This is a genomic window from Streptomyces californicus, from assembly GCF_000717645.1.
GTDB classification, from domain to species: Bacteria; Actinomycetota; Actinomycetes; order Streptomycetales; family Streptomycetaceae; genus Streptomyces; species Streptomyces californicus.
Window position 1 is genome coordinate 1 of record NZ_JNZZ01000023.1, and the last position, 56474, is coordinate 56474.

Consider the following 56474-nt stretch of genomic DNA (forward strand, 5'->3'; position numbering starts at 1 on the left):
CCGCCCCACCGACCCCCGGATGACCTGGCCCCCTGTACAGGTCGCTACGCGCGTAGATATGCTCCTCTGGTGACCATGCCCACCACTGCTCCCGCATTCTCCGACGCGACCGCGTCCGACAGTGCGCTGCGCCGCTTCCTGTTCGGGCTGCCCGGCGTCGACGCCGTCGGACTCGAAGCGCGCGCCGCCGCCCTCGGAACCCGTTCGATCAAGACGACGGCCAAGGCGTACGCCATCGATCTCGCCATCTCGATGATCGACCTGACGACGCTGGAAGGCGCGGACACCCCGGGCAAGGTCCGGGCCCTCGCCGCCAAGGCCGTCAACCCCGACCCCACCGACCGGACGACCCCGCGCACCGCGGCCGTCTGCGTCTACCCTGACATGGCGGCCACCGCCGCCGCCGCGCTGGCCGGCTCCGGCGTGAAGGTGGCGTCCGTGGCGACCGCCTTCCCGGCGGGGCGGGCCGCGCTGGACGTCAAGCTGGCCGACGTCCGCGAGGCCGTGGCGGCCGGGGCGGACGAGATCGACATGGTGATCGACCGGGGGGCGTTCCTCTCCGGCCGGTTCCTGAAGGTCTACGAGGAGATCGTCGCCGTGAAGGCGGAGTGCGGCTCCGCCCGCCTCAAGGTGATCTTCGAGACCGGCGAGCTGTCCACGTACGACAACATCCGCCGTGCCTCCTGGATCGGGATGCTGGCGGGCGCGGACTTCATCAAGACCTCGACCGGCAAGGTGGGCACCAACGCCACCCCCGCCAACACCCTCCTCATGCTGGAGGCCGTGCGCGACTTCCGGGCGGCCACCGGCGTACAGATCGGTGTGAAGCCGGCCGGCGGCATCCGCACCACCAAGGACGCGGTGAAGTTCCTGGTCCTGGTGAACGAGACCGCGGGCGAGGACTGGCTGGACCCGCACTGGTTCCGGTTCGGTGCGTCCAGCCTGCTCAACGACCTGCTGATGCAGCGCCAGAAGCTCAGCACCGGCCGTTACTCCGGCCCCGATTACGTGACGGTGGACTGATAGCCATGGCATCCGCATTCGAGTACGCACCGGCGCCGGAGTCCCGTTCCGTCGTCGACATCGCCCCCTCCTACGGGCTGTTCATCGACGGCGAGTTCACCGAGGCCGCCGACGGCAAGGTCTTCAAGACCGTCTCGCCGAGCACCGAGGAGGTCCTCTCCGAGGTCGCGCAGGCCGGACAGGCGGACGTGGACCGCGCCGTGAAGGCGGCCCGGAAGGCGTTCGGGAAGTGGTCGGCGCTGCCCGGCTCCGAGCGCGCCAAGTACCTGTTCCGGATCGCGCGGATCATCCAGGAGCGCAGCCGCGAGCTGGCCGTCCTGGAGACGCTCGACAACGGCAAGCCGATCAAGGAGACCCGCGACGCGGACCTCCCGCTGGTCGCCGCGCACTTCTTCTACTACGCGGGCTGGGCCGACAAGCTCGACCACGCGGGCTACGGAGCGAATCCGCGCCCGCTGGGCGTGGCCGGCCAGGTCATCCCGTGGAACTTCCCGCTGCTGATGCTCGCGTGGAAGATCGCCCCGGCGCTCGCCACGGGCAACACGGTGGTCCTGAAGCCCGCCGAGACGACCCCGCTGAGCGCGCTGTTCTTCGCGGACATCTGCCGCCAGGCCGGGCTGCCGAAGGGCGTCGTCAACATCCTGACCGGGTACGGGGACGCGGGCGAGGCCCTGGTCACGCACCCGGACGTGAACAAGGTGGCGTTCACCGGTTCGACGGCGGTCGGCAAGGCGATCGCGCGTTCCGTCGCGGGCACGGACAAGAAGGTCACCCTGGAGCTGGGCGGCAAGGGCGCGAACATCGTGTTCGACGACGCCCCGGTCGACCAGGCCGTCGAGGGCATCGTCACCGGGATCTTCTTCAACCAGGGCCAGGTCTGCTGCGCGGGCTCCCGCCTGCTGGTCCAGGAGTCGGTCCGGGACGAGGTGCTGGACGCGCTCAAGCGCCGGCTGTCCACGCTCCGGCTCGGCGACCCGCTGGACAAGAACACCGACATCGGCGCGATCAACTCCGCCGAGCAGCTCGCCCGGATCACCGCCCTGGCGGAGACCGGCGAGGCGGAGGGCGCGGAGCGCTGGACCGCCCCGTGCGAACTGCCCTCGTCCGGCTACTGGTTCGCCCCGACGCTCTTCACGAACGTCACCCAGGCGCACACGGTGGCCCGGGACGAGATCTTCGGCCCGGTGCTCTCGGTCCTCACGTTCCGCACCCCGGACGAGGCGGTCGCCAAGGCCAACAACACCCAGTACGGCCTCTCGGCGGGCATCTGGACGGAGAAGGGCTCCCGCATCCTCGCGGTCGCCGGCAAGCTCCGGGCGGGCGTCGTCTGGGCCAACACGTTCAACAAGTTCGACCCGACGTCGCCGTTCGGCGGCTACAAGGAGTCGGGCTACGGCCGCGAGGGCGGCCGCCACGGCCTGGAGGCGTACCTCGATGTCTGACCGCGAACCGAACCACGGCGACGCCGAGCGGCGCCTCGGCGTCTTCAAGACCTACAAGCTGTACGTCGGGGGCAAGTTCCCCCGCTCCGAGAGCGGCCGGGTGTACGAGGTGACCGACTCGAAGGGCGCGTGGCTCGCCAACGCGCCGAAGTCCTCCCGCAAGGACGCGCGCGACGCGGTCGTGGCGGCGCGCAAGGCGTTCGGCGGCTGGTCGGGCGCGACCGCGTACAACCGGGGCCAGGTCCTCTACCGCGTCGCGGAGATGCTGGAGGGCCGCCGGGAGCAGTTCGTCCGCGAGGTGGCCGCCGCCGAGGGGCTGTCGAAGTCCAAGGCGGGGGCCGTGGTGGACGCGGCCATCGACCGCTGGGTCTGGTACGCGGGCTGGACCGACAAGATCGGCCAGATCGCGGGCGGGGCCAACCCGGTCGCGGGCCCGTTCCTCAACCTCTCCACCCCCGAGCCGACGGGCGTCGTCGCGGTCCTCGCACCGCAGGGCTCCTCGCTGCTCGGCCTGGTGTCGGTGGTCGCCCCGGTGATCGCGACCGGCAACACGGCGGTCGTCGTCGCCTCGGCCGACGCCCCGCTGCCCGCGCTGTCGCTGGGCGAGGTGCTGGCCACCTCGGACGTCCCGGGCGGCGTGGTCAACATCCTGACCGGCGCCACGGCGGAGATCGCCGCCCCGCTCGCCGCCCACCAGGACGTCAACGCGATCGACCTGACCGGTGCGGACGCCGCGCTGGCGAAGGAGCTGGAGATCGCGGCGGCGGACAACCTGAAGCGGGTCCTGCGCCCCCGGGACGTGGACGCGGACGGCGGGGACTGGCTCGCCTCTCCCGGCACGCACCGCCTGACGGCCTTCCTGGAGACCAAGACGGTGTGGCACCCGACGGGCGCGCTGGGGGCCGCGGGCTCCTCGTACTGAGCCCGGCCCGCCCGGCGCGTACGCGAACGGGGCCGCCCTCCCACCCCGGGGCGGCCCCGTTCGCCGTGTCCGCGTCCGCGTGCGTCAGCCGGTGACGAGCCCGGTCACCGCGCCCACCACGGGCAGCTCGCTCAGCGAGGCGCCGCTGGTGATCGGGTCGGTGACGATCGCGGTGGTGACCGGCTTGAAGTCGGCGATCTGGGTGCCCACCGCGTTGTCCAGCGGGTCCACGCCGGTGTTCGCCAGCGGGTCGAGCTGGAGGTCGGTCACCGGGGCGACGCTGTGGGCCAGCGAGGTGCCGAGCGCGCTGGTCACCGCCGGCGCGGCCGTCTCGCCGACCGCCTGGAGGGCGGAGACGCCCTGGTCCGGGGCGTCCGCGACGGAGGGCAGCTGAACGGCTCCGGCGGAGCCCGCGCCGGCCCCCAGGGCCGCGCCCAGGGCGGTGAGCGTCAGACCGGCGCGCAGCAGGGTGCGGCGTTCGGGCTTGCGTGCGTGAAGTCCCATGTTTTCCACCTGATCGAACCTGGTCGGGTAATCGTCCGTACGCGCAGAGTAGTTGAGGTGTGATGCTGGATACCAACGGATGGCCCTGGGGGTCCCCTGCCCGGGTCAATGCCTCACACTTCTGTTCTGTGAGTTCCCAACCGATCCCCACCCGCGTCGTCCTGCTCGCGGGCCCTTCCGGCTCCGGCAAGTCCGTCCTGGCCGCCCGCACCGGTCTCCCGGTGCTGCGCCTGGACGACTTCTACAAGGAGGCGGGCGACCCGACGCTGCCGCGGGTCCCCGGCTCCACGGACATCGACTGGGACTCCGCCGCGTCCTGGGACGCGGACGCGGCGGTGGCCGCCGTCGCCGAGCTGTGCCGGTGCGGCAGCACGGACGTCCCGGTGTACGACATCGCCACCAGCTCCCGTACGGGCCACGAGACCTTCCACATCGAGCGGTCGCCGCTGTTCGTGGCGGAGGGCATCTTCGCGGCCGACATCGTGCGCCGCTGCCAGGAGCTGGGTCTGCTGGCCGACGCGCTCTGCCTGCGCGGCCGCCCGACGACGACGTTCCGCCGCCGACTGGTGCGGGACCTGCGCGAGGGCCGCAAGTCGGTGCCGTTCCTGCTGCGCCGGGGCTGGCGCCTGATGCGCGCGGAACGCCGCATCGTGGCCCGTCAGACGGCCCTGGGGGCGCACCCCTGCGGCAAGGAGGAGGCCCTCGGCCGCTTCGCCGCCGCGGCGGCGGGCCGTTGCCGCCGCGCCCACGTGACGGCACCGGTCCCGGAGTAGCCGGACCGCTCGGCCGCACCCGGCCGTCCCGGGCCCCGGCGCACGGACAGCGGGGTCGTACAGGCCCCCCGGCCCGTACGACCCCGCTGTCTTTCCCCCGTGGCCCGCGCCTCCCCCGAAGCGCCGGGCCCTCCCCCTTTGTTGCTCCCCCGTGTCCCCTCGGTCCCCGTTTTTCCCTCTCCCCCGTGTTTCCCCCTCGGCCCTCGCCTCCCCCAGGCGCAGGGCCCTGCCTCAGGCCACCAACTCGCCGAAGGACTCCTGCTCGTCACGTCCGAAGCTGAGGACCTCGTCCTCGCGCAGCCGGCGCAGGGAGCGCCAGATGCTCGACTTCACCGTGCCGACACTGATGTCGAGGATGGACGCGATCTCCGGGTCGGTGCGGCCCTCGTAGTACCGCAGAACCAGCATCGTGCGCTGGAGTTCGGGCAGCCGGGCCAGTGCCTGCCAGAGCACCGCCCGCAGCTCCGTGCCGCGCATCGCGTCCGTGTCGCCCACCGTCTCCGGCAGCTCCTCGGTCGGGTATTCGTTGAGCTTGCGCCTGCGCCAGGCGCTGATGTGCAGGTTGGTCATGGTGCGGCGCAGATAGCCGCCGACCGCCGCCTTGTCGCTGATCCGGTCCCACGCCCGGTACGTCGAGAAGAGGGCGCTCTGCAGCAGGTCCTCGGCCTCGAACCGGTCGCCGGTCAGGTGGTAGGCGGTCGCGTACAGGGAGGACCGTCGCTCCTGGACGTAGGCCGTGAACGCCGCTTCGGCGTCCGCGCTCTCCGCCCTCGTGGTGCGATCCCCCGCGGCCTTCCCGTACGCGTTTCCCCCGTTGCCCCCCACTTCCCCCGTGGGTGCGTCCACCACCGTCATGTACGTCGTCCGCGGGTGCTCCGCGGTCGGCTGCGACGGCAGATACGGACGCCCGGCGCTTCGAACACACCCCCGCATGTTCGTCGCACCGGACTTCTCCGTGCTCCGGCCGATGTCGTGGAGACGCGTGACAACTGCGCTTGAGCTGGTGCTGTGCAGTGCGTTCATCTCGCGCCCCCTGTTCGGTGGAGTCCGTTCGTTCCTTGCTGACCTAGAGCTTGCCGGGGCAGTTTCTCGGCGCTGTCCCCCGACTGTCACAGGGCTGTCACAGGGGATGTCGTGGCCGTGCCCCCGCGATCGGAGCGGGCCGCGGGTCGAACTGAAGCGCCCCCATGGGCCAGAATGGCGCTCGTGCCTTTCCTGTTGCTGATCGAGGACGACGACGCCATCCGCACGGCCCTCGAACTCTCGCTGTCACGCCAGGGCCACCGTGTGGCCACCGCGGCGACGGGAGAGGACGGCCTGGAGCTGCTGCGCGAGCAGCGGCCCGACCTGGTCGTGCTGGATGTGATGCTGCCCGGGATCGACGGTTTCGAGGTGTGCCGGCGGATCCGCCGCACCGACCAGCTGCCGATCATTCTGCTGACCGCGCGCAGCGACGACATCGACGTCGTGGTGGGACTGGAGTCCGGCGCGGACGACTATGTGGTGAAACCCGTCCAGGGCCGGGTGCTGGACGCCCGGATCCGGGCGGTGCTGCGGCGCGGGGAGCGGGAGTCGACCGACTCCGCGACCTTCGGTTCCGTGGTGATCGACCGCTCCGCCATGACCGTCACCAAGGACGGGGAGGACCTGCAGCTCACGCCGACCGAGCTGCGGCTCCTGCTGGAGCTGAGCCGCCGGCCCGGACAGGCCCTCTCCCGGCAGCAGTTGCTGCGGCTGGTGTGGGAGCACGACTACCTGGGCGACTCCCGTCTGGTGGACGCGTGCGTCCAGCGGCTGCGCGCGAAGGTGGAGGACGTGCCGTCCTCGCCGACCCTGATCCGTACCGTGCGGGGCGTGGGCTATCGGCTGGACTCGCCTCAGTGACCACCACCCTCAAGCGGTCCCTGCGTGCCGGGCTGCGCTGGACCAGTCTGCGGATGCGGCTGGTCGTGGTGTTCGCGCTGGTCGCCCTGGTGGCCGCGGTGTCGGCTTCGGGGATCGCGTACTGGCTCAACCGCGAGGCCGTGCTCACCCGTACCCAGGACGCCGCGCTCGACGACTTCCGGCGGCAGATGCAGGACACCGCGGCGGCGCTGCCGACCCGCCCCACCAAGGACGACCTCCAGCGGGCCGCCGGGGACATGGCGGCGGGCAGCCCCGGGTACGACGTGCTGCTGGAGGCCGAACGCGAGCGCGGCAAGCCGATCATGGGCTACTCGGACCTGGACACCTTCACCCGGGACGACGTCCCGGAGTCACTGCAGCGGCAGGTGGCCCGCAAGCAGCCGCTGACGTCGAGCAACGACCACGAGTACCACCTGTTCTGGCAGCGTACGAGCATCGCGGGCACCCCGTACCTGGTCGCCGGTACGCGGATCATCGGCGGCGGCCCGACCGGGTACATGCTCAAGTCCCTCGACCAGGAACGGCAGGACCTCAACTCGCTGGCCTGGTCGCTGGGGATCGCCACCGCGCTCGCGCTGATCGGTTCGGCGCTGCTCGCGCAGGCCGCCGCGACGACCGTGCTGCGCCCGGTGCAGCGGCTCGGGGACGCGGCGCGCAAGCTGGGCGAGGGCAAGCTCGACACCCGGCTCGTGGTCTCCGGCACGGACGAACTCGCCGACCTCTCCCGTACGTTCAACAGGACGGCGGGCTCGCTGGAGAAGAAGGTCGCGGACATGAGCGCGCGGGAGGAGGCGAGCCGCCGGTTCGTCGCCGACATGTCGCACGAGCTGCGCACCCCGCTGACCGCGATCACGGCGGTGGCCGAGGTGCTGGAGGACGAGGCGGACACGCTCGACCCGATGATCGCCCCCGCCGTGCACCTGGTGGTCAGCGAGACCCGGCGGCTGAACGACCTGGTGGAGAACCTGATGGAGGTGACCCGCTTCGACGCGGGCACGGCCCGGCTGGTCCTGGACGACGTGGACGTGGCCGACCAGGTGACCGCGTGCATCGACGCGCGGGCCTGGCTGGACGCGGTGGACCTGGACGCGGAGCGCGGCATGATGGTCCGCCTCGATCCGCGCCGGCTGGACGTGATCCTGGCCAACCTCATCGGCAACGCCCTCAAGCACGGCGGTTCCCCGGTGGGCGTACGGGTGCGGATCGAGGGCGAGGAGCTGCTCATCGAGGTACGGGACCACGGTCCGGGCATCCCCGAGGACGTGCTGCCGCACGTCTTCGACCGGTTCTACAAGGCGAGCGCCTCCCGGCCCCGTTCGGAGGGCAGCGGGCTCGGCCTCTCCATCGCCATGGAGAACGCGCACATCCACGGCGGTGACATCTCGGCGGCCAACTCCCCGGACGGCGGCGCGGTGTTCACCCTGCGGCTGCCGCGCGACGCCGAGGGCATCGCACGGAACGACGGGCCGGGCGTCCAGGCCCCGGACGAGAACGGGGCGACGTGAAGCACGGCGACATCACGGACCCGGAGCGGGGCCCGCTCCGGTCGCGTACGGCGGCGGGGCGGTTCACGGCGGCGCTCCGGAGACGCGCCGCCGGCACGTCGGTGACGGTGTTCCGGCGGCGCACGGGAGCTTCCTTCGCGGCCGCGGCGGTGGTCGCGGCGCTGGTCTCCGGGTGCGGTATCCGTACGACCTCGGTGCCGGTGGACGCGGGCGCCGCGCCCTCCCGGGTGCCCTGCCGGCTGTCCCCGTCGGACGTCGCCTCCGCGTCGCCGGAGGGCACGCGCGCCAAGGTGTACCTGGTGTGCGCCTCGCAGCTCGTCACCGTGGAGCGTCCGGTGGACCGGAGTGCGGCGGGCGACGATCCGGCGGCGGTCGCCCGGGAGCTGCTCGCCGAGGCGCAGCGGGCCCCCTCGGCGGGCGAGCGGCGGGCCGGGTTCACCACCGCCGTGCCGGTGGGCCTCCGGGTGGCGCCGACCCGCGACGACGACCCGGCGGGCACGGTACGGCTGAGCAGTCAGCCGGAGGACCTGTCGGCGGAGGCGCTGTCGCAGATCGTGTGCACGTACGCGGAGAGCGAGACGCTGGCCCGGGGCGGTTCGGTGGTCCTGGGCGGGCCGGGGACGTACCCGCCGCGCGGCTATCTGTGCACCACGCAGACGAAGGCCCGGCCGGGCGACCTGGTCACGACACCGGACGCGGCCGGGCTGGACTGAGGCGACGCGGACTCCGGGGGCGCCTCGGTGGCGTGCCTCGGTGAGGTGTGCGCTTCGGGGGGCGTGCTTCTGCGGGGCGGTGGCTTCGGGGGCGCTTCGGGTGCGGTGGCTTCGGGAGGCGCGCACCGGTAGGACGGTGGCTTCGGGGGCGCTTCGGCCTCGCGGGCCCGGACGAGGCCGGTGGGGGTGCGCCGGTCCCGTCCGTACGGGTGTGCCCGTGCGGGGCGTCCGTACGACCGCCGGCGGCACGCGGAACCGATCCCGCCGGTCAGCGCGTCTTGGTGGGCGTGCGGCACAGTTCGGACGGTCGGACCGTCATCCACTTCCGCGCGGCGGGGGTCTCCCTCCTGGCCGCGCATCTCCTGCTCGTCGGGTGGCTGACCCTGCGCCCGCTGGACGTCCCCTGGATCGCGGCGGCGAACTTCGAACCGCTCGCCGGCATCCGCGCCGACCTGGCGCTGGGACCGGTCGAGGCGGCCCGCCGGATCGGCGGAGCGCTGCTGCTGCTCGCCCCGCTCGGGGTGCTGCTCCCGATGGCCGGGGGCCGGATCTTCGTCTCCCCGTGGCTCTCCCTGCTGCGTACGGCCGCCGCCGGGGCGCTGATCTCGCTCGCCATCGAACTGGGGCAGACCGGAGTGCCCGGTCAGGTCGTCGACATCGACTCGCTGCTGCTGAACACCGCCGGGGTCGTGCTGGCCCACCTGCTGGTCGTCCCGTTCTGCCGGGCGCGGCTGCGCCGCCGGGGGCTGCCCGGGGTGCGGGATCTGCCGCACCACCGGCAGGAGACCCGACTCCGGGACGAGGCCCCTGGGGGGACGACCCCGACGATTACCGGGGTCGGTCTCGCCCCGTAGAGCGATGTTTTGTCCCCCCCTCGCGGCGGCACCATGGATACATCGGGGAGCGCGGAAAGCCGCTCCCTCCCGCCACGTACGCGAAGGAGCCCACCATGGCCGCACTTGTCCGCCCCCGCGAAGGCCGCATGATCGGCGGAGTGTGCGCGGGCCTCGCCCGGCGTTTCGGCACCTCCGCGGGCACGATGCGCGTCATCTTCGTCGTCTCCTGCCTGCTGCCCGGTCCGCAGTTCCTGATCTACCTGGCGCTGTGGGCGCTGCTGCCCTCGGAGAAGTCCGCCTCCTCCGCGACGGCCTGGTGACGCCCGGCTTCACGAGGAGCGGTGAACGCGCGGTGGGGCGCACATCCTGGGATCAGGGTGTGCGCCCCACCGGTGTGCGGGGGTGGCGCCGGTGTTCCGGCGGCCGGGGCGGGGTCAGCCGCCGAGCGGGATCCCGTTGGCGGAGAGGCCCTGGGTGGGCAGGCCGCCGAGCAGACCGGTGACCGGGGCGGCCGCGTCGGTGGCGTCGCCGCCGAGGACCTTGCCGACGGTCTCCTGGACCGGCGCGTTCTGGGCCGACTTGGCGAGGGTGTCGACCGCCATCGTCGAGACGGGGAGCACCCCGGCCGCGGCGTCGAGCGGCAGCGCGGTGGCGGCGGAGGCGCTGCCGCCGGCGGCAGCGGCGAAAGCGGCGCCGAGGACGGCGACACCGAGAGTCTTGGCAGACTTCTTCATGGAGAATTCATCCTTGGGGAAGGGGATGTGAGCGGCTCTGCAAGCTAGCCATTCCACCGCCCTCACCGCAAACATCCCGACACACCGGAAAAGGGCCGGGACGCGCCGTCCCGGCCCTTTCCGCTGATGCGGCGATCAGCTCGCGGAAGCAGCAGACGCGCTGGTCACAGCGGTCTGACGGAACAGCCACTCCGACTTAAGCTCCGCGTACCCGGGCTTGACGACGTCATTGATCATCGCGAGACGTTCATCGAAAGGAATGAATGCTGATTTCATCGCATTGACCGTGAACCACTGCATGTCATCGAGCGTGTATCCGAAAGTCTCGGTCAGCCGCTCGAATTCCTGGCTCATGGACGTACCGCTCATCAGCCGGTTGTCCGTGTTCACGGTGATACGGAAGTGCAGCTTGCGCAGCAGTCCGATCGGGTGCTCGGCGTACGAGGCGGCCGCGCCGGTCTGGAGGTTGGAGGTCGGGCACATCTCCAGCGGGATGCGCTTGTCCCGTACGTAGGAGGCGAGGCGGCCGAGGGTGACCGAGCCGTCGTCGGCGACCTCGATGTCGTCGATGATCCGGACGCCGTGGCCGAGCCGGTCGGCGCCGCACCACTGGAGGGCCTGCCAGATCGAGGGCAGCCCGAACGCCTCACCGGCGTGGATCGTGAAGTGGTTGTTCTCGCGCTTGAGGTACTCGAACGCGTCGAGGTGGCGGGTGGGCGGGAAGCCGGCCTCGGCGCCCGCGATGTCGAAGCCGACGACGCCCTGGTCGCGGTAGCTGTTGGCCAGTTCGGCGATCTCCAGCGCACGGGCGGCGTGCCGCATGGCGGTGAGGAGGGCGCCGACCCGGATGCGGTGGCCGTTGGCACGGGCGACGCGCTCGCCCTCGCGGAAGCCCTCGTTGACGGCCTCGACGACCTCTTCGAGGGTCAGGCCGCCCTCCAGGTGCTGCTCGGGGGCGTAGCGGATCTCGGCGTAGACGACACCGTCCTCGGCGAGGTCCTCGGCGCACTCGGCGGCCACCCGGAACAGCGCTTCGCGGGTCTGCATGACGGCGCAGGTGTGCGCGAACGTCTCCAGGTACCGGGGCAGCGAACCGGAGTCGGCGGCCTCGCGGAACCAGACGCCGAGCTTGTCGGGCTCGGTCTCGGGGAGGGAGTCGTAACCCTGCGCGCGGGCCAGCTCCACGATGGTGCCCGGCCGCAGGCCGCCGTCGAGGTGGTCGTGGAGCAGCACCTTGGGGGCGCGCCGGATCTGGTCGGAATCAGGAACGTTCGGGGTCTGGCTCGTCATCTTGGCACTCTAGCGCCTACGCGCGTAGAGCGCCGCGTGTCGATGCGTAACAGTGACCGCGAAGTCGGGTGGAGTACACCTCTCCTTCTGACACTGTTCTGTCATGGCGCAGCGAGCACTTTCCCGTTCCGGCCAGGCGACGCCCCCTCGACTGGGGCGGGCCGTCCGGGCGGCCGGGGCGACGGACGAGGTCGGCGGGGTGGCTGTGCTGCTCCCGGACGGCGAACCCGTGTCCCGCCGCCGTCCCTCCGCCCTGGCGTACGCGGCGCAGTTGCCGATGGCCCGTGCGCTGGCGCGGGCCGGGGCGGGCGAGGGGCTCGCGGTCCATGTGCTGCGCTACCGGTGGCGCGGCTGGAACACGGCCGACGCGCATCCCGCCGAGGACGCCGGGTGGGCGGCCGACGAGGTGCAGCGCCGGTACGGGGACGTGCCGGTCTGCCTGGTCGGCCACGGGATGGGCGGACGGGCGGCGCTGCGGGCGGCGGGGCACGGGTCGGTGACCTCGGTGCTGGCGCTGGCGCCGTGGCTTCCGGAACCGGCCGCGGGCGAGCCGGAGCCGGTCCAGCAGCTCGTGGGGCGACGGGTGTTGATCGTGCACGGCACCAACGACGAGCGTACCGATCCGGAGCTGTCCTACCGGCTGGCCGAGCGGTCGAAGAAGACCAACCGGGACACCTGCCGCTTCGAAGTCCACTCGGACGGACACGCGTTGCGCCAGCACCGCTCCGAAGTGGTGGCGCTGGCCGCCGACTTCGTCTGCGGGTCGCTCTTCGACCGGTCCTACGCCCGGCCGGTCGCGGACGCCCTGGCCGCGCCGCCGCCCCTGGGGCTGCGGATGCCGCTGGCCGCCGGGTTCGGGCGGTCGCTGCGGCGCTGAGGGCGCGTTCGTGCGGGGGTGGCCCCCGCGTACAGGTACGGCCCGCGCGTACAGGGGCGCCCGCGCGTACAGGGGCGTCCGTGCGCCCGCGCGTACGGGGTGGCGGCGGGCGGCGCGGTCAGGCGTCCGGCGCCGAGGCGGGGCGCGTGGCCGCCGGGTCGGGCGTGGGCGGCGGGAGCGGCAGCGCGCCCAGGATCCAGCGCATCGCGGGCCGCTCGGCGAGGATCAGCACCGCGGCCTCCCCGTCGCGGCACTCCAGCACCACCTCGGAGGAGCGCCTGCCGTAGTGCGGGTCGGTGAGGTGAACGCTGCGCAGCCGCACCGGTACCAGGGTCTCCGGCAGCGGGCGCAGCACGACCTTGCCGTACGCGTCCGGGGTGGTGGCGAGACGGCCGCGTCCACCGGGCACGGGGCCGGGGGCCAGTGCCAGGTGGTCGTTGCCCTCGATGCTGTACGGGACCTCGCCCTCCACGGTGGCGCGCACGACCCGTTCGGCGGTGAGGACCCTCGGCTCCAGGGTGACCACGTCGGTCGCGCGCCGGCCCAGCGCCCGGGTGAGCAGGGCCGACGCCGTCCCGGCGACCGCGCACCCGGCGGCCGTGATCAGCAGCACGGGGAGCACGCCGTCGACCGTCAGCGCGGCGGTGACGGCAAGGCCGACCGCAGCCGCCGTCGCCGTGAACGGCACCCAGGTCTGCCAGGCGTGGACCGCCGGATCGCGGGTGTGGCGGAGGCTCCACCGGAACGCCGCGCGGACGAGGACCGCGCCGGTGATCAGCAGGGCGAGCGCCACCGCGAACCGGGCGGCGGCGCCGGGGCCCGGCTTGCCCACGACGTCCTGGCGGAGCTCCCCGAGGCTCAGCGCCCATACGGTGCCCCGCCACGAGTGCACCGTCACCCGGTCGCCGGGCTCCAGTGCGCCGAAGACCGGTCCGGCGCCCCGCAACTCCAGCTCGACGGGCGGGCCGTCGCCGGGGGCGACGGTGACCAGGCGGGTGTCGGACCTCTTCTCACGGCGGCTCTCCTTGGCGACGGCCACGGCGGGCCAGGTGGCCAGGCAGTCGCCGTTCTCGGGCACCGCGACCTCCGCGCACGGTCGTGCCGATCGGAAGTCGTGGACCTCCGACAGCTTCCCGGGCAGCGTCGCGAAGAGCACCGCCGCCGCCAGCACCAGGAGCACCCCGATCGCGCCGGGGGCGAGGGCGCTTCTCAGGTCGCGGCGGGCGGGCGGGGGCGCGGAAGGGGAGCCGGGGTCAGGGGCGGCACCGGAGGAGGGAGAGGTGGAGCGGATCACCGGGACATTGTGCGGGATTCAAATAGATTCCCGGCAATCGTGACCTCACACCCGTCGGCCACTGCTTCACGCGCCTGTCACACGGACGCCGACTGCCACCTGACGCGCCCGTCGCACAGCCGTCCGCCGCCGCCTCACGCGCCTGTCCGCCGCCGCCTCACGCCGGGCGGCGGAGCAGCCGCGCCGAGGCCGCCCACGCCACCGCGCAGCCCGCCGCGGCGACGGCCAGGGCGAGGAGCACGTTCGCGATCAGGAGCGCGGCGGCGACGGCGATGCCGACCGCGACCGCCGTCGCCGCCGCCGGCACGGCGACCTGCCGGGCGCGCACGGCGGGGGCCCGGACCGCGCGGCGCCGGTGCGCCCACCCGGAGGCCCGCAGGAGGACGCTGCCGACGATCAGCAGCGCGAGCCCCACGGCCAGCCGGACGACCGCGCCGAGGCCGGGGCGCTCGGCCGAGTCCTGGCGCTCGTTCCCGGCCTCCACCCACACGGCGGCGGCGCGCCAGGTGGCGACGGTGACCTGGTCGCCCGGCGCGAGCTTCTCCCAGACCGGGCCCTCGCCCCGCAGGCGTACGCGGAACGGCGGGAGGTCCTCGTCGTCCTGGCCGAGGGTGACCCAGTGGGCGGCGTCCCTGCCCCGGGGGCGGGCCTCCGTCGCGAGCACGGTGGCGGGCCGGGTGGCGAGGCAGTCGCCGTTCTCCACCGCCGAGCCGCCGACCTCCGCGCACGGCCGCGCGGCCTGGAAATCCCGGGCCTCGGAGAGCTTGCCCGGCAGCAGCGCGAACAGCACCATCGCGGCCGGCACCATCACCGATCCGACCACGGCCGGGATCACGATGCCCCTCAGGCCGGCGGAGGCGGGCGGGGGCGAGGGGGCGGCAGAAGCGGAGGGGGAAGCGGAGGCGCGGTCGGGAGTCACCGGGGCATTCTCGCCGCTCCCGAACAGATGAACGTCATCCGATCCACCCGGTGCCGCGTTCCGCGCCTCGTACGCCGCGTACCCGACTCGTACACCGCGCGCCCGACTGCGTACGCCGTGCACCCAGCCGCGTGCCCCGCCGCGTGCCCCGTCCGCGTACGCCCGCCCTCCGGTCCGGGGGGCGCGCGCCCCGCCCCGTACACCTCCGTCCCGGTCCGGTCAGTCCGGCAGCAGGTTCCCCCGGCGCGAGAGCAGGAAGCGTTTGAAGGCGGCGACCGGTGGAGTGTCCGGGTGTCCGTCCAGCCAGGCGACGCCGATCTCGCGGACCGCGCGCGGCGCGGTGACCGTCAGCTCGACGACCCCGGGCCGGGCGACCGCGGGCGGCGGCAGCAGGGCCACCCCGAGTCCGGCGGCGACCAGTCCGCGCAGGGTCTCCGCCTCCTCGCCCTCGAAGGCGACGCGCGGGGTGAAGCCCGCCTCCGCGCAGAGGTCGTCGGTGATCCGGCGCAGCCCGTAACCGGGTTCCAGGGTCACGAACGTCTCCTCGGCGGCCTCCGCGAGGCGGATGCGGCGCCGGGAGGCGAGGCGGTGGTCGTCGGGCACGACGAGGCGCAGCCGCTGCTCGTCGAGGCGGCGGGCGACGAGGTCGGGGGCGTCCGGCACCGGCGAGGTGAGGCAGAGGTCGAGGCCGCCGGCGCGGAGCCGTTCGATCATCGCCTCGCCGTAGTTCTGCACGAGCTGGAAGCGGACCCTCGGGTGGTCGACCCGGAAGGCGCGGATCAGGGCGGGGACGGTCTCCGAGCCCATGGTGTGCAGGAAGCCGAAGGAGACCCGGCCCGCCGTCGGGTCGGCGTCCGCCCGGACCGAGTCGGCGGCCTTCTCCACCTCGGCCAGGGCCCGTTCGGCCGAGGCGAGGAAGGTGCGGCCGGCCGGGGTGAGCGAGACCGTACGGCCCTTGCGGGCGAACAGGGCGACGCCCAGGTCGGCTTCGAGCCGGACCATGGCCCGCGAGAGCGTGGACTGCGGGACGCCCAGTTCGTGTGCGGCGCGGGTCACATGCTCGTGCCGGGCGACTGCTTCGAAAAAGGCGAGACGGGGCGCGAGCACGGCCCGGATGTCTTCTTCGTAACTGCTTGGTGACAGCCGAGGCCCTGAGCTGCGTTCATGCGCCATGGGATCGATTATGGCAGTTTCATGCATTGGACGCATGAAACGTCTCCCTCTACGTTCGACGTATGCCTCCCGCCGATACCGGGGCATCCACCGTCGTGGTGGATGCCTCTGCTCCGCAGTCCCCCGTCACCACCACCGCCGCGCCCGACGCCGCCGCTCCCGAGCGTCTGGAGCCCGGCCGCCCCGGCTACCGCCGGATGAGCTTCGCCCTCTTCGCCGCCGGTGTCGCGGCCTTCGCCCTCCTCTACTCCACCCAGGCGCTGCTGCCCGCCGTCTCCGCCTCGTTCGACGCGACCGCCGGGCAGGCGAGCTGGACCGTGTCGGCGGCGACCGGGGCGCTCGCCCTGTTCGTCCTGCCGCTGAGCGCGCTCTCGGAGCGGTTCGGGCGACGGCAGATGATGACGGCGTCGCTGGCGGTCGCCGTGCTGGTCGGGCTGCTGGTGCCGTTCGCCCCGTCGATGGGCGCGCTGATCGCGCTGCGCGCCGTCCAGGGCGCGGCGCTGGCCGGGCTCCCGGCCTCCGCGATGGCGTATCTGGCGGAGGAGGTGCGGCCCAAGGCGCTGATCGCCGCGATCGGGCTGTTCGTCGCGGGCAACAGCATCGGCGGGATGAGCGGGCGCATCCTGACCGGCTGGGTCGCGCAGGCATGGGGCTGGCGCGCCGCGCTCGCGGCGGTCGGGCTGCTCGCGCTGGCGTGCGCCGTCGCGTTCCACTTCCTGATCCCCAAGGCCCGCAACTTCCGGCCGGGTTCGCTGAACCCGAAGGCGCTCGCGCGGACCGTCGCCGGTCACCTCGCGGACCCGCTGCTGGTCCGGCTGTACGCGATCGGCGCCCTGTTCATGACGGTGTTCGGCGCGGTCTACACGGTGATCGGCTACCGCCTGGTCGAGGAGCCGTTCAGCCTGCCGCAGGGCGTCATCGGCTCGATCTTCCTCGTCTACCTGGTCGGCACGGTCTCCTCGGCCGCCGCCGGACGCCTGGTGGCCCGGCTCGGCCGCCGGGGCGCGCTGTACCTCGCGGTCTCCACCACGGCCGCCGGGCTGCTGCTGTCGCTGGGCGACACCCTCGCCGCCGTACTGCTGGGCCTGGTGCTGATCACGGCCGGCTTCTTCGCCGGGCACGCGGTCGCCTCGTCCTCGGTGAGCCGGACCGCGACGACGGGCCGGGCGCAGGCGTCGGCGCTGTACCAGTCGGCGTACTACCTGGGCTCCAGCGCGGGCGGCACGCTGGGCGCGATCGCCTTCCACGCCGGGGGCTGGGCCGGGACCGTCGCGCTGGGACTGTTCGCGGTCCTGGGCGTCGTCTCGATCACCCTGTACGGGACGCGGGTGGCGCGGGCGGAGCGGCGGGCGCTCGTCCCGGCCACGCGCTGAGGAGCGGCGCGCGCCGGACCACGTCGGCCGGCCGCCGTTCTCGGCCGGCCCTCGTGGTCCGGCGCGCCGCCGCTTTCGGAACGTAATCGAGACATACGGCGCGCAACCGCCGCTCCCCTTCGCACGTCTACCAGGCGTAACCAACAAAGCACCGTGGGCGAAGGGGAGTTGGCGCGCATGGGAGTCACGGCGAAGATATCCGGAACGCGGCTGCGGCGCGGGGTCGCCCTGTCCGTCGCCGGGCTGGTGGCCGCTCCGGCCCTGGTCCTGGGCAGCGGCACCGCGGCGCAGGCGGCGTCCTGCACGAAGTCGGTGGGCCCGCACCAGAAGCAGGTCGAGAAGTTCCTCAAGCGGCCGGTGGACGGCAAGCAGTCCACGGCCGACTGCAAGGCGATCCAGAAGTTCCAGAAGGCACACGGGATCACCCCGACCATCGGCTACGCCGGTCCCCTGACCTGGCGCACGATGAACACGATGCTCGCCCAGAAGGCGGCCGGGAAGAACCCCAACAAGGCCGGGAAGTGCCCCACCAACAAGGGCCGCATCGCCTGTGTCGACCTGACGCGCCAGCTGAGCTGGATCCAGGACGGCAAGAAGCTGAAGTACGGGCCGGTGCCGGTGCGGACCGGACGCGACGGCGCGGAGACCCGGACCGGGTCCAAGAAGATCTACTGGCGCAACATCAACCACTGGTCGACCATCTACAAGGTCCGGATGCCGTACTCCCAGTTCTTCGACGGGGGCCAGGCGTTCCACTCGGTCACCAAGTCCATGTACAACCCGCCGGGCTCCGGCGGCTGCGTCAACATGCGCCCCGCCGACGCGAAGGCATACTGGAAGCTGCTGAAGAACGGCGACGACGTGTACGTGTACGGGCGCAAGCCCGGGACCTGAGCGAAGCGCTGAGGGCGTCCGCCGGAGCGCGGGCGCCGGACGCCGAGGGCATCCGCGAGGGGTGCCGGACACCGTGGCCGGAGCCGTGGGGTCCGGCACCCCTCCGTCCGTCTTTGCCCCCCGGATGTCAGTGCCCTGCGGTAGCTTCCGGCGTAGCGGGTGACGGAAGCCACAGCGCGGCTGCGCGCGACAGGGGTGGAGCGATGAGCGATCTGACCACGACGACGACGGCCGGGGCCGCCTCCGGCCCGGCGGCGGGCGGTGCGGCCACGGCGGCGCCGGGCGCCGGGAGCGCGGACGGCGCCGGGATCGACGCCCGCCTGGAGGGACACCGGACCGAGCTGACCGGGTACTGCTACCGGATGCTCGGCTCCGCCTTCGAGGCCGAGGACGCCGTGCAGGACACCCTGGTGCGCGCCTGGCGCAACATCGACAAGTTCGAGGGCCGGTCCTCGCTGCGCTCCTGGCTCTACCGGATCGCCACCAACGTCTGCCTGGACATGCTGAACGCGGGCAACAAGCGGGCCCGCCCGGTCGATCTGACCGGCCCGACCCCGCTCGCCCAGGCCGCGCTCAGCCCCCGCCCGGAGAACGTCTGGCTGGAACCGATGCCGGACGGGCGGGTCCTGCCGTCCGTGCAGGACCCGGCGGAGGCGGCCGTGGCCCGCGAGTCGGTGCGCCTGGCGTTCGTCGCCGCCCTCCAGCATCTGCCGCCCAAGCAGCGGGCCGTGCTGATCCTGCGCGAGGTGCTCGCCTGGAAGGCCGCCGAGGTCGCCGAGCTGCTGGAGACCTCCGTGGCCTCGGTCAACAGCGCCCTCCAGCGGGCCCGCGCCACGCTGACCGAGACGGAGGGCCGGGCGGGCGACGTGGCGGACCCGCTCGACGAGGAGCAGCAGAAGCTCCTGGAGCGCTATGTGAAGGCGTTCGAGGGGTACGACATGGCCGCGCTGACGGCACTGCTCCACGAGGACGCGGTGATGACGATGCCGCCGTTCGACCTGTGGCTGCGGGGCACCGGGGACATCACGGGCTTCATGACCACCATGGGCGCGGCCTGCGCGGGCTCCCGGCTGGTGCCCGTCGCGGCCAACGGCTCCCCCGCCTTCGCCCACTACAAGCCCGCCGAGGACGGTTCCGGGTTCGTGCCGTGGGCGGTCCAGGTCATCGACGTGCGGGACGGGGCGATCACCGGGATGCACTGCTTCCTGGACGTCCCGCGCTGGTTCCCGCTGTTCGGGCTGCCGGACCGGCTTCCGGCCGACGCGTAGGCGCGTAGGAGAGCAGGCGCGCAGGCGCCACGCCGGCCCCCGGGAGCCGGAGTCGGGTCCTGGGGCCGGGGTTTGAGCGGCGGGCCGGGGCTTGGGCCTGCGGGGTCCGGGAGCCTGCCCCCTCCCCCGGGGTCGGAGCGCGCCTCACCCGGGGTCAGGGCGGGCCCGGCACCGGTGCCGTGATCTCCCCGGGCTCCTCTGACCCCTCGGGCTCGCCCGACTCCCCGGGCTCCTCCGCCAGGCCCACCACGTCCGCCAGCCCCACCAGGTCCAGCAGCGCGCGGAGTTCGGGCGGTACGCGGCGCAGGCGCAGGGTGCGCCCGGACCGGCGGGCCACGACCGCCAGCCGGGCCACCGCGTCGACGAGCGCCAGATCGGGCCGGACCACCCCGCCCACGTCGCAGTCCGCCACCGCGCCCGGGGCGGGGGCGGCTCCGCCGGGTGCGGTCAGGGCGCGCTCCAGCCGCGCGCAGAGGTCGGGTACGACGGCACGGCTGACCCGGCCGGTCACGGTCAGGACGATCGGATTCTCGGCATCCACACCAGGCAGACCGCCCCGGCGGGCGAAAGTCATCGGACCGGCGCGACGCCGCCCCGCACCTGATGGCCGCCTCCCGACGCCTCGCACCCGATGGCCCGCCCCACGCCTCCTCACGTGATCCCGCCGCGGAGAGGCGTTTTTGCGTCAACTCCGGACTTCCTCACTCCCTTCCGTCAACCAATCCCCAAAACTCCCCCTCTAGTCGGATGAACCGACGGCCGCAGCCGTCACTTCTGCGTCTCTGCGGACCGGCGGAGTGAAGAACCATCGAGTTCTCCAGGGGGAGAGTTGCGCAGACACGTGAGAAACGCGTGCATACCGGCGGTCGCCGCGGCCGTGGCCGTCGCACTGGCGGCGGGAATGGCCCCGGCGGCCGTCGCCGCGCCGGGCCCGAAGGGGGCGGCGTCCGACGTCCGGGCCCAGGACCGGGACGTACGGCAGCTGACGCTCGTCACCGGCGACCGGGTCACGGTCGACGGCAAGGGCAAGCCGGTCGCCTTCCGGCCGGCGAAGGGCCGGGAGGGCATCCCGGTCCAGCGCGTCGGCGACAAGGACCACACGCTCGTCATCCCCGCCGACGCCCACAAGCTGATCGTCTCGGGCAAGCTCGACCGGCGGCTGTTCGACATCACCGAGCTGAGCCGTCCGGAGAACCTCCGGGCCCAGAAGGACGGCCTGAAGCTGATCGTCGGCTACCGGGGCAAGCAGGCCGCCGCCGCGAAGGCGCAGGTCCGCGGCGCCGGCGGCACCGAGGTCGGCCGGTCGCTGAAGTCGCTGAACGCGGAGTCGGTGACCACGCCGACCTCCGACGCGCCGGCCATCTGGAAGGCCCTCACCGACCGGAGCGCGGCCGGTGAGCGGGTCACCACCGCCGCCGGCATCGACCGGGTCTGGCTGGACGGGGTGCGCCGGGCGAGCCTCGACAAGAGCGTCGCGCAGATCGGCGCCCCGGCGGCCTGGAAGGCCGGGTTCACCGGCAAGGGCGTCAAGATCGCGGTTCTGGACACCGGGACGGACACGACCCACCCCGACCTCAAGGGCCAGGTCATCGCGGAGAAGAACTTCAGCGCCGCCAAGGACACCAAGGACCGGGTCGGCCACGGGACGCACGTCGCCTCGATCGCGGCGGGCACCGGCGCCAAGTCGGGCGGAAAGTTCAAGGGCGTCGCCCCGGACGCCAAGCTGCTGGCGGGCAAGGTGCTCGACGACGACGGGTACGGCGACGACTCCGGCATCCTCGCCGGCATGGAGTGGGCGGTCGCCCAGGGCGCCGACATCGTCAACCTGAGCCTCGGCGGTCCGGACACCCCGGAGGTGGACCCGCTGGAGGCGGCGGTCGACAAGCTGTCGGCCGAGAAGGGCGTCCTGTTCGCGATCGCCGCGGGCAACGAGGGCGACGGCGCGGGCACGGTCGGCTCGCCCGGCAGCGCGGACGCCGCGCTCACCGTGGGCGCGGTCGACGACAAGGACGTGCTGGCCGAGTTCTCCAGCCGCGGTCCGCGGATCGGGGACGGGGCGGTCAAGCCCGACGTGACGGCCCCCGGCGTGGACACCACGGCCGCCATCCCGTCCGGTTCGCTGATCGCGCGCGAGGTGGGCGAGAAGCCCGCCGGCTACGCGACGATCTCGGGGACGTCGATGGCCACCCCGCACGTCGCGGGCGCGGCGGCGCTGCTCAAGCAGCAGCACCCCGACTGGAAGTACTCCGAGCTGAAGGGCGCGCTGACCGCGTCCACCAAGCCCGGTGCGTACAACCCGTTCCAGCAGGGCTCCGGCCGGATCCAGGTGGACCGGGCGATCGCCCAGACGATCGTGGCCGAGCCGGTCTCGGTGAGCTTCGGGGTGCAGCAGTGGCCGCACACCGACGACACCCCGGTCGCCAAGCAGGTCACGTACCGCAACCTCGGTACCAGCGACGTCACGCTCGACCTGAAGGCCACCGGCACCGGCCCGCAGGGCAAGCCCGCCCCGGCCGGCTTCTTCACCCTCGGCGCGGACCGGATCACCGTTCCGGCGGGCTCCACCGCACAGGTCGCGCTGACCGCCGACACCCGTCTCGGCGGCACGCTGGACGGCACGTACTCGGCGTACGTGGTGGCGACCGGCGGCGGGCAGACCGTGCGCACGGCCGCGGCGGTCGAGCGTGAGGTCGAGAGCTACGACGTCACCGTCAAGCACATCGGGCGCGACGGGCGGCCCGCCGTCCACGCGGAGAGCACCCTCTTCCGCTTCGGCGCCGAGTCCGGCAGCCCGTTCCTGAACCCGCAGGTCACCGACGGCGTGGCGAAGATCCGCGTGCCCAAGGGCACCTACGTGGCCAACTCCACGGTCTACCAGGACCCGGACGACGTCACCAAGGGCGCCGACTGGATGGCGCAGCCCAAGGTCTCGGTCACCCGGGCCACGACGCTGACCTTCGACGCCCGCAAGGCGAAGCCGGTGAAGGTCACGCTGCCGGACGCCAAGGCGAAGGGGCAGCTGTTCGCCCCGGACTACGTGGTGGAGACGGCGGACGACGCGGTCACCTTCGGCTGGCTGATGGACTCGCCGGCCGGCCTGCGCACGCTGCACGTCGGCCCGCAGGTCACCGGCGTCTCGCTCGCCCAGCACTGGACGGGCACCTGGACCACGGGCGCCTCGGCCGAGTACGACATCGCGGTCGGCGGCAAGGTCAAGCAGCTCGCCACCGGCTACGCCCGGAAGTTCACCGCGGCGCAGCTCGCCAAGGTGAAGGTCGGCATGGGCTCGGCGGCGCCGAAGAAGAAGGGCTCGATCACCGCCTTCCCCGTCCTCGCCACACAGGGCGGCGGCTGGGCCACCTCGGTCGAGCAGAAGCTGCCCGGCACCCGCACGCTGTACCTCTCCACCGCGGACAAGGTGGCGTGGGGCCTGGACTTCGACCAGCTCGGCCCGCTCGACGCGGAGGGCTGGCCGACGTACGAGGCCAACTACGGGCTGGGCGACGAGGCGACGTACAAGGCGGGCAAGACGTACACGAAGACCGTGAACACCGGGGTGTTCGGCCCGCTGGTCGACAAGAACTACGGCGTCGTCCGTGAGGGCGACGAGATCACGGGCGCCCTCCCGCTGCTGGCCGACGGCCAGGGCAACGCGGGCGGGATGCTGTTCACCTCGGCCAAGACGGTCCTCTACCGCAACGGCAAGAAGCTCGGCCAGAACGGCGACCCGGTCACCGGCTACGAGCCCTTCAAGGTCCCGGCGGGCTCGGCGGACTACAAGCTGACGACCACGGTCAAGCACAGCGCCAAGGTCAACCCGCTCTCCACCCGGGTGGACGCCTCCTGGACGTTCCGTTCGAAGAAGACCGGCTTCGCGATGCTGCCCGTCTCCACCGTCCGGTTCACCCCGGCGGTGGGCGCCGACGGCCGCGTCAAGGCGGGCAAGACCGTCTCGGTGCCGGTGAAGGTGCACGGAGCGGCTGCCGGTAAGAACACGAAGTCGCTGAAGACGTACGTCAGTTACAACGGCGGCAAGACCTGGAAGAAGATCACGGTCAAGAAGGGGAAGATCACCGTCAAGAACCCGGCGAAGGGCAAGGCGATCTCCTTCTCCGCCACGGTCACCGACAAGAAGGGCAACACCTCGTCGGTGAAGATCTACAACGCGTACTTCGGCAAGTGACCGGAGCAGGCGTGTAGTTCACCCTCGCACGACGGCGGCCCGCCGCACGGAACCCTCCGTGCGGCGGGCCGTCCGCATGTCAGCCGGCGGGGAGGACGCCCGTGTCCAGGACCAGCCCGAACGGCTCGGGGAGGGTCAACTCCCGCCCGTACTCGACCGTTTCCAGCACCCGGTACGTGCCTCCGTCCGGCTCGCCGTAGAGCGTCGCGGTCGGGCGACCGGAGTGCCAGGGGTCGAGGAGGAGGAACAGCTCGACCCCGGCCTTGGCGTAGCCGTTGACCTTGCTGACGCGGTCGTGGTTGGCGTTGGCGCGGGAGGTGGTCTCCACGACGAGGCGGGCCTCGGAGGCGGGGACGGTGTTGCCCGGCCCGGAGGCCGTGGCGCGGTCCACGACCACGAGATCGGGAATGTAGATCCCGCCCCGGCCGGGCAGCGAGAGGCCGAGGGTCTGGTAGATCTCCCAGTCCTCCGGGATGACGGTGTAGAGCCTGCGCTGGAGCAGAGCAGCGGTGGTGTTGTGGTCCTTGGACGGCGGCGGCGACACGGTGACGATCTCCTCGATGATCTCCACCTTGCAGCCCTCGGGTGCGTCCGTCTCCTCCCAGATCCGGACCAGGTCGTCCCAGTCCTGGCCGTGGCCCGGCGCGGGCTCGACGGCTCGGGTCTCCGCCATGACGCCTCCTCCCCGGGGCGTGCCGGCGCGTCGCCCCGGGCCGATCCCAGCATGCCGAACGGGACCGGCGGCAGTCCACCGGTCCCGTTCACCCGTACGAGGAAACCGCAGGTCAGGCGATACGTTCCCGCACCACCGGGAGCGGCGCGAACGACGTGCCGGCCGGGGCGATGTCGTACGCCCCGGGCAGGGCCGTGAGCGCGTAGTCGAACTTCTCCGGGGTGTCCGTGTGCAGCGTCATCAGGGGCTGGCCCTCGGTGACCGTGTCGCCGGGCTTGGCGTGCAGTTCGACGCCCGCGCCGGCCTGCACCGGGTCCTCCTTGCGGGCGCGGCCCGCGCCGAGGCGCCAGGCGGCGACGCCGACGTCGTACGCGTCCAGGCGGGTGAGGACGCCGGAGGAGGGGGCGGTGACGACGTGCTGCTCGCGGGCGGTGGGGAGGGTGGCGTCCGGGTCGCCGCCCTGGGCGGAGATCATGCGGCGCCAGACGTCCATCGCGGAGCCGTCGGCCAGGGCCTTCTCCGGGTCGGCGTCCTTGAGGCCGGCCGCGTCGAGCATCTCGCGGGCGAGGGCGAGGGTCAGGTCGACGACGTCCTGCGGACCGCCGCCGGCGAGCACCTCGACGGACTCGCGGACCTCCAGCGCGTTGCCCGCGGTGAGGCCGAGCGGGGTGGACATGTCGGTGAGCAGGGCGACCGTGCGGACCCCGCTGTCGGTGCCGAGCGCGACCATGGTGGAGGCCAGTTCGCGGGCGTCCTCGATGGTCTTCATGAAGGCGCCGGAGCCGACCTTGACGTCCAGGACGAGCGCGCCCGTGCCCTCGGCGATCTTCTTGGACATGATCGAGCTGGCGATCAGCGGGATCGCCTCGACGGTGCCGGTGACGTCGCGCAGCGCGTACAGCTTCTTGTCGGCGGGGGCGAGGCCGTCGCCGGCCGCGCAGATGACCGCGCCGGTGGTGTCGAGGACGTGTCGCATCTCCTCGCCGGTGAGGTGGGCGCGCCAGCCGGGGATGGACTCCAGCTTGTCCAGGGTGCCGCCGGTGTGGCCGAGGCCCCGGCCGCTGAGCTGCGGCACGGCCGCGCCGCACGCGGCGACCAGCGGGGCGAGCGGCAGGGTGATCTTGTCGCCGACGCCGCCGGTGGAGTGCTTGTCGGTGGTGGGGCGGGAGAGCGCCTCGAAGCTCATCCGCTCGCCGGAGGCGATCATCGCGGCGGTCCAGCGGGCGATCTCGGTGCGGTTCATGCCGTTGAGCAGGATCGCCATGGCGAGGGCGGACATCTGCTCGTCGGCGACATCGCCCCGGGTGTAGGCGTCGATGACCCAGTCGATCTGCTCGGGGGTCAGTTCGCCTCGGTCCCGCTTGGTGCGGATGACGGAGATGACGTCCATGGGAATCCTTCCGGCCGGGTGCGTGCGCGCGGGTCCTCGTCGACTCTACGCGCATAGAGAGGGGAAAGGGCGGTGGCCCTTCCGCGAGGGAAGGGCCACCGCCGGGAATCGGGGATGCGGGCCGGGCCGCGGTGCGGTCCGGCGCCTCAGCCCAGGTGCTGCGGGCCGAACGCCTGCGGCAGCATCGCGTCCAGCGTGCGCAGCCCGTCGGGCGTCTCCAGGAGGAGGTCCGGCCCGCCGAACTCGTACAGCAGCTGGCGGCACCTGCCGCACGGCACCAGGACCGACCCGTCGCCGTCCACGCAGGTGAAGTGGGTCAGCCGGCCGCCGCCGGTGGCCTGGAGCGTGGAGACCAGGCCGCACTCGGCGCAGAGCGAGAGGCCGTAGCTGGCGTTCTCCACGTTGCAGCCGGTGACGGTGCGGCCGTCGTCCACCCGGGCGGCCACGCCGACCGGGAAGCCCGAGTAGGGGGCGTACGCCCGGGACATGGCGTCCCGGGCGGCCTCCCGCAGGGCCTTCCAGTCGGACTCGCCGAAGCGGGCGGCGGATGCGGGGCCGGGCGCGTGCCCCGCGTCCTCGGGCGGCGGCGTCACTTGCCCTCGCCCTTGCGGTACGGCACGCCGTCCGCCTTGGGCATCCGCAGCCGTTGCGCGGAGAGCGAGAGGACCAGCAGCGTCGTGACATACGGGGCCGCGTCGACGAACTGGCTGGGCACCTGGTCGGTCAGGAAGTACCAGGTGAACAGGAGCGCCGAGACGGCCGCCGAGATCACCGCGGCGACGTACTTCTTCCGGTACAGCTGCCAGAACACCGCGATGACCAGCAGGATCGCCAGCAGGAGCAGCATGGCGTGGACGTTCTCCGCGCCACCGCGCAGCTTGAGGCTGTCGGTGAAGCCGAAGAGGCCGGCACCGAGCGCCATCCCGCCCGGCATCCAGTTGCCGAAGATCATCGCGGCGAGACCGATGTAGCCGCGGCCGCCGGTCTGGCCCTCCTGGTAGATGCCGGTGGCGACGATCGCAAGGAACGCGCCGCCGAGGCCCGCCAGACCGCCGGAGACGGTGACGGCGATGTACTTGTACTTGTACACGTTGACGCCGAGGGTCTCGGCGGCCACCGGGGACTCGCCGCAGGAGCGCAGGCGCAGGCCGAACGGGGTGCGCCACAGGATCCACCAGGTGGCGGGGATCAGCAGCAGGGCGACGACGGTGAGCAGGGAGAGGCCGGTGACCAGGCCGCCGAGGATGCCCGCGATGTCGGAGATCAGGAACCAGTGCTGCTGTTGCAGGTCCTGGAGCCAGTCCGAGAGCCCGGGAATCGTGATCTTGTCGATCGGGTCGACGCGCGGGGACTGCTTGGAGGAGCCGCCCTGGACGCCGTCGAAGGCGAAGTTGGAGAGGTAGCGGGTGATGCCGACGGCGAGGATGTTGATGGCCACACCGGAGACGATGTGGTTCACGCCGAAGGTGACGGTGATGACCGCGTGCAGCAGCCCGCCGAGGCAGCCGCCGAGGATGCCGAAGAGGACGCCCATCCACGGGCCCCACTGGAACCCGGCCCAGGCGCCGAACCAGGTGCCGAGCACCATCATGCCTTCGAGGCCGATGTTGACGACGCCCGCGCGCTCGGCCCACAGGCCGCCGAGTCCGGCGAGGCCGATCGGGACGGCGAGTTCCAGGGCGCCGGCGACCTGGCCGACCGAGGTGATGTCGTTGGCGCCGCTGATCAGGCGGACCAGCGAGACCAGGGCGAGCGCGCCCGCGATGATCAGGAGGACGACGGGCAGGGAGAGCGTGCGGCGGCCGCCCTTGAGGGGGACGGGCCGTGCGGCGGTGGATTTGCTGGTGCTCACAGGGCCGCCTCCTTCTCGGTCTTGATGGCATGGCCGGCGGCGAGTTCCTCGCCGACCTTCTGCTGCTGGCGGCGGACGCCGTAGCGGCGTACCAGCTCGTAGGAGACGACGACCGAGATCACGATCAGGCCCTGCATGATCGTGGCGATCTCCTTCTCGTACCCGTACTGGTCGAGCGAGGCGGACGACTTGTCCAGGAAGGCGATCAGCAGGGCGCTGAAGGCGATGCCGAGGGGGTTGTTGCGCCCCAGCAGCGCGATGGTGATACCGGTGAAGCCGATGCCCGTGGGGAAGTCGAGGCTGTAGGTGTGGGTGTCGCCGAGCAGCGTCGGCATACCCGCCAGGCCCGCGACGGCGCCGGAGATGAGCATCGAGGTGAGGATCATCTTCTTGGCGTCCACACCGGATGCCTGGGCGGCGCTCTCGCTGGCGCCGGTGGCCCGCAGGTCGAAGCCGAACCGGGTGCGGTTGAGCACGAACCAGTACAGGAGGCCGCAGCCGGCGGCGACGAAGGTGAAGCCGTAGATCTCGCCGGCCTGGTCGCCCATCGGCAGCCCCGGGAACCAGCCGGACTCCGGGATCTCGCCGGTGGTCAGGTTGTTGGATCCCGCGGGCTGCTCGCCGAAGTTCTTCGGGAGGATCATCCAGGCGACCAGCGCGGTGGCGATCGAGTTGAGCATGATCGTCGAGACGACCTCGCTCACCCCGCGGGTGGTCTTGAGGAAGCCCGCGATGCCCGACCAGAACGCGCCGACCAGCATGGCGACGATCACGATCAGCGCGATGTGCAGCGGGCCCGGCAGGTCGACGCTCGCGCCGACCAGCGCGGCCAGCATCGCGGCGAGGCGGTACTGCCCGTCGACGCCGATGTTGAAGAGGTTCATCCGGAAGCCGACCGCGACCGCGAGGGCGGCGAGGTAGTACGTACCGGCCTGGTTGACGATGAGGACCTGTACGTCGACGTAGCTCGCCGACTCGAACATGATCCGGTACGGCTCGAAGGGGTTGCGGCCGGAGGCGAGCAGCACCACGGTCGTCAGCACGAGGGCGACGACCAGGGCGAGCACCGGGCCGGCGAAGCCCAGGATCAGCCGGTCCTTGTCGAATTTCTTCATCGCGCCTCGTCCTCCGGGCTTTCGAGGTGACCGGTGGCGGCGCCGGTCATGGCCGAGCCCAGTTCCTCCGGGGTGATGGTGGCCGGGTCGGCGTCGGCGACCAGGCGGCCGCGGTACATGACGCGCAGGGTGTCGGACAGGCCGATCAGCTCGTCCAGGTCGGCCGAGATCAGGAGCACGGCGAGACCTTCGCGGCGGGCCTCGCGGATCTGGTCCCAGATCTGGGCCTGCGCGCCGACGTCCACACCGCGGGTGGGGTGGGCGGCGATCAGCAGCTTGGGGGCGTGGCTCATCTCGCGGCCGACGATCAGCTTCTGCTGGTTGCCGCCGGAGAGGGAGGCCGCGGTGACCTCGATGCCGGGGGTGCGCACGTCGTACTCGCGCACGATGCGCTCGGTGTCGGTGCGGGCCGCCTTGTTGTCCAGCAGCCAGCCGCGGCTGTTGGGCTTCTCGGTGACGTGGCCGAGGATGCGGTTCTCCCACAGGGGGGCGTCGAGCAGGACGCCGTGGCGGTGGCGGTCCTCGGGGATGTACCCGATGCCGGACTCGCGCCGCCTGCGGGTGGGGGCGTGCGAGATGTCGGCCCGGTCGAGGGTGATCGTCCCGCCGTCCGGGTCGCGCATGCCCATCAGGGCCTCGATCAGCTCGGTCTGGCCGTTCCCCTCGACGCCGGCGATGCCGAGGACCTCGCCCTGGTGGATGGTGAAGTCGATGCCCGCGAGCACGTCGCGGACGGTGCCGTCGGGGTCGGTGACGGTGAGCGCCAGGTCCTCGACGCGCAGCATGGGCACGTCGGTGACGGTGGACTCGCGGGTCTCCGGCGAGGGCAGCTCGCTGCCGACCATCAGCTCGGCGAGCTGCTTGGTCGTGGTGGCGGCCGGGTCGGCGGTGCCCACGGTCGTACCGCGGCGGATCACCGTGATGTCGTCGGCGACGGAGAGCACCTCGCCCAGCTTGTGCGAGATGAAGATGACGGTGAGGCCCTCGGCCTTGAGCTCGCGCAGGTTGGCGAAGAGCGCGTCGACCTCCTGCGGCACGAGGACCGCGGTCGGCTCGTCGAGGATGAGGATGCGGGCGCCCCGGTAGAGCACCTTGAGGATCTCCACACGCTGCCGGTCGGCGACCCCGAGGTCCTCCACGAGCGCGTCGGGCCGGATGCCGAGGCCGTACGCGTCGGAGATCTCCTTGATCTTCCTCCGGGCGGCGGACCCGATGCCGTGCAGCTTCTCGCCGCCGAGGACGACGTTCTCCAGGACGGTGAAGTTGTCGGCGAGCATGAAGTGCTGGTGCACCATGCCGATGCCCCGCTCGATGGCGTCGCCCGGGTTGGAGAACGAGACCTGCTCGCCGTTGATCGCGATGGTGCCCTCGTCCGGCTTCTGCATGCCGTAGAGGATCTTCATCAGGGTGGACTTGCCGGCGCCGTTCTCACCGACGAGGGCGTGGACCGTGCCCTTGCCGATCGTGATGTCGATGTCGTGGTTGGCGACGACACCGGGGAAGCGCTTGGTGATGCCGTGCAGTTCTACGGCAGGGGGGCTGCTGGACGCGTTGATGACGCACTCTCCTTGGCCGGACAGGAGCGGGGGCGGAGGAGCTGGGGGCTCTGAGGGGCGGGGGTGAAGTTATCGCGCCGGAGGGCTGTCTACACGCGTAGCGCTGCCGAATCGTGAAACACGGGGTGCACGTCACAGTCCGGACGCGGGGCCCGGGCCGGGGTGGGAGAGCACGGCGAGAGGCGGAACTTCTTCGTGGGGCCGCGCGGGACGTCTGGGTCCGGTCGCGCGGCGCGGTGGTGCGGGTGCCGGTGTGCCGGTACGGGAGGGGCCCATGGCCCTGTCCGTCCACCGGCCGCGGTGCGGGCGGGGACGGACAGGGCCTCGGGAAACCAGCCGTACGGCGCCGGGCGCCGGACGCTTACGGAGCGGTCTTGACGGTGATCTTGCCGTCGATGATCTCCTGCTTGGCCTTGTCGACGGCCGAGATGACGTCGGTCATCTTGGCGAACGCCGGGTTGGACATCGACAGGCCGACGCCGTCCTTGTCCAGGCCGTAGCGGATCTCACCGGTGGTCGGCTTGCCGTCCTTGACCGACTTGATCAGGTTGAAGACGGAGTCCTCGACGTCCTTGGTGACGGAGGTGAGGATGGACTCCTTGTAGGCCGCGAGGCCCTTCTGCTGGTACTGGTCGGAGTCGACGCCGATGTTCCACTTGCCCGCCTTGGAGGCGGCCTCGATGGCGCCGGAGCCGGCCAGACCGGCGGCCGAGTAGATCACGTCGGCCTTCTTGTCGAGCTGGCCCTGGGCGGCGGCCTTGCCGAGGTCGGGCTTGGAGAAGCCGTCGAAGTTCGGGGGCTGCGTCAGGTACTGCGGGAGGACCTTGACCGAGGGGTCGGTGTCCTTGGCGCCCTGGACGAAGCCGGCCTCGAACTTCTTGATCAGCGGGGTCTCGACACCGCCGATGAAGCCGATCGTCTTCGTCTTGGTGACCTTGGCGGCGGCGACGCCGGCGAGGTAGGAGCCCTGCTCCTCGTTGAAGACGATGTTGGCGATGTTGTCCCCGGTCACCGAGGCGTCGTCGATGATACCGAAGGTGGTCTTCGGGAACTTCGGCGCGACCTTCTTGATGGCGGGCGCGTAGGCGAAGCCGACGCCGATCACCGGGTTGTTGCCGGCGCGGGCCAGCTCGGTGAGACGCTGGACCTTGTCCGCGTCGCCCTCACCGTCGGAGGGCTCGGCCTCGCTGCCCTTGATGCCGAGGTCCTTCTCCGCCTTGGCGAGACCGGCGTAGGCGGCGTCGTTGAACGACTGGTCGCCGCGGCCGCCGATGTCGTACGCGATGGCGGCCTTGTCGCCGTCCTTGCCGGAACCGGCATCCGACGACGATTTTCCGCCACAGGCGGTGACGCTGAGCGCGAGCGCCGCGGACGCGATGCCCACGGTCGTGATCCGGGTGATCCGGCGCAAGGGAGGCTCCTTCAAACCTGACCGAAGCGCCTCTTCCGGCGCTGGTTTCGCGGCGATCGTAACGCGCGTAGATGTCAGATAAGAGCACGTACGGAAGCCGTTATCGGATCGTCGTGTACAGAAGCGGCCTCGCGGGTCCGGGAACGGCCCGCGAAGACCGCGTCAACGCATCGCTAACGGTTCGCGTCCAGCAGCGCGGCCGCCGTGAACAGCTCCACCCCGACGGTGATCGCCTCCTCGTCCACGTCGAAGTTGCCGCGGTGCAGGTCGAGGCCGCGCGTGTCGCCCGGGGGCCGGACGCCGAGGCGGGCCATCGCGCCGGGGACCTGCTCCAGGTACCAGGAGAAGTCCTCGCCGCCCAGGCTCTGCTCGGTGTCCTCGATCGCGTACGAGCCCCGGCGCTCGGTCATCGCGGCGTCGAGCAGCCCGACGGACTCGGCGTCGTTCACCACGGGCGGCACGCCCCGTACATAGGTGATCACCGTCTTGGCCCGATGCATTCCGGCCACCTCGTCCACGGCGGCGTGCACCAGGTCGGGGGCCTCGCGCCAGGCGTCCAGGTTGAGGCAGCGGACCGTACCGGACAGTTCGGCGCGCTGCGGGATGACGTTGGGGGCGTGCCCGGTCTCCAGCCGGCCCCAGGTCAGCGCGAGCCCGGAGCGGGCGTCCACCCGGCGGGCGAGCAGCGCGGGCACGTCCACGGCGATCCGGGCGGCGGCGGTGACCAGGTCTGTGGTCAGGTGCGGCCGGGCGGTGTGGCCGCCGGGGCCGTCGAGGGCGACCTCCAGGCGGTCGCAGGCCGAGGTGATGGCCCCGACGCGCAGCCCGATCCGCCCGGCGTCCACCTTCGGGTCGCAGTGGACGCCGATGATGCGCCCGACGCCCTCCAGCACCCCGGACTCGATCGCGTCGACCGCGCCGCCGGGCAGGACCTCCTCGGCCGGCTGGAAGATCAGCCGTACGGCGTTGGGCAGCCGCCCCTGCCGGTCGAGCTCGGCCAGCACGAGGCCCGCGCCGAGCACGGTGGTGGTGTGCACGTCGTGCCCGCAGGCGTGCGCCCGGTCGGGCACGGTGGAGCGGTAGGGCACACCGGTCTTGGTGTCCGGGATCGGCAGGGCGTCGATGTCCGCCCGCAACGCCAGCATGGGCGTGACCCCGTCCCACTCCCCCACGTCGCACATGAGCCCGGTGCCGACCCGGAGGACCCGGGGCGCGAGCCCCGCCTTCTCCAGCCGGTCCTTGATGGCGGCGGTGGTGCGGAACTCCTGGTTGCCGAGCTCGGGGTGCATGTGCAGGTCCCGGCGGAAGGCGATCAGCTCGGCCCTCAGCTCGTCGGGGAGCCGCCCCGGCAGACCGCCTCCCCCCGGCTGCTCGGCGTCGGGCAGGTCGTGGAGGCGGGAGGCGCGGGACTTTACATGGTTCACCCTACGAAGCGTAGGCCCATCGCCCCCTCAACTGGCCATGGATCAAAGAAATTTCAGCCGTGCAGGGGAACAAAGTTCGGACGAGGACGTGTGACGGAGGGTGGTTGCGGGTATACCCGTCCGCCCCCGGGGCCTGGTTGCGCGCCTCCTGCCGGACAGCCCTCAGGTGTCCAGGTGGTCGACGAAGATGCCGATCAGGACCCGGCCGTCCAAACGCTGTTCCGGCAGGCTGAAGTGGACCCGGTTGCGGTGACGGTCCTTCTTGGCGTGCCACTCGCACAGGTACTTCTCGCCGCCGTGCACGACTTCCCGCTGCTTCATGATCTTGGCTTTGGCCCGGGTGTTGGGACTCTCAGGAGACAGGTTGAGACCGTGGTGTCCCAGCTCGGCCTTGACGTCAGCGGGTATGCCCGCGTGCTTGGCCAGCGCGTCGATGAAATGGTCGTGCACCACCGAGAGGACGCGGACCACCCAGTCGCGCATCTCTCCGTACGTACCGTCGAATCGACGAAACGTGAGGGAGTCCGCGAAGACGAGGTCCGGGAACGCTTCTCGGGCCCGCTCGACGAAGCTCTGTTCGGCCACGTTCTCGCGGCTGAAGAGATCCCGCCAGAAGTCCGTGAGAGACGACGCCCCGGTCAGGAAGAACACGTCCTTCCCGATCCCGGGCGACGTGGCTGTTCCCCCCACCACGACCGACTGCCAGCCGACGCGGCCGGCCGTGGGGAAAACGAGACAACCGATGTGATGTCCCCGAGTGGCGTGGAGCCAGGCGAAGCCGACGGAGAGCGCGAGGACCGGCCCCTCCTCCGCAAGCTCCACCTCATCGGGCAGCCCTGCCGTCTCCGTGTCCCACTTCGGGCAGCGGTCCATCGTCCGGACCATCCTCAGCCGCGCGTCACGGCCCGCCCGCGGCGTCCCACCCTCGTACAGGACGTCGTGGAGCTCCGTGCCGGGAGCGCACTCCGCCTCGGACCACCAGGGCGAGACAGTGACCCGGTGGGTCCTGACCAGGTCGGTCAGTTCGTCGGTGAACTCGTCGAGCAGGTCCGTCAGACGTTCTTCGGTGAGGCCCCGGAAGTCGAAGGAGGACTCGTCGACCACGAAGCGACCCGGCTCACTTCCCCCTTCGCCTGGCACGCGCCAGCCTCCCCAGGTCCCGTTCGATCTGGTCGAAGAAGCCCTCGGGCCAGTCGGTGAGCTCGCCCGTTGCGGTGAGTTCCAGAGGGACGGCCCCGGCCTCCCGGGCGCCGAAGTAGTGGATCAGCGTCGCCTCCGGAGCGACCGTCCGGTCCTCGGCAACGGCGAGCCGGATGCCGTTGAGTACATGATCGCTGTGCGTCTCCACGATCACCTGGGCTCCGGCACCCGCGACGCGCGCCAGGAAGCGTCCCAGCTGGGACTGGCCACCGGGGTGCAGATGCGCCTCCGGGTTCTCGACGATGAGCAGATCTCCGGGCCGGGAGAGCAGCCCCGCCACGATGACGGGCAGGGCGTAGGAGAATCCGAACCCCATGTTGGCGGGCCGGATTGCCTCGCTCAGCAGTCCCGGCTCCCGGAAGCGGATCGTGCTCGCCGTGATGCCCGGCGGCCACTGCGCGCTGATCTCGATCGGGCGGATGATGTCGGACGCCCACATCTCGGCCTGCGTACGGACGACGGTGACCCCGTGCGTGGCCGCCGTGTCCGGGTGGCGCAGTTCCTCGCGTACGGACCGGCTCTCGTGCAGGGCCAGAACCTGGGCGGTGTACTCCCCCCGTACGCCGACCCCGAGAAGGTCCGGGTGCTCCGCGGAGACGTCGAGCTGGTCCCGGGGACCGAGCCGCTCGGCGCACAGATAGGTGAACGTGCTGCGGTCTCCGCTGAGCTCGTCCGGCGGAGCGTCCTCGGTACGGGAGGCGTCCAGGTAGAGCGCCTGTTCGTCCGGCACGGTGAAGCGCATGTCGCACACCCGCCGACCGCCGTCGCACTCCACCCGCACGCCGATCACCGAGTCCGGCGCGTCCGGGTGCTGGACCTCGTGGGCCTCGCCGAGAGCCAGCCCGTACGGGCCGTTCAGCTGGACCACCTTGCGAGCGGGAGCGTCGGCGAACTGGCGGGCGAGCAGCAGCGTCTGGACGACCGTGCTCTTCCCGGTGCCGTTGAGACCGGTGAGCACGGTGAGGGGCCGTAGGGCGAAGGATGCCTCGGCGAAGCGTTTGAAGTGGCCGATGGCCAGTGAAGTGATCACCGGCCGGCCTCCGCCGCTTCCGCCGTGGCCTCGAAGCGGTACATGACACGGCGGGTATCGCCGGTGGAGGAGGTGATCGCGTCCAGATAGCGGTAGTCGATCGCCATCAGCGCACGTGCCTTCGCGACGATGGCCGTGGCCCTGCGGGCCAGGTCGCGCGGTTCGAAGTCGCACAACGTGATCGCCCAGGCTTCGAAGAGAGCACGGTTGATCGGATATTTACCCGACTCGACACCTTGCGGCCATTTACGGAACGCCTGATCGCCGAAGACGATCCAGGAATTCTCCATTGCCCGCTGAAACGACTTCTCCAAGCTCCCCACAACGGAATCGTCCACCGCGTTGGGATCGTCCAGCATGGTGGTGGTGCGCTGAAGGAAGGCGTCCATCGAGCCGAATTCGGCATATCCCTCCGCCCCATGGAGCCAGAAGGCCGCGAAGCGCAGGGCCATCTCACGGTCGTTCATGCGGGTGTGGCCACCGAGGCCGTTGGTGGCATCGTTGAACGCACCCGTGGACGTCATCGCCTTGAGGATCGAGCGACTACGGTCCCTGCTCATGCAATGCCGGATCTCCTGCGCGTTCAGCGGCGTGCCACCGGTGTTGATCCGCTTGAAGATGTCGTACATGACATCGGGGGGAGTGGTCGGGTCGATGACGTGGGTCATGATCTGCGCGTTGTTGATACGCCGCTTCCAGGGGGCCGGCAAGTCGTCGAACCGTTTCCCCTCCACGGTCCCCTGGAGGTACTCAAGGCCCTTGAGGGCGAACCCCTTCTCGTCACCTCCCCGGACGAAGTCATGGATAGTGGAAAGTCGCTGGAGCCCGTCGACGACCCGCATGAACCCGTCGGCATCCTCGGCGAAATAGAAAGCCGGCAGCGGGATCTGAAGGAGGACGGATTCGATGAGTCGGGACTTCTGCACATGCTTCCAGACCCTGCCGCGCTGAAAGTCCGGAGCGAGTTCGAGCGAAACGTCGTCGATCATGTCCAGGACGTTGCGCAACGAGAACTGCTTGGTGTTCACCCTGATCTGCTCGGGATTCCACGGCCGCTCGATCTCGGGAATGTCCTCGTCCTCGGTCTCCGCCTCGACGCCGGTGGGGACGTCGAGGAAGTATTCCTCCTTGACCTCAGGCGCTGCCGGATTCTGCGAAGTCGTCATGGCGCCGATCGTATCCGGGCCCCGCGCGGGGCGGCAGGTGTCTCAGGTCGTCACCGACGACAGCCGCTGCACCCCCCGTGCCGTCTCCGTGACGCCGCGCAGGAAGCCCTGGGCGCGCGGGGACGCCGTGGTGCGGAGCCATTCCGGGGCGATGTCGCAGACCGCGACGTTCACGCCCGTGCCGGTCAGGGCCAGCGGGAGGGTGTGGACGACCGTGGACGGGAAGCTGACGACCGTACGGCCGATGGGGCCGCGGCGGGCGATCAGTTCCAGCGGGAGGTCCGGGCGGACGATCTCCAGGCCCGTGGCGGCTTCCAGGGCGCGGAGCTTCTCGGCGGACTCGCGGCGGTGGGCGAAGTAGCGGGTGGCCCCGTGGGCGCGGGCCAGGGCGGCCACCGCCTCCTGGTACGGGACGGGCTCGACGACGCCCGTCTCGACCAGGGAGGTGCCGACCAGGTCGGCGCCCCGGCCCACGCTCGGCGGGCCGAAGCGGGCCCGGGTCCAGGCGAAGGTGTTCGCGGTGACCGCGACGCCGGCCGGAGCCTCGACCGGCATCGCGGTGAACACCTCGACCGTGTGGCGCGCCGTCGGGGTGAAGCGGCGGCGGGCCGTGGCGGTGACCGGGGCCAGGACCAGTTCTCGCGGTCCCGTACGGCCCCGGCGGTGCCAGCGCGTCAGGCGTTCGCCCCGGGCCAGCTGCGCGACGAACTCCATGGTGGCCGTGCCGTCGTCGACCACCGTGAGGCGGTCGGCGCGGACCAGGGTCAGCAGGAGCTGGACGTACCGGGAGAACGGGTCCCCGATCACGATGTGGTCCGCGCGCCGGACCAGGCCGGCCAGGGCGCGCAGGGCCTTCAGGGGCGCGCCGGACTCGCCGCGCGCCTCCTGCCAGCGGACCGTGATGCCCTCGTCGCGGGCCAGCTCCGCCATCCGGCGCAGCTGACCGCGCGACATCGGGTCGACCGGGGGGAGGACGACGACCGTGGTGGCGGCCGGATCGTCTCCCCCCTGCGTGTGAACCCACTCCAGGACGTTCAGGAGCTGGACCGGGCTCTCGACGAAGGCGAGGTTCACCGGTCGGCGCTCAGACCGCGACCGGCTCGGCGGCCGGCGCGTTCTCGGTCTCGGCGACGACGCCCGCGACGCGGCGGAGCTTCTTCATCGGGCCCAGCTCGGACTCGTACACCTTCTTGACGCCGTCGCCGAGCGACTGCTCGATGGTGCGGATGTCGCGGACCAGGCGGGTCAGGCCCTGCGGCTCGACGGAGGCGGCCTGGTCGGAGCCCCACATGGCGCGGTCCAGGGTGATGTGGCGCTCGACGAAGGTGGCGCCGAGCGCGACGGCGGCCAGGGTGGTCTGGAGGCCGGTCTCGTGGCCGGAGTAGCCGATCGGGACGTTCGGGTACTCCTGCTGGAGGGTGTTGATGACCCGCAGGTTCAGCTCCTCGGCCTTCGCCGGGTACGTCGAGGTGGCGTGGCAGAGCAGGATGTTGTCGCTGCCCAGGACCTCGACGGCGTGGCGGATCTGCTTCGGGGTGGACATGCCGGTGGAGAGGATGATCGTGCGGCCGGTGGCGCGCAGGGCGCGCAGCAGCTCGTCGTCGGTGAGGGAGGCGGAGGCCACCTTGTGGGCGGGGACGTCGAACTTCTCCAGGAAGGCGACGGCCTCGGTGTCCCACGGGGAGGCGAACCAGTCGATGCCGCGCTCGGCGCAGTGCTCGGCGATGGCGGTGTACTCGGCCTCGCCGAACTCGACGCGGTGGCGGTAGTCGATGTACGTCATCCGGCCCCACGGGGTGTCGCGCTCGATGTCCCACTGGTCGCGCGGGGTGCAGATCTCCGGGGTGCGCTTCTGGAACTTGACGGCGTCGCAGCCGGCCTCGGCGGCGGCGTCGATCAGCGCGATCGCGTTGTCGAGGTCGCCGTTGTGGTTGATGCCGATCTCGCCCGTGATGTAGACGGGGCGGCCGGGGCCGGCGGTGCGGGTGCCGAAGGTGCGCAGGCGGGAGGTGCTGGTCATGGTGGTGCTTCCTTACGTGGTGGGGACGGTGGGGGTGGTGGAAGGGATGGTCAGGGTGGGGCCCAGCAGCCAGGCCGCGATCTCGCGGATGGCGCCGTAGCCGCCGGGGGTGGTCGTGACGGCGCGCGCGGCGGCGCGGACCGAGTCGTGGGCGCCGGCGACCGCGACGGGCCAGCCGGCGAGGGAGAAGCAGGGGAGGTCGTTGACGTCGTTGCCGACGTAGAGGACCCGCTCGGGGGCGATGGTGTGCTCGTCGCACCACCGCTTCAGCGCCTCGTCCTTGCGGTCGATGCCGTGCAGGACGGGGACCTGGAGCTTGCGGGCGCGGGCCGCGACGACCGGGTTCTGCTCGGTGGAGAGGATCAGGAGGGGGACGCCGGCCTTGCGCAGCGCGGCGATCCCGAGTCCGTCGCCCCGGTGCACGGCGACCGTCTCGCGGCCGTCCGAGTCGATCATGACCCGGTCGTCGGTCTGGGTGCCGTCGAAGTCCAGGACGACCGCGTCCACGTCCGCGAGGGAGGGCAGCGGGGAGGGGTCCAGGAGCGGGGCGAGCGCGCGGGCGCGGGCCAGGTCGTGCGGGTCGTCGATCTCCAGCACCCGCGCCGGGTCGGTGCGGACGAGCGCGGTGTGGCCGAAGAAGCGGTGGCGGTGGGTGCGGAAGCCCGCGGCGTCCATCGCGTAGGCGGCGCCGGTCTCCAGGTGGTCCTGGGGGCGGTCCTGGCGCCGGGGGCGTACGGACTTGTCGTGGTTGACGCCGTACGTGCCCTCCTCGACCGCGTGGCCGTCGCGCCAGACGAAGCCGTGGAACGGGGCGACCGTGACGGCGGTGTCCGCGCCCTCGTGGGCCACCGCCCGGGCCACGCCGTCGATGTCCTCGCGGGAGACGAAGGGGCTGGTGCACTGGACGAGGAGGACCACGTCGACGGTCCTGGCGCGCTCGGCCTCGTAGACATCCAGGGCGTGCAGGACGGCCGCTTCGCTGGTGGCGGTGTCGCCGGCGATGGCGGCGGGGCGCTCCACGCAGTGCAGCCGGTGGCCGGCCCGGAGGTCGGCGGCGGCGGTGCGGGCGGCCTCGGCGATCGCCCCGTCGTCGGTGGTGACGACGACGTCGGTGACCTCGGGGGCGCCGAGCGCGGCGCGGACGGCGCGGGCGACCAGCGGGACGCCGCCGACCTCGGCGAGGTTCTTCGCGGGGACGCCCTTGGATCCGCCGCGGGCGGGGATCACGGCGACGACGGTCGGGGTCGGGGGCGGCTGCATCGCTGCTCCTGGTGTGGTGGCGGTTGCTGAGGGCGTGGTCACAGCTCCCCCATCCGGCGGATCACCGGGGCGACGCGCTGGACGCCGTGGCGGTAGGCGCCGCGGGCCGCGTTGCGGACGGTCTCGCGGACCGCGCCCCGGACCCGGCCGGGCTCCTGCGGTGCGGCGGCCCCGGGCAGCGGTGTGCCGTCGGGGGCCAGGTGGTGGCGGCGCAGAATGCCGGGGAGGTAGCCGGGGGCGGTGGCGGGCGTGTAGTAGGGGGCGAGCGGCGGGAGTTCGCCGGCCGCGAGGAGGGCGGTGACCTTGGCGCGGGCGGTGTCGTAGGCGGTGCCGTACGAGCCGTCGGCGGCGACGCCCTGGCCGGCCACCCACTCCTGGTCGGGGCGGGGCCGGGTTCCGCCGTCGAGCCGGTCCCAGGAGGTGAGGAGCCCGGAGCCGACGAAGTGGTGGTTGCCGAGCGGCTCCCGTACGCCGAGGTCGGTGAGGATCGCGGTCGGGATGCGGCGGTGCAGGGACTCCAGGGCGGCGGTCGAGGAGACGGTGACCAGGAGGTCGGTCCGGTCCAGGACCTCGCCCATGTGCCCGTACACCAGGCGGAAGTTGGGCGGCAGCCCGCCGGGCAGCCGCTGCGCGAGCTTCTGGTAGGGCAGTTCCTCGATGTGCGTGGTGTGCTCGCCCGGCTTGGAGCGCAGCTTGAGCAGCACCTCGCGGCGCGGGTGCAGCCGGGCGTGCTCGACGAGCCGGCGCAGCAGGTAGGTGCGGTCGGCGCGCGTGGCCGGTACGGAGGGCTGGGCGGCGAACACCACGGTGTCGCGTCCCTCTTCGGGCCGGTACGGGGCTCCGCCCAGGAAGGGCAGGGCGGCCTCGGTGACGGCCGAGGCGTCGGCGCCGACGCCCTCGTACACCGCGCGGAAACGCTCCGCGTCGTGCGCCGAGTTGGCGAGGACGACGTCCGCGCCGTGGCGCAGGAGCAGCCCGTCGGCCAGCTTCTCGTAGACGACGCCGACGTATCCGGTGACGACGACGGGGCGGCGCGGGAAATCCAGTGCGGCCAGGCCGTGCAGCATGGCCTGGACGCCGCCGCCGACGAGGGCGAGGACGACGACGTCGTACGCCTCGTCGCGCACGGTGTGCAGGAACTCGACGGCGGTGACCTCGCGGACCCGCCCGGCGTCGATGCCGACCTCGCCGACCTCCGCGAGCTGGCGGGGCGTCGGGGTGGCCCGGCCGCGCAGCAGCAGCCCGCTGACCTCGACGGGGCGCTCGCCCCGCTCACCGGACCCGGCGGTCAGGCGGCGCGCGGTGAGCGCGCCCCATTTCCACCGGGTGTCGGAGTCGGCGAGGACGGCGACCCGGAGCGCCGGTCGGGGCGCGTCGGGGATATCGGCCGGATCGGCCTGATGGCTGGTACGTGAGGGCACATCCCAGAAATTAGGAAGGCATTTCGATGAGCGGCCCAACACGACAGCAACAAATGGTTAACAGGGGGACGACGCTTGGGGAATCCGCAGGCCGGAGCGGTCAACTCCCGCCGCATTCGATCCACTTCACCGTTCGGCCATTCATCGTTCACGCGCGGTACTTTTCCGGGACAAGGAATGTGCCGGGTATCCCACTAGCGTGATGCGGGTGGTTAAGCTCTCCGTCATCGTGCCGTTCTACAACGTGCAGACATACGCGCCCGACACCCTCAGAAGCCTGCGGGCCAACGCCCGGGACGACTTCGAGTTCCTTCTCGTCGACGACCGATCGACCGACGGGACGGCCGAGATCCTCCAGCGTGCCAGGAAGGACATTCCCGGCGCGAAGGTGATCGTCCACGAACGCAACGGCGGTCTGGCCACGGCCAGGAACACCGGCCTCGACGCGGCGGACGGGGAGTATCTGACCTTCCTGGACGGCGACGACTGGCTCGCCCCCGGCTACTTCGCGGATCTGGTCGCCGCCGCCGAGCGGCTGGAGTGCGACTTCGTCCGCACGGACCACGTGCAGGCCACCGGCCGGACGCGGACGGTGCACCGGGTGCCGCACGGGCTGCGGAACGTCGCGCTCAGCCCCCGTTCGGTGATCCTTCCGGTCGACCGCACCACGCCGGTGGACTACCCGTACGCCTGGGCCGGCATCTACCACCGCCGCCTGCTCGACCGGGGGCTGCTGCACTTCACCGACGGGCTGCGCACCGCCGAGGACCGGCCGTGGATCTGGCGGCTGCACCGGGAGGCGGAGAGCTTCGCCGCCGTCGGCCTGCTCGGCCTCTTCTACCGGCGCGGGGTCGCCTCCTCGCTCACCCAGATCGGTGACGTCCGGCAGCTCGACTTCATCCGCGCGTTCGACCAGGTCGTCGAGGAGACCTCGCGGGACGCCGACGCGGACCTCCTGCTGCCGAAGGCCGTACGGACGTACTGCGCGGTCATGGCCCACCACCTCGGGTCCATCGAGCGGTTCGAACCGGCCGTGGCGCGCACGCTGCGCACCATGAGCGCCAACGCCCTGCGCCGCCTCCCCGCCGGTCTGCTCGACGAGACCCTGCACTCCCTGGGCGACCGGCGCGCCGCCCTGCTGCGCCGGGTGCGCCGCCGCGCCGGCGGAGACCCCGCCCCCGCCGTCACCCCCGCCGCCGCCTCCGGAGCCCGCGCCTGATGTCTGCCATCCGTTCCACCCAGCTCTTCTTCGCGGCCTCCCAGTACGCGGCGGCGACGGTGACCGCCGCGATCCGGGCGGGCCAGTTCGGCCCGCGCGCCGAGCACCGCCGGCTGCTGGTCGTCAGCGACACCTCGCCCGCGCCCGAGGTGGGCACCCCGCTCGACCGCATGGCCGGATTCGACTCGCTGCGAACGGAGTTCGACGAGGTCCTCTCGTGGAACGCGTTCATCAGCCCGTTCCACCCGGCCGGCTGGTTCCCGCGCGAGCAGGACACCCTGCTCTGGGAGCGGTATCTGCGCCTGGCCTGGGGGCTCGGCGACGGACCGGTGGAGATCGCCTGCGAGTCCATCCAGGCCAACCCGTCCAGCGCGGTCGCCAAGATCTTCGGCGAGAGCCCGATCCACCTGTACGCGGACGGGCTGATGAGCTACGGCCCCACCCGCAGCAAGATCGATCCGCTGATCGGCACCCGGGTGCGGCGCCTGCTCCACCTGGACCTGGTGCCGGGTCTGCGGCCGCTGCTGATGACCGAGTTCGACGTCGAACCCGAGGTCGTGCCGACCGCCGAGTTCCTCAAGGTGCTCGGCGAACTGGCCGCTTCGGCCGAGGAGTTCGCCGTACCTGCCGACGCGCCCGCGCTGCTGCTCGGGCAGTACCTCTCCGCCATCGACGTCCTCACCGCCGACGAGGAGCAGGAGCTGCACCTGCGGATGCTGCGCGGCACGGTCGCCCTCGGCCACACCCAGGTGGTCTTCAAGCCGCACCCGGCCGCCCCGGTCGGCTGGTCGCGGGCGCTGGAGCAGGAGGCCGCACGGCTCGGCGCCGACCTCACCGTGCTGGACGCGCCGGTGATCGCCGAGGTGGTGTACGAGCGGACGCGTCCGGCGCTCGTCGTGGGCGCGTTCTCCACCGCGCTGCTGACCGCCGCCGCGTTCTACGGGATCCCCGTCGCACGGGTCGGCACACAGGAACTGCTCGCCGCGCTGACCCCGTACCAGAACAGCAACCGCGTCCCGGTCACGATCGCCGACGCCCTGCTGCCCGCCCTGGAGGACCGGGCGGCGGTCACCTCCTGGCGGCTGCCGGACGAGGAACGGGTGCGCGCGGAGCTGTCGGGGCTGGTCACGGCCGTCGGCTTCGCCATGCAGCCGCAGATCTACCCGCGGCTGCGGCCCGCCGCCGAGGCGTACCTCGCCGCGCATCCGGCCGCGGCGTCCTCCCCGTACTTCCGGCGCCGCCGTCTGACCGCGCTCGCGCTGCCGGGGGCCCTTCCGGCGCAGTTCGACTTCATCCCCCGCAACGCGACGGTCCGCCGGATCGCCCGGCAGGCCGCCGCCTGGAAGCGGGGCGCGGAACAGCGGCTCCCCCGCGGGCGCGCCGCGCGCGGCTGAGAGGGCGGGGAGATGAGCGGGGGGACGATGCGCGAGGCTGCCGGGGGAGCGGACATGACGGGCGAACGAACGGGTACGGCGGTCCTTCCGGCACCGGAGGCGCGGCCCGCCGAACCGGTGCGGGCGTCCGCGCCCCGGGGGAAGCGGAACCGGATGGGGGCCCTGGACGGGCTGCGCATCCTCGCCGCGCTGATGGTCTGCCTCTACCACTACGCCGGCAAGGAGGGCACGGTCGCCGACTCCTGGGGCGGGTCGCCGGCCCATGTGTTCCCGACGCTGTCGTCGTTCGCCACGTACGGCAGCCTGGGGGTGCAGCTCTTCTTCATCATCAGCGGCTTCGTCATCTGCATGAGCAGCTGGGGCCGTACGGTCGGCGACTTCTTCCGCTCCCGGGTCGCCCGTCTCTACCCGGCGTACTGGGTCGCGATCGTCGTCGTCACGGCGGCGGCGCTCGTGCTGCCCGTGGTGGTGAAGCCGCTGCGCCCGGACGAGCTGCTGGTCAACCTGACGATGCTCCAGCAGCCGATGGGCGTGGACCGGGTCCTCGGGGTGTGCTGGACGCTCTGGGTGGAGCTGCGCTTCTACGTGCTGTTCGCCGTGTTCGTCGTCTGGCGCGGGGTCACCTACCGCCGGGTCGTCGTCTTCTGCTGCGGCTGGACCCTGGCGGGCGCCTTCGCCCGGATCGCGGACCATCCGCTGACCGACGCCCTGGTGATGCGCGACCACGCCCCGTACTTCATCGCGGGCCTCGCGCTCTACCTGATCCACCGGTACGGGAGCGATCTGCTGCTCTGGGGGATCGTGCTGGTCAGCTGGCTGCTGGGGCAGCGGTACTCCGTGACGGCCCTGTGGCACCCGGGCGCGGGCGGCGAGTTCGGCCGCTCCCCCTACGTGATCCAGCTGATCGTGACACTCTCGTTCGTGGCGGTGGCCGCCGTGGCGCTGGGGTGGCTGCGCTGGGCGGACTGGCGCTGGCTGACGTTCGCCGGGGCGCTGACGTACCCGTTCTACCTGCTCCACGAGCATCTGGGCTGGTTCGTGATCCGCGTCCTGCACCGGGGGCTGCACGTGCCGCCGCGGCTGACGCTGGTCGCCGCGGTGGTCTCGATCCTGGTGCTGGCCCATCTGATGCACCGGTTCGTCGAGAAACCGCTCGGGCCCCGGCTGAAGCGGACGATGACGGAGCAGAGCCGCCGGATACGGTCCCGGGCCTGAACGGAGGCCGGGCGCCGGAGCGAAGGCGGCCCGCCGGCCCCGCGGGTCCCGATGCGGCCTGCGGGGCCTTCGTCAGGCCCTGACGAGACCCTGCGACTCCTTTGCGGGGCGTCGTCGCTCCGCGGAGGCCGAACCGACACGAGGATGGACACCATGCGCCTGCCCGGACGACCCTCGGACCGCCGCCGCCCCGGCCGCCGAAGAACCCGCACGACCACGGCCGCCCTCGCCCTGGCGGTGGCCGCCACGGTCCTCGGCGCGCCGGCTCCCCCGGCGGCGGCCGTGCCGGCGGCGGTCACTACCCCCTTCAAGGCGGGCGACGAGGGCTACCGCTGCTTCCGCATCCCCGCACTCGTCGCCACGCCGTCGGGCGCCCTGCTGGCCTTCGCCGAGGGGCGGGTGGCCACCTGCAGCGACATCGGGCACAACGACATCGTGCTGCGGAGGTCCACGGACGGCGGCCGGAGCTGGGGCCCGCTGAAGGTGGTCGTGGGCGGTGCGGACGAGGACGCGCACGGGAACCCGGCGCCGGTCGTGGACACGGCGACCGGGCGGATCTCGCTGCTGTACGCGACCGGCCCCTGGAGCGGCACTCCGAGCGAGCCGGTCCGCGGGCCCCGGAACCTGCGCGTGGTGCACAGCGCGGACGACGGCGTGGGCTGGACGGAGGGAGCGCCGCTCCCCCATCTCAAGCCCGCGGACCGGGGGTGGATCTCCACCGGGCCCGGCCACGGCATCCAGCTCACCGGCGGCCCGCACCGCGGCAGGCTGGTCGTTCCGGGCGACTTCACGACGACGGACGGCCGGGCGGGCGGCCAGCTGTACGTCAGCGACGACGGCGGACTGACCTGGGCCCTGGGCGCGCAGGCGGCGGTCGACCGGACCGCCTCCGCGTTCCCGGCCGAGCTGTCCGTCGCCGAGACGACCGGCGGAGGTGTGTACGTCAACGCCCGCAGCTCGGCCCGGTGCGGCACCGAGGACCATCGGATGGCCGCCACCAGCGCGGACGGCGGAACCACCTTCGACGCCCCGTTCTCCCCCGTGCCGGGCCTCGACGCCCCGCCCGTCTCCGGCTCGCTGCTGCGCCTGCACGCGAAGGAGTCGGGCGCGGCGCAGGACCGGCTCCTCTTCTCCGCGCCCTCGCGCCTGGGCCCCCACACCCTGGAGGACCGGCGCGAGCTGGCGATCCGCTCCTCGTACGACGAGGGGCGCACATGGCAGACGGCGGGCACGGTGGTGACCCCGGGCCGGTCCGGCTACTCCGACCTCGCCCCGCTCTCCTCGGGCGCGATCGGGGTGCTCTACGAGAGCGCCGGGAACATCCCGCACAGCGACCTCGTGTTCACGTCGTTCACCGAGGCCCAACTGGACGCGGGCCGGCGTGAACTGCGCCTGCCGCGCACCCTGGACACCGGGCCCAACGGGTACGGCAACCACGCCCTGGTCCACGGCGGCGCCCAGCTCGGCAGCCGGGGTTCCGGCAAGGCCATGACCTTCGACGGCCAGGACGACTACCTGCGGGTGGTCTCCTGCTCGGACTCGCTGCGCCTGGGCGCGGACGACTTCACCCTCACGGCCTGGTTCCGCCACACCGCCACGACGGGCGCCCTGCCGATCGTCTGGGGGTACGGGATGGGCTCGGGCGTCCGCCAGTTCTGGCTGCGCGCCGAGCCGGGCCGGGGCGCCGTCCGGGCGGCGATCGACACGGGCACCGCGTACGCGGAGGTGCGAACCACGTCCTCGTACAACGACGGCCAGTGGCACCACGCGGTCCTCAAGCGCCAGGCGGGCCGGCTGACGCTGGCCGTGGACGGCGGCCAGGAGTTCGCCTCGGCGGCCCCGGCGGGGGACATCACCCCGACCGCCGACTTCTCCGTCCACATCGGCGCCCGCCCGGACTTCCCGAACCAGCCGGCCGGGGTGACGGAACTCTTCCGCGGCGGCCTGGACGACCTCCGTGTCTTCGGCCGCGCGCTGACCGCGCAGGAGGCGTCCCGGGTGAAGAGCGGGGCGCTGGACGTGGCCAATGAGGAGGAGCGGATGCGGCTGGGGTTCTCCAGTATGGGGTAGCCGTACCGGCCTCGGGCCTGTCTGACGATTCCCGTCGTCGCCCGTAGGGCGGCCGCGCGGCGTCAGGTGCGTGCTCTCGGCGTGCCGCTCCAGGCCCTCGTACTGGACGTACTCGGGTCTGGGGCCGGTGCGGCGAGAGTGCGTGCGTGGCGTCGTGAGGCGGACGGGAATGGTCAGACAGGCCCGAGGAGCACGGGGCCACCGACCAGGACGCCATGTCGTCGGTGGCCCCGTGCCGCTCGCCCTATCCGGAGGGCCGCTCCTCGCCCTGGGCGGCAGCACGCTCGGCCCACCCCTCGAAGAGCGCGTCCACCTCGCCGAGCGAGCCGGGGTCGCACGCCGCCTGGAACGTCCTTCCGTCGCTCCAGGCGATCATCCAGCCCCCCTCCGGAAGCTCGCGCCTCTCGCGACGGACCTCGACGCCTTCGAGGTCCGTCTCGCTCACGTCGACCTCGATGTGCCACCCCGGATTGTCCGTCGTGGCCATCCTGACGCCGAACTCGTGCTCCCACTCCCCGTCGCAGTTGGACGCGTACCAGGACTGGATGTAGCGCGTCCCCCGGTACTCGTCACGAGCAGCCGAGCGGCTTCTCCCACTCTTCCGGTGCACGTGCGTCGCCTCCGTTCGGCATGTTGATGTGGGGAGTGTCCACCCGGGTCCCGTCCGCGTTCGTATGAGCGGGCCCTTCCAGATCGAACCGCTTCACGAGTTCGAACGGTGCGGGGTTCCGGGGGTTCGACTGAGGAGCCCACTCCGCGTACTTCTTGATCTGCCCGGTCCCACCGTGTCGTACGAAGGTGGTGTGGGGGCCCTCGGCGTCGTAGTTGGGACGCTGCCCGGGTTTGCGCCCTCGTCCGCTGTTGTGGACCAGGACCAGCGTGGACCCCGCCGCGACATAGTACGTATGCGCCGTGTCGACGGTCAGGTTGTACACCGCCGCGCGCTGCGTCCACGCCGAGACCGCTTCGATCTGGACGCGGGTGCCCGAACCGGTCTCCAGCCACTGGCCCGGTTCCAGTTCGTCGGCGGTCCGCCACTCCTTCAGGGACGGGACCCAGAAGGGGTGGCCGGCCGTGGCCGTCAGGATCTCCGTGGCGTCGCCGCGGTCTCCGTCCGTGTCGAGGGCCAGGCGGACCAGTTGCTTGTAGCCCTCGCCCGTGATCGTCGCGGTGACCTCCTGGGTGGAGGTGCGGCCCGTCGTCGGGTCGGTGGCCCGGACCTCGTCGCCCGCCTTCACCTTCTCGATCGGCCGCCGGGTTCCGTCGGCCATCACCACGTCGGTGCCGGCGAGAAAGCTGTTGCCCACCGCGTCCGCGGCGAGCCGGCTGCACTCCACGGCCGTCTCGACCCGGTCGACGGTGTCGCTCGCCTTCTCGATCTTCTCGCCGTACTTGGCGGCCTTCGCCGCCATCCGGCCCGCCTTCGCCGCGCCGCCGGGGCGGCCACGTGTCCGGCCCGCCGCCCCGGCGCATCCGCTACACGCTGCTGAGCGAGAGCTTGGCGGCGAAGCCGAGGAAGAGGACGCCGGCGGCCGACGTGGCCGTCGCCGACAGCCGCTTGCGGCGGCGGAAGGCGGCGGCCAGGCGGGTGCCGCCGAAGATCAGCACCGAGAGGTACGCGAAGCTGGCGAGCTGGAGCAGCGTGCCCAGCAGCAGGAACGACAGGGCCGGGTAGGCGTAGCCGGGGTCGACGAACTGCACGAAGAAGGAGATGAGGAAGATGATGGCCTTCGGGTTGAAGAGGCTGACCACCAGCGCCCGGCGGTAGGGCTTCTCGACCGGACCGGCGGCCCCGGCCGTGCCGGGCGTGCCGTCAGCCTCGACCGACTCCACCAGCTCCGCCGTACGCCGGTGCCTCTCGCGCCACAGCGAGACGGCCGCCCGCAGCATCCCGATGGCCATCCAGGTCAGATAGCCCGCGCCCGCGTACTTGACGATCGCGAAGAGCAGCGGCGTGGTCTGGAGCAGGGAGGCGGCGCCGAGCGCGGAGAGCGTCATCAGCACCGTGTCCCCGGTCCAGACGCCGGCGGCGGCCGTATAGCCGGTGCGTACGCCGCGGCGGGCGGCGACGGAGAGCACGTAGAGCGAGTTCGGCCCCGGCAGAAGAACGATCAGCGCCAGACCGGCGAGGTACGTCGGAAGATCGGTGACACCCAGCATGGTCGGAGTGTCGCATGCCTGTACGGGACGCCGTCCAGGGGTTCCGGCAGGCGATATGCGTCACGGTGCGCGGGCCGGCGGGGACGCCGCCCGGCCGCCCGGACCAGGCCATGATCACCGGGGCGCCCACCCGGGGGTCTGGACGCGCCGCTCGCGTACGACGGAGGATTCGGGGGCCGGGCCGGACGGGAATCCGTACAGGAGGCGCCGGAATCACGGGTGAACCAGGGGGCGGAGCGATGACGGACACGGGCAACGGGTGGGGCGGCAGGGCACCGAGGGACTCAGGGGTCTCGGGGGCGTCGGGGGCGTCGGGGGCGTCGGGGGTCACGGGGGCCTCCGAGGTCGCCGGAGTCTCCGAGGACGCGGGCGCGGGTCACGCGGAGCCGTCCCCCGGCGCGCGGCGGCACGGTCCAATTCCAGGCCCCCGGCTACCCCGCCCCGCCGGATCGCGCCTCCGGGCCCGTCGCGTCACCGCCGTGTCGGTCGTCGCGCTGGCCGCCCTCGCCACCGGGTGCGAGCCGGGCGCCGCCCCCGGGGCGCAGACCGCACCGCGGCAGACGCCGGCCACCCGGCCCGCCGCCCCCTCCCCCGCGCGCACCGAACCGGTGCCCGCGCCCTCGACGGCGGAGCCGAGCACCGTGCCGCCGCCCCGCCCTTCGGCGTCCACCCCCGCGCCGGCCCCCACGACCGCCCGGCCGGCTCCGGAGCCGAGCGCCGCGCCGCCGGCCCGCGTGCTGATGCGGACCGGGTCGGAGAGCGACCGCGTACGGGAACTCCAGGCCCGTCTCCGTCAGATCGGCCACTTCGGGCGCAACCCCACCGGCTACTACGGCTCCGTCACCGCCGACTCCGTGCGATCGTTCCAGGCCAAACGCGGCCTCGCGACCACCGGCAGCACCGACGAGGCGACCTGGAAGCGGCTGCTGGCCATGACCCGGACGCCGACCGCCGAGGAGCTCCGGCCGCCGACCGAACGCCCCCTGGCCACACCGGACAAGCGCTGCCTGACGGGCCGGGTCCTGTGCGTCAGCAAGTCGAGCCGGACCCTGGCGTGGATGATCGACGGCCGGGTCGTCTCCGCGATGGACGTGCGCTTCGGTTCGGAGTACACGCCGACCCGCGAGGGCGAGTTCGAGGTGTTCTGGAAGTCCCGGGACCATGTGTCGACGCTCTACGACACCCCGATGCCGTACGCCCTGTTCTTCAGCGGCGGGCAGGCGGTGCACTACTCCGCCGACTTCGCGGCCAACGGGTACGGCGGGGCGTCGCACGGCTGCGTCAACGTACGGGACAAGAAGAAGGTCGCGGCCCTGTTCGACCAGGTGAAGAACGGCGACAAGGTGGTCGTCTTCCGGTAGCCCCGGGCGAGGGCCGGGCCCGGCGGACGCGGCGGGCCCGGCGGACGCGGATCGGGCCCGGCGGACGCGGATCGGGCCCGGCGGGCGCGGATCGGGCCCGGGGCTTCCGGTGATCCGGGCCCGAAGCTTCCGGTGATCCGGGCCGGGCGGCTTCCCCGGCACGGTGCGGCGTGAGCGGTGGTGGAAGAGGGCGCGGGCGGGACCGGGGGAACGTGTCCCGCCCGCGCCGATGCGCTGAGCCGAAGGTACGGGGGGAACCCCGGCTCGTCGCGCGGCCGATGACCAGTCGGCATTCTGTACTGCGTCCCGCGTCCGAAAAACGTCACACCCGGGCCGTCCCGCACCCGGCGGGGAGAACTGAACGGCGGTTCAGCGCGCGCGTACCGAGGCCGGGGCATCGGCCGCCGGCTCCGGCAGCGCCCGGGACCCGGCGCCCGGACCCGTCGCCACGCTCGCGTCCGGGGCCAGGGCGGAGCGGGGTACGGGGTGGAAGGAGACGGGCGGCCGGGAACCGTCGCCGCCCGGACCGTCGCCGCCGTCGTCACCGCCGCCGGACCCGCCCGAGCCGTTGCCCCCTCCGGAGCCGCCCGAGCCGCCGTGTCCGCCGCTTCCGCCGTTCCCGTCGAGGAGACGGTCGCAGAAACGTTCCAGGTTCTCCTCGCCCTTGGCGAACCGGATCAGCCGGCGTCGGCTCCTGTCGTCCAGCGTGCCGTCGCGGAACGCCTTGCACGCCTTGACGGCCTGGTCGTACCAGTCCCCGGAGTCCGTGTCGTCACCTCCGGAACCACCGGAACCGCCGGAGCCGGAACCACCGGAGCTGCCCGACGCGGCATGGTGACCGCCGTGGTCGTCGCCGCTCCCGCTCGTCGACTCCAGGCCGTCGTCGTCCGGGCGGTCCCGGTCGCCGGGCCGGTCGTCGCCCGGCTCCCGGCCGGAGCCCTCGGTGTGGGCCTCGTCGGGCTCCTCCGAGCCGCCGGACTCCCGGGTCTCGGGGGCGGAGGACGCCTCGGGCCGGTCGGGCGGTGGCGGGTCCGCCGGGGTCGACGGTTCGCCGACGGGTCCGTCCGACATCAGCGGCCCCGGGGTGGCCGCCGCCGATACGGAGGTGGCGGGCGTGGGCGAGCCCCAACCGCCGAGGGTTCCGCCGAACACGCCCGTACCGGCGGCGACCGCCACCCCGCCGAGCGCGCACCCCGCGAGCGAGGCGACGAGACCGAAGCGGAGCGGCCGGCTCCAGCGCGGACGGCGGGGCGGTCCGGCGGGGGCTGCGCCGAGGTGGACGGCGGGCAGGAGGCCGGGGCGGCCGGGCAGCGCGTCGCCGGCGGCGCGGCCGGCGAGCCGGTCTCCGCCGGTGCCGTGGCCGGCTCGCCGGAACGCGGCGAGAACCGCTTCCTCCCCGGGGAGTTCACCGGCCGGCGGCCGGCGGCCCTCGCGGGCCGCGCCGAGCGCTTCGGCGAGCCGGAAGGCGTCGGTGCGGGCTCCGTCGCCGACGGGGACGACCGGTTCGCCGCGGAGCAGTTTCTCCGCCGCGTCCTTGTCAAGCCACTCGTAGTGCTCGTCGGCCATCACATGTCCCTCTGCGTCCACGGTCGCCAATGCGTCACACCGGGAGTGACCCCGGCGGGCGCGACCGGACCGTTCCGGCCGGGGCGCTGGGCGGGCACCGCGCCGAGCCCGGCGCCACCGCCCGCGTCGTCGCCGTCCGCCGGTGCGGAGCCCGGGGCGGCGGCGTCGGCGGAGGCCCCGGTTCCGGGCCGACCGGAGGCGGCGGCGGTAGTGGCGTCGGCCAGGTGTGTCACCGGCGGGGAGACGTCGGGCCGGAGCGTCGCCGGGGCGGTGGCGTCGGACCGGGGCGCCGCCGGTGGGGTGGCGTCGGGCCGGGGTGACGTAGGCGGGGTGGCGTCGGGCCGGTTCGCCGTCCGTCCGGCCTCCTCGGCGCCGAGGAGTTCGGCCAGCCGCTTGAGCCCGCGGTGGGCGGCGGTGCGGACGGCGCCGGGCCGTTTGCCGAGCGTCTGCGCCGCGCTCTTGGCGTCGAGCCCGACGACCACCCGGAGCACGACGGCCTCGGCCTGGTCCTGGGGGAGCTGGGCGATGAGGGACATGGTGCGGTCGGTGTCCAGCGCCTCGATGGCGTCGCCCGCCGTGTCGGACTCGGCGGCGCGCGTGGTCAGTTCGGTCTCGTCGCCGCCGATGGCGGGACGGCGGCTGCGCATGCGCAGATGGTCCAGAGAGCGGTTGCGCGCGATCCGGGCGGTCCAGCCCCGGAACCGGTCGGCGTCCCCGCTGAAGCGGTCGAGGTCCCGCGCTATCTGCAGCCACGCCTCGGACGCCACGTCCTCGGCGTCCGTCTCCCCGACCAGTGTCCGTATGTAGCCCAGCAGCCGTGGCTGCACAGCGCGGTACACAGCACGGAAGGCGTCCTCGTCCCCGTCCTGAGCCGCGAGCACCGCGGCGGTCAGCTCCGCGTCGTCCCCCAGCACTCCCTGTACCCGCCCTGACGTCCTCATTCGCAGCTGGTCAACTGCTGCGCAACCCTGCGCGAACCAGCACGCTACGTGCTCGGCGGGGGCCACGTCCATGACTTGTACAACTCGCAACAATTCGTCGGCCCCGCCCCCGGGTGTGACAGAAAACGCAGTCATGGCGCAGAGATGAGTACGGGGTCGTGCTGCGACCCCGTGGAAGACGGCCGGGGCCTCTCCTGTGGGGGGTGGCGGCCCCGGTCGTCGCTCCTCTTCCCCGCCCGGCCGCCCGGCCGCCCGGCCATGGCCACGGGCCGCCCGCTCCGCCGTGACCGGAGCCCCTCCCGGAGGCCTGCCCGACCGGCCCCCAGCACGACACACCGCTCCGCCCCGGACGGGCGCTGCCGTGTGCCGACCCAGCGCGGGATGTGCTCGCCGACGCGCTGCCGGGGTGGTGCCCTTCTCGCCAGTAGGCTTGCCTGATCCGCTCGACGAACTTCCGGAGACCGCATGCTGACGCGCATCGAAGTCCACGGGTTCAAGAACCTCCTGGACTTGTCCATCGACTTCGGGCCCTTCACCTGCATCGCGGGAGAGAACGGCACGGGAAAATCGAACGTCTTCGACGCCATCCAGTTCCTCTCTCTTCTCGCCGACCAGTCGATGATGGAGGCGGCTCAAGAGGTTCGAGGCGTACACGGCGAGCGCCACGGGGACCCGCGTGATCTGTTCTGGAAGGGCTTCGAGCCTGGTGATCACCGGATGCGGTTCGCGGCCGAGATGATCGTTCCGCCACACGTGGAGGACGATTTCGGCCGGGCTGCGGAGGCGAGCAGCACCTTCTTGCGGTACGAGCTGGAGATCGGCTATCAGGAGCCGTCCGGGCTCGACCGCTTCGGCCGCCTCACACTCCTCCACGAGACGCTGGCCCACATCACCAAGGGCAAATCTTCGCAGCACCTGCGTTTCCCGCACAGTGCCAAGCAGTTCCGCGACACCGTCATCCAAGGTCACCGCAGTGGCGCCCCGTTCATCTCGACGACCACCGAAGCCGGCGAGTCGATCGTGCGCGTCCACCAGGACGGCGGCAGCCGGGGCCAGCCCAAGCCGGCTGCGGCGTCCCGGGCTCCGGCGACCGTCGTGTCCACCATCACCAGCAGCGACGACCCGACGATCCTCTCGGCTCGCCGTGAGATGCAGTCCTGGCGGCGACTCGCCCTGGAGCCTTCCGCTCTACGGCGGTCCGACCGGTACATGGACCCCCAGGCGATGGGTGCTGACGGCTCCCATCTGCCCGCCACCCTCTTCCGGGTGGCCCACGACACTCCCGGTGCGGATCCCAGCCAGGTGTACGCCCGGGTCGCGGGGCGCCTTTCGGACCTGACCGGCATCCATGTCCGTGATCTGGACGTCGATCAGGACGAGGTCCGGCAACTCCTCACGGTCAACGTGCACGAAGTCGCCGGCATGACCCTGCCTGCGCGCAGCCTCTCCGAAGGCACCCTGCGCTTCCTGGCGCTCTGCGTTCTGCTCGAAGACTCGTCCGTACGTGGGCTGATCTGCATGGAGGAGCCCGAGAACGGAATCCATCCGGCGAACCTGAACGCCATGGTCGACCTGGTCCAGGACCTCGCCGTGGATCCGTCGGAGGAACCCGGCACGGACAACCCGTTCCGGCAGGTGCTGATCAATACGCACTCGCCCGGCGTCGTCCAACTGGTCGGCAACGAGGACCTTCTGTTCGCCGATACGGCGATGCACCGCGGCGAGAACGGCACTCTGAACCGCGCACTGCGGCTGCGCCCGCTCGCCGGTACATGGCGGGCCACAAAGACGCCTGGCGGGGCCTTCGTCACGAAGGCCGATATTCTCCCCTACCTCACGACTCCCGTCGGAGCGCAGCTCACCCTGAGCGGGGACGTCGTATGACCGCTCGCGTCCTGTTCATCGGGGAAGGCAGCAGCGACAACGGCCTGGTCCCCCACGTCGAATCCATCGCCGTCCGCAAGGGACTCGACATCTCGGTCACCGTCCCCGACTTCGGTCTGCTCCGGCTGCCGACCGGACACTCCGTACCGGACAAGATCCGGGCCGCCCGCGCGCTCGGAGGGAGCTACGACCTGGCCGTGGTGCAGCGGGACGCCGACCGAGGCCCTGCCCAGGACCGCAGGGACGAGATCGAGAAGGCGGTGGAGGCCGAGTGGCCCGGCCTTCGGCACGTCGCCGTCGTGCCCGTTCGCATGCTGGAAGCCTGGCTCCTCCTCGACGAAGCGTGTCTACGCCATGTCGCCGAGAATCCCCGCGGCCGTATCGGCCTCGACCTCCCCAAGGGTGGTGCGGCGGAGAACATCGCGGACCCGAAACAACTCCTCAAGGACTCGCTGGCACGGGCGAGCGAGTACAAAGGACGCCGCCTCGCACAGTTCCAGAAGCGCTTCTCGCAGCACCGGCTGCGCATGCTGGAACTCCTGGACCCCGAAGGACCGGTGGCCTGTCTTCCGTCGTGGCGCGCTTTCGTCGAGGACCTCGACGCGGCGTTCGAGGTCCTCAACGGGTGAGCTCCTCGGCGTGGCCATGATGGACGCTGCCGCACACCCGCCCGATGCGGGAGGCACCCGCCGTACGCCGCTGGCAGATGATGGCCGCAACGCTACCCGGCCCAGAGACTCGCACCCCGGCGAGTCGGCGTCGGCGACGACTCCGACCGGCCCCGCTTCCCGGTGTTACGGGCGAGGTCGGCCGGAGCCGGGCAGGCCGGGCCGGGGTCCGAGGGTCAGAGGGTCAGACCAGGGCTTCCTTCTTGAGCGCCTCCACGAAGGCGGCCCACGAAGCGCCCAGGAAAATGGAAACGCCGCCCTCACGGTTCTTCGAATCCCGCACGGCCATCATCGTCCCGCCCAACCGAGCACCCTCGACGCACTCGCCGCCCTGGCCGTTGCTGTAACTCGACGTGAACCAATCGGTTCCGGTCAGCGCGGCGTTACCGTTCATGAATCAAAACTCCTTGATCGCTTTGCCAATCATGCTGAGGGACTCCTGTTTCCCCACAGCAAGAATCTGGAGGTCCGTGAACGCCTCCTCGTACACCCGCACGTTCCCCGGCCGCCTGGTGACCGATGCTCCGCCCAGGTTCTCCAGGTAGACGATCGGTTGCGCGTCCGGAAGTCGCAGCAGGGTGAAGGCACCATCCATCCCCGCGTGCGCTCCGGCCTTGAAGGGAACGATCTGGAGAGTGACGGAGGGGTGGGAGACCATCTCCGCCAGGTGCTCCAACTGCGCCCGCATCACCTGCTCCCCGCCGACCTGTCGGTACAGCACCGCTTCGTTGATGATCGAGGCGCACTTGAGGGGCTGGGCGGCCCGGCGCAGAGCTTCTTGGCGCGTCATGCGCACCGCGACAACACGATCGATCTCGTCGGGCGGCAGGCCCTCGTTCGCTTGTTGGTG

General features: G+C 72.3%; 51 protein-coding genes (1 of these 51 running past the window's edge). 21 read left to right on the forward strand and 30 right to left on the reverse strand.

From position 1 onward, the window contains the following. The first annotated feature begins 75 nt into the window (after positions 1 to 75). From deoC to IF19_RS0127100, 3 genes are read left to right on the forward strand one after another with little or no spacing between them, the layout of a single operon-like run. On the forward strand, positions 76 to 1023 hold the full coding sequence (gene deoC / locus IF19_RS0127090) for a deoxyribose-phosphate aldolase (RefSeq protein WP_030120390.1): 948 nt from the start codon (positions 76 to 78) through the stop codon (positions 1021 to 1023). A 5-nt stretch (positions 1024 to 1028) separates the two neighbouring features. Further along, on the forward strand, positions 1029 to 2465 hold the full coding sequence (locus IF19_RS0127095; RefSeq protein ID WP_030112596.1) for an aldehyde dehydrogenase family protein: 1437 nt from the start codon (positions 1029 to 1031) through the stop codon (positions 2463 to 2465). Then, complete coding sequence (locus tag IF19_RS0127100) at positions 2458 to 3387, forward strand: aldehyde dehydrogenase family protein (protein ID WP_030112597.1); 930 nt, start codon at positions 2458 to 2460, stop codon at positions 3385 to 3387. The genes IF19_RS0127095 and IF19_RS0127100 overlap by 8 nt, the downstream gene beginning before the upstream one ends. Positions 3388 to 3471: 84 nt before the next feature. Here the strand turns inward: IF19_RS0127100 and IF19_RS0127105 are convergent, their stop codons facing one another. Then, positions 3472 to 3891 carry a hypothetical protein gene (locus IF19_RS0127105; RefSeq protein WP_030112598.1) on the reverse strand — a complete coding sequence of 140 codons (420 nt, stop codon included), beginning with the start codon at positions 3889 to 3891 and terminating at the stop codon, positions 3472 to 3474. A 62-nt stretch (positions 3892 to 3953) separates the two neighbouring features. Here IF19_RS0127105 and IF19_RS0127110 point away from each other — a divergent pair, with 62 nt between their 5' ends. Further along, complete coding sequence (locus IF19_RS0127110) at positions 3954 to 4664, forward strand: nucleoside/nucleotide kinase family protein (RefSeq protein ID WP_030727074.1); 711 nt, start codon at positions 3954 to 3956, stop codon at positions 4662 to 4664. A gap of 231 nt (positions 4665 to 4895) precedes the next feature. On the opposite strand, the gene IF19_RS0127115 is transcribed toward IF19_RS0127110, so the two are convergent. After that, the gene (locus IF19_RS0127115; protein WP_078580515.1) at positions 4896 to 5687 is read right to left on the reverse strand and encodes a SigE family RNA polymerase sigma factor; all 792 of its coding nucleotides are present in this window, start codon (positions 5685 to 5687) and stop codon (positions 4896 to 4898) included. 183 nt (positions 5688 to 5870) lie between these two features. Between IF19_RS0127115 and afsQ1 the strand changes: the two genes are divergently transcribed. The 5 genes from afsQ1 to IF19_RS0127140 all read left to right on the forward strand — a co-directional run bounded on the left by afsQ1 (position 5871) and on the right by IF19_RS0127140 (position 9943). Next, entirely contained in the window at positions 5871 to 6548 is a 678-nt protein-coding gene (afsQ1, locus tag IF19_RS0127120) for a two-component system response regulator AfsQ1 (RefSeq protein ID WP_078580519.1), read from the forward strand. After that, on the forward strand, positions 6545 to 8074 hold the full coding sequence (locus tag IF19_RS0127125; protein WP_030192908.1) for a sensor histidine kinase: 1530 nt from the start codon (positions 6545 to 6547) through the stop codon (positions 8072 to 8074). Before afsQ1 ends, IF19_RS0127125 begins: the two co-directional genes overlap by 4 nt. Before the next feature lie 107 nt (positions 8075 to 8181). Then, positions 8182 to 8787: a GerMN domain-containing protein gene (locus IF19_RS0127130; RefSeq protein ID WP_032748205.1), complete on the forward strand. Its 606-nt coding sequence runs from the start codon at positions 8182 to 8184 to the stop codon at positions 8785 to 8787. A 281-nt stretch (positions 8788 to 9068) separates the two neighbouring features. Next, entirely contained in the window at positions 9069 to 9641 is a 573-nt protein-coding gene (locus IF19_RS0127135) for a VanZ family protein (RefSeq protein ID WP_030277345.1), read from the forward strand. 95 nt (positions 9642 to 9736) lie between these two features. Continuing rightward, entirely contained in the window at positions 9737 to 9943 is a 207-nt protein-coding gene (locus tag IF19_RS0127140; protein ID WP_030112607.1) for a PspC domain-containing protein, read from the forward strand. A 114-nt stretch (positions 9944 to 10057) separates the two neighbouring features. Here the strand turns inward: IF19_RS0127140 and IF19_RS0127145 are convergent, their stop codons facing one another. Together IF19_RS0127145 and IF19_RS0127150 are read right to left on the reverse strand one after the other, a co-directional pair. Then, entirely contained in the window at positions 10058 to 10357 is a 300-nt protein-coding gene (locus IF19_RS0127145; RefSeq protein WP_030112608.1) for a hypothetical protein, read from the reverse strand. A 135-nt stretch (positions 10358 to 10492) separates the two neighbouring features. Next, positions 10493 to 11647, reverse strand: a complete 1155-nt coding sequence (locus IF19_RS0127150; RefSeq protein ID WP_030112609.1) for an adenosine deaminase — start codon at positions 11645 to 11647, stop codon at positions 10493 to 10495. 199 nt (positions 11648 to 11846) lie between these two features. On the opposite strand from IF19_RS0127150, the gene IF19_RS0127155 reads away from it, so the two are divergent. Next, positions 11847 to 12524, forward strand: a complete 678-nt coding sequence (locus IF19_RS0127155; RefSeq protein ID WP_030120396.1) for an alpha/beta hydrolase — start codon at positions 11847 to 11849, stop codon at positions 12522 to 12524. Between the two features lie 118 nt (positions 12525 to 12642). Here IF19_RS0127155 and IF19_RS1000000137165 read toward each other — a convergent pair whose 3' ends face one another. The 3 genes from IF19_RS1000000137165 to IF19_RS0127170 all read right to left on the reverse strand — a co-directional run bounded on the left by IF19_RS1000000137165 (position 12643) and on the right by IF19_RS0127170 (position 15910). Further along, positions 12643 to 13818, reverse strand: coding sequence for a hypothetical protein (locus IF19_RS1000000137165; protein ID WP_063751379.1), 1176 nt, complete (start codon positions 13816 to 13818; stop codon positions 12643 to 12645). Positions 13819 to 13975: 157 nt separating this feature from the next. After that, positions 13976 to 14737, reverse strand: a complete 762-nt coding sequence (locus IF19_RS0127165; protein ID WP_030277346.1) for a hypothetical protein — start codon at positions 14735 to 14737, stop codon at positions 13976 to 13978. Between the two features lie 219 nt (positions 14738 to 14956). Continuing rightward, on the reverse strand, positions 14957 to 15910 hold the full coding sequence (locus tag IF19_RS0127170; RefSeq protein WP_030112615.1) for a LysR family transcriptional regulator: 954 nt from the start codon (positions 15908 to 15910) through the stop codon (positions 14957 to 14959). A gap of 62 nt (positions 15911 to 15972) precedes the next feature. Between IF19_RS0127170 and IF19_RS0127175 the strand changes: the two genes are divergently transcribed. The 3 genes from IF19_RS0127175 (at position 15973) to IF19_RS0127185 (ending at position 19445) form a co-directional block, all read left to right on the forward strand. Then, positions 15973 to 17283: an MFS transporter gene (locus tag IF19_RS0127175; RefSeq protein WP_030192899.1), complete on the forward strand. Its 1311-nt coding sequence runs from the start codon at positions 15973 to 15975 to the stop codon at positions 17281 to 17283. 177 nt (positions 17284 to 17460) lie between these two features. Further along, positions 17461 to 18177 carry a L,D-transpeptidase family protein gene (locus tag IF19_RS0127180; protein WP_030112618.1) on the forward strand — a complete coding sequence of 239 codons (717 nt, stop codon included), beginning with the start codon at positions 17461 to 17463 and terminating at the stop codon, positions 18175 to 18177. 203 nt (positions 18178 to 18380) lie between these two features. Next, the gene (locus IF19_RS0127185) at positions 18381 to 19445 is read left to right on the forward strand and encodes a sigma-70 family RNA polymerase sigma factor (RefSeq protein WP_030112619.1); all 1065 of its coding nucleotides are present in this window, start codon (positions 18381 to 18383) and stop codon (positions 19443 to 19445) included. Between the two features lie 154 nt (positions 19446 to 19599). On the opposite strand, the gene IF19_RS0127190 is transcribed toward IF19_RS0127185, so the two are convergent. After that, the gene (locus IF19_RS0127190) at positions 19600 to 20019 is read right to left on the reverse strand and encodes an STAS domain-containing protein (RefSeq protein ID WP_050493753.1); all 420 of its coding nucleotides are present in this window, start codon (positions 20017 to 20019) and stop codon (positions 19600 to 19602) included. 327 nt (positions 20020 to 20346) lie between these two features. On the opposite strand from IF19_RS0127190, the gene IF19_RS0127195 reads away from it, so the two are divergent. Continuing rightward, the gene (locus tag IF19_RS0127195) at positions 20347 to 23628 is read left to right on the forward strand and encodes a S8 family peptidase (RefSeq protein WP_050493764.1); all 3282 of its coding nucleotides are present in this window, start codon (positions 20347 to 20349) and stop codon (positions 23626 to 23628) included. Between the two features lie 79 nt (positions 23629 to 23707). Here the strand turns inward: IF19_RS0127195 and IF19_RS0127200 are convergent, their stop codons facing one another. The 15 genes from IF19_RS0127200 to IF19_RS0127270 all read right to left on the reverse strand — a co-directional run bounded on the left by IF19_RS0127200 (position 23708) and on the right by IF19_RS0127270 (position 41146). Beyond that, positions 23708 to 24301, reverse strand: coding sequence for a Uma2 family endonuclease (locus tag IF19_RS0127200; protein ID WP_030112622.1), 594 nt, complete (start codon positions 24299 to 24301; stop codon positions 23708 to 23710). A gap of 112 nt (positions 24302 to 24413) precedes the next feature. Next, entirely contained in the window at positions 24414 to 25691 is a 1278-nt protein-coding gene (locus IF19_RS0127205) for a thymidine phosphorylase (protein ID WP_030112623.1), read from the reverse strand. A gap of 146 nt (positions 25692 to 25837) precedes the next feature. After that, positions 25838 to 26284 (reverse strand): cytidine deaminase, encoded by a 447-nt coding sequence (locus IF19_RS0127210; protein ID WP_030846286.1) that lies wholly within the window; start codon positions 26282 to 26284, stop codon positions 25838 to 25840. Continuing rightward, entirely contained in the window at positions 26281 to 27543 is a 1263-nt protein-coding gene (locus IF19_RS0127215; RefSeq protein WP_030112625.1) for an ABC transporter permease, read from the reverse strand. Before IF19_RS0127215 ends, IF19_RS0127210 begins: the two co-directional genes overlap by 4 nt. Further along, positions 27540 to 28658, reverse strand: a complete 1119-nt coding sequence (locus IF19_RS0127220) for an ABC transporter permease (protein WP_030112626.1) — start codon at positions 28656 to 28658, stop codon at positions 27540 to 27542. The genes IF19_RS0127215 and IF19_RS0127220 overlap by 4 nt, the downstream gene beginning before the upstream one ends. Beyond that, positions 28655 to 30238 carry an ABC transporter ATP-binding protein gene (locus tag IF19_RS0127225; protein ID WP_050493754.1) on the reverse strand — a complete coding sequence of 528 codons (1584 nt, stop codon included), beginning with the start codon at positions 30236 to 30238 and terminating at the stop codon, positions 28655 to 28657. Before IF19_RS0127225 ends, IF19_RS0127220 begins: the two co-directional genes overlap by 4 nt. A 337-nt stretch (positions 30239 to 30575) precedes the next feature. Beyond that, positions 30576 to 31625: a BMP family lipoprotein gene (locus IF19_RS0127230; RefSeq protein WP_030112628.1), complete on the reverse strand. Its 1050-nt coding sequence runs from the start codon at positions 31623 to 31625 to the stop codon at positions 30576 to 30578. 173 nt (positions 31626 to 31798) lie between these two features. Continuing rightward, positions 31799 to 33049 (reverse strand): amidohydrolase, encoded by a 1251-nt coding sequence (locus IF19_RS0127235; protein WP_030112629.1) that lies wholly within the window; start codon positions 33047 to 33049, stop codon positions 31799 to 31801. Between the two features lie 162 nt (positions 33050 to 33211). After that, positions 33212 to 34189: a hypothetical protein gene (locus IF19_RS0127240; RefSeq protein WP_136975150.1), complete on the reverse strand. Its 978-nt coding sequence runs from the start codon at positions 34187 to 34189 to the stop codon at positions 33212 to 33214. After that, positions 34167 to 35279, reverse strand: a complete 1113-nt coding sequence (locus IF19_RS0127245) for an AAA family ATPase (protein WP_030112631.1) — start codon at positions 35277 to 35279, stop codon at positions 34167 to 34169. The genes IF19_RS0127240 and IF19_RS0127245 overlap by 23 nt, the downstream gene beginning before the upstream one ends. Continuing rightward, positions 35276 to 36445, reverse strand: a complete 1170-nt coding sequence (locus IF19_RS0127250) for a DUF262 domain-containing protein (RefSeq protein WP_030112632.1) — start codon at positions 36443 to 36445, stop codon at positions 35276 to 35278. Before IF19_RS0127250 ends, IF19_RS0127245 begins: the two co-directional genes overlap by 4 nt. Before the next feature lie 42 nt (positions 36446 to 36487). Beyond that, positions 36488 to 37519 (reverse strand): hypothetical protein, encoded by a 1032-nt coding sequence (locus IF19_RS0127255; RefSeq protein WP_030112633.1) that lies wholly within the window; start codon positions 37517 to 37519, stop codon positions 36488 to 36490. 10 nt (positions 37520 to 37529) lie between these two features. Further along, complete coding sequence (locus IF19_RS0127260; protein ID WP_030112634.1) at positions 37530 to 38465, reverse strand: N-acetylneuraminate synthase family protein; 936 nt, start codon at positions 38463 to 38465, stop codon at positions 37530 to 37532. A 12-nt stretch (positions 38466 to 38477) separates the two neighbouring features. Further along, positions 38478 to 39725: an acylneuraminate cytidylyltransferase gene (locus tag IF19_RS0127265; RefSeq protein ID WP_030112635.1), complete on the reverse strand. Its 1248-nt coding sequence runs from the start codon at positions 39723 to 39725 to the stop codon at positions 38478 to 38480. Between the two features lie 38 nt (positions 39726 to 39763). After that, positions 39764 to 41146 (reverse strand): DUF6716 putative glycosyltransferase, encoded by a 1383-nt coding sequence (locus IF19_RS0127270; RefSeq protein ID WP_030277347.1) that lies wholly within the window; start codon positions 41144 to 41146, stop codon positions 39764 to 39766. A gap of 208 nt (positions 41147 to 41354) precedes the next feature. Between IF19_RS0127270 and IF19_RS0127275 the strand changes: the two genes are divergently transcribed. From IF19_RS0127275 to IF19_RS0127290, 4 genes are all read left to right on the forward strand, one after another. Beyond that, a complete protein-coding gene (locus IF19_RS0127275) occupies positions 41355 to 42365 on the forward strand; it encodes a glycosyltransferase family 2 protein (RefSeq protein ID WP_032746169.1) in 1011 nt (336 codons plus the stop codon). Further along, entirely contained in the window at positions 42365 to 43759 is a 1395-nt protein-coding gene (locus tag IF19_RS0127280) for a polysialyltransferase family glycosyltransferase (RefSeq protein WP_030277348.1), read from the forward strand. The genes IF19_RS0127275 and IF19_RS0127280 overlap by 1 nt, the downstream gene beginning before the upstream one ends. A gap of 54 nt (positions 43760 to 43813) precedes the next feature. After that, positions 43814 to 44974 carry an acyltransferase family protein gene (locus IF19_RS0127285; protein ID WP_172674256.1) on the forward strand — a complete coding sequence of 387 codons (1161 nt, stop codon included), beginning with the start codon at positions 43814 to 43816 and terminating at the stop codon, positions 44972 to 44974. Positions 44975 to 45118: 144 nt separating this feature from the next. After that, positions 45119 to 47044, forward strand: coding sequence for a sialidase family protein (locus tag IF19_RS0127290; RefSeq protein ID WP_234313180.1), 1926 nt, complete (start codon positions 45119 to 45121; stop codon positions 47042 to 47044). A 244-nt stretch (positions 47045 to 47288) separates the two neighbouring features. On the opposite strand, the gene IF19_RS0127295 is transcribed toward IF19_RS0127290, so the two are convergent. From IF19_RS0127295 to leuE, 3 genes are all read right to left on the reverse strand, one after another. Next, positions 47289 to 47654: an immunity 53 family protein gene (locus IF19_RS0127295; protein WP_050490861.1), complete on the reverse strand. Its 366-nt coding sequence runs from the start codon at positions 47652 to 47654 to the stop codon at positions 47289 to 47291. After that, on the reverse strand, positions 47614 to 48456 hold the full coding sequence (locus IF19_RS0127300; RefSeq protein WP_030112644.1) for a polymorphic toxin-type HINT domain-containing protein: 843 nt from the start codon (positions 48454 to 48456) through the stop codon (positions 47614 to 47616). Before IF19_RS0127300 ends, IF19_RS0127295 begins: the two co-directional genes overlap by 41 nt. Before the next feature lie 64 nt (positions 48457 to 48520). Beyond that, on the reverse strand, positions 48521 to 49204 hold the full coding sequence (leuE, locus tag IF19_RS0127305; RefSeq protein ID WP_030277352.1) for a leucine efflux protein LeuE: 684 nt from the start codon (positions 49202 to 49204) through the stop codon (positions 48521 to 48523). A gap of 239 nt (positions 49205 to 49443) precedes the next feature. Between leuE and IF19_RS01000000135015 the strand changes: the two genes are divergently transcribed. Further along, on the forward strand, positions 49444 to 50565 hold the full coding sequence (locus tag IF19_RS01000000135015) for a L,D-transpeptidase family protein (RefSeq protein WP_234313181.1): 1122 nt from the start codon (positions 49444 to 49446) through the stop codon (positions 50563 to 50565). A gap of 369 nt (positions 50566 to 50934) precedes the next feature. On the opposite strand, the gene IF19_RS0127315 is transcribed toward IF19_RS01000000135015, so the two are convergent. Both IF19_RS0127315 and IF19_RS0127320 read right to left on the reverse strand, forming a co-directional pair. After that, a complete protein-coding gene (locus tag IF19_RS0127315) occupies positions 50935 to 52131 on the reverse strand; it encodes a hypothetical protein (RefSeq protein ID WP_030277356.1) in 1197 nt (398 codons plus the stop codon). Then, on the reverse strand, positions 52131 to 53045 hold the full coding sequence (locus IF19_RS0127320) for an RNA polymerase sigma factor (RefSeq protein WP_030112650.1): 915 nt from the start codon (positions 53043 to 53045) through the stop codon (positions 52131 to 52133). The genes IF19_RS0127315 and IF19_RS0127320 overlap by 1 nt, the downstream gene beginning before the upstream one ends. Positions 53046 to 53537: 492 nt before the next feature. Here IF19_RS0127320 and IF19_RS0127325 point away from each other — a divergent pair, with 492 nt between their 5' ends. Both IF19_RS0127325 and IF19_RS0127330 read left to right on the forward strand, forming a co-directional pair. Further along, complete coding sequence (locus IF19_RS0127325; protein ID WP_030112651.1) at positions 53538 to 54956, forward strand: AAA family ATPase; 1419 nt, start codon at positions 53538 to 53540, stop codon at positions 54954 to 54956. Further along, positions 54953 to 55585, forward strand: coding sequence for a DUF4276 family protein (locus tag IF19_RS0127330; protein WP_030112652.1), 633 nt, complete (start codon positions 54953 to 54955; stop codon positions 55583 to 55585). Before IF19_RS0127325 ends, IF19_RS0127330 begins: the two co-directional genes overlap by 4 nt. 223 nt (positions 55586 to 55808) lie before the next feature. Here the strand turns inward: IF19_RS0127330 and IF19_RS0127335 are convergent, their stop codons facing one another. Both IF19_RS0127335 and IF19_RS0127340 read right to left on the reverse strand, forming a co-directional pair. After that, positions 55809 to 56018, reverse strand: a complete 210-nt coding sequence (locus IF19_RS0127335) for a DUF397 domain-containing protein (RefSeq protein WP_030112653.1) — start codon at positions 56016 to 56018, stop codon at positions 55809 to 55811. Positions 56019 to 56021: 3 nt separating this feature from the next. Next, on the reverse strand, positions 56022 to 56474 hold the 3' portion of the coding sequence (locus tag IF19_RS0127340) for a helix-turn-helix domain-containing protein (RefSeq protein ID WP_030120841.1). Its footprint extends 420 nt past the window's final position; the window shows 453 of its 873 coding nt (coding positions 421-873); its start codon lies off the right edge, out of view; its stop codon occupies positions 56022 to 56024.

What these genes read in the sequence shown, in the direction of transcription:
- deoC (WP_030120390.1), top strand. Translation starts at nt 76, where the DNA reads ATGCCCACCACTGCTCCCGCATTCTCCGACGCGACCGCGTCCGACAGT.
- IF19_RS0127095 (WP_030112596.1), top strand. Translation starts at nt 1,029, where the DNA reads ATGGCATCCGCATTCGAGTACGCACCGGCGCCGGAGTCCCGTTCCGTC.
- IF19_RS0127100 (WP_030112597.1), top strand. Translation starts at nt 2,458, where the DNA reads ATGTCTGACCGCGAACCGAACCACGGCGACGCCGAGCGGCGCCTCGGC.
- IF19_RS0127105 (WP_030112598.1), bottom strand. Translation starts at nt 3,891, where the DNA reads ATGGGACTTCACGCACGCAAGCCCGAACGCCGCACCCTGCTGCGCGCC.
- IF19_RS0127110 (WP_030727074.1), top strand. Translation starts at nt 3,954, where the DNA reads ATGCTGGATACCAACGGATGGCCCTGGGGGTCCCCTGCCCGGGTCAAT.
- IF19_RS0127115 (WP_078580515.1), bottom strand. Translation starts at nt 5,687, where the DNA reads ATGAACGCACTGCACAGCACCAGCTCAAGCGCAGTTGTCACGCGTCTC.
- IF19_RS0127140 (WP_030112607.1), top strand. Translation starts at nt 9,737, where the DNA reads ATGGCCGCACTTGTCCGCCCCCGCGAAGGCCGCATGATCGGCGGAGTG.
- IF19_RS0127145 (WP_030112608.1), bottom strand. Translation starts at nt 10,357, where the DNA reads ATGAAGAAGTCTGCCAAGACTCTCGGTGTCGCCGTCCTCGGCGCCGCT.
- IF19_RS0127150 (WP_030112609.1), bottom strand. Translation starts at nt 11,647, where the DNA reads ATGACGAGCCAGACCCCGAACGTTCCTGATTCCGACCAGATCCGGCGC.
- IF19_RS0127170 (WP_030112615.1), bottom strand. Translation starts at nt 15,910, where the DNA reads ATGGCGCATGAACGCAGCTCAGGGCCTCGGCTGTCACCAAGCAGTTAC.
- IF19_RS0127175 (WP_030192899.1), top strand. Translation starts at nt 15,973, where the DNA reads ATGCCTCCCGCCGATACCGGGGCATCCACCGTCGTGGTGGATGCCTCT.
- IF19_RS0127180 (WP_030112618.1), top strand. Translation starts at nt 17,461, where the DNA reads ATGGGAGTCACGGCGAAGATATCCGGAACGCGGCTGCGGCGCGGGGTC.
- IF19_RS0127185 (WP_030112619.1), top strand. Translation starts at nt 18,381, where the DNA reads ATGAGCGATCTGACCACGACGACGACGGCCGGGGCCGCCTCCGGCCCG.
- IF19_RS0127190 (WP_050493753.1), bottom strand. Translation starts at nt 20,019, where the DNA reads ATGACTTTCGCCCGCCGGGGCGGTCTGCCTGGTGTGGATGCCGAGAAT.
- IF19_RS0127195 (WP_050493764.1), top strand. Translation starts at nt 20,347, where the DNA reads ATGGCCCCGGCGGCCGTCGCCGCGCCGGGCCCGAAGGGGGCGGCGTCC.
- IF19_RS0127200 (WP_030112622.1), bottom strand. Translation starts at nt 24,301, where the DNA reads ATGGCGGAGACCCGAGCCGTCGAGCCCGCGCCGGGCCACGGCCAGGAC.
- IF19_RS0127205 (WP_030112623.1), bottom strand. Translation starts at nt 25,691, where the DNA reads ATGGACGTCATCTCCGTCATCCGCACCAAGCGGGACCGAGGCGAACTG.
- IF19_RS0127220 (WP_030112626.1), bottom strand. Translation starts at nt 28,658, where the DNA reads ATGAAGAAATTCGACAAGGACCGGCTGATCCTGGGCTTCGCCGGCCCG.
- IF19_RS0127250 (WP_030112632.1), bottom strand. Translation starts at nt 36,445, where the DNA reads ATGACGACTTCGCAGAATCCGGCAGCGCCTGAGGTCAAGGAGGAATAC.
- IF19_RS0127260 (WP_030112634.1), bottom strand. Translation starts at nt 38,465, where the DNA reads ATGACCAGCACCTCCCGCCTGCGCACCTTCGGCACCCGCACCGCCGGC.
- IF19_RS0127265 (WP_030112635.1), bottom strand. Translation starts at nt 39,725, where the DNA reads ATGCAGCCGCCCCCGACCCCGACCGTCGTCGCCGTGATCCCCGCCCGC.
- IF19_RS0127280 (WP_030277348.1), top strand. Translation starts at nt 42,365, where the DNA reads ATGTCTGCCATCCGTTCCACCCAGCTCTTCTTCGCGGCCTCCCAGTAC.
- IF19_RS0127285 (WP_172674256.1), top strand. Translation starts at nt 43,814, where the DNA reads ATGACGGGCGAACGAACGGGTACGGCGGTCCTTCCGGCACCGGAGGCG.
- IF19_RS0127290 (WP_234313180.1), top strand. Translation starts at nt 45,119, where the DNA reads ATGGACACCATGCGCCTGCCCGGACGACCCTCGGACCGCCGCCGCCCC.
- IF19_RS0127300 (WP_030112644.1), bottom strand. Translation starts at nt 48,456, where the DNA reads ATGGCGGCGAAGGCCGCCAAGTACGGCGAGAAGATCGAGAAGGCGAGC.
- leuE (WP_030277352.1), bottom strand. Translation starts at nt 49,204, where the DNA reads ATGCTGGGTGTCACCGATCTTCCGACGTACCTCGCCGGTCTGGCGCTG.
- IF19_RS01000000135015 (WP_234313181.1), top strand. Translation starts at nt 49,444, where the DNA reads ATGACGGACACGGGCAACGGGTGGGGCGGCAGGGCACCGAGGGACTCA.
- IF19_RS0127315 (WP_030277356.1), bottom strand. Translation starts at nt 52,131, where the DNA reads ATGGCCGACGAGCACTACGAGTGGCTTGACAAGGACGCGGCGGAGAAA.
- IF19_RS0127325 (WP_030112651.1), top strand. Translation starts at nt 53,538, where the DNA reads ATGCTGACGCGCATCGAAGTCCACGGGTTCAAGAACCTCCTGGACTTG.
- IF19_RS0127330 (WP_030112652.1), top strand. Translation starts at nt 54,953, where the DNA reads ATGACCGCTCGCGTCCTGTTCATCGGGGAAGGCAGCAGCGACAACGGC.
- IF19_RS0127335 (WP_030112653.1), bottom strand. Translation starts at nt 56,018, where the DNA reads ATGAACGGTAACGCCGCGCTGACCGGAACCGATTGGTTCACGTCGAGT.